Here is a 54741-nt window from a genome sequence, read left to right on the forward strand (position 1 = left end):
CCGCCGCGTGCACGAGCAGCGTCTCGCCCGCTTCGAGGCGTGCCCTGCGGTGCAGGCCGAACCAGCCGGTCTGGTAGCCGACGTGCAGCGCGGCGGCCTCGGCGTCGTCGAGGGAGTCGGGGGCGGGCAGTACGGCTGCGGCGTCCGCGAGGGCGTACTCGGCGAAGCCGCCGTGCGGCAGGACGGAGCCGGCGATCACGCGCCGGCCGTCCTCGGTCTCGCCGCAGATCTCCACGCCGGGGGTGAACGGCATCGCGGGCCTGACCTGGTACTGGCCCCGGCACATCAGCGCGTCGGGGAAGTTGATGTTCGCGGCCCGCACCTTCAGGAGGATCCGGCCGTCGCCCGGCGTCGGCCGCTCGGCCTCCTCCAGGCGCATCACCTCGCTCGGCTCGCCGTTCTCGTGCACGTGCCATGCCTGCATGCGGGGCCTCCACGGGACTGCGTCGTCTGAGCGGGCTCTCCGCATACTAAGCGGTCGCTTGTAGATGGGGAACAGCCGGACGCCGACCCGTGACGACGGCCACGTCCCGCCCCCGCGCGCGGCGCCGCGTCAGGACGCGCGGGCCGGCCGCGCCCGTACGTGCATCCGCTCCCCCTGCGGCCCGAACAGGCTCAGGAACTCCACCGGGCCCTCGCCGGTCGACCCGAACCAGTGCGGCACCCGGGTGTCGAACTCCGCGGCCTCCCCCGGCCCCAGCACCACGTCGTGCTCGCCGAGGACCAGCCGCAGCCGCCCGGACAGCACGTACAGCCACTCGTAGCCCTCGTGCGTGCGGGGGTCGGGCTCGCGCAGCCGGCGCGGCTCGCGCACCTTGAACGCCTGGAGTCCGCCGGGCTGCCGGGTCAGCGGCCAGTGCGTACGGCCGTCCCGCACGACCGGCTCCGCCCGCACCCGGGGGTCGCCCACCGGCGGGGTGCCGACGAGCTCGTCCAGCGGGACCTGGTGCGCCCGCGCGATGGGCAGCAGCAGTTCCAGGCTGGGCCTGCGCAGGCCCGACTCCAGACGGGAGAGCGTGCTCACCGAGATGCCCGTCGCGGCCGACAGCCCGGCGAGGGTCGCCCCGCGCTCCTGCCGGATGCGCCGCAGCCGGGGGCCGACGCCCGCGAGCACGCCGTCGACGCCGTCGCCCTCGTCCGGGGCGGGGGCGGCGGCCTCGCGGTTCGCGTCGTCCGAGGGGTGTCCGTTCTCGCATCTCATGCGTTCATTGCAGTTTCGGCAAACGCATTTGTCAACCGAACGGGCAGGCGCGACGGTGATGGCGGAGGTGGTCACCATGACCGAGAACATCCGCGGCACGCGGAGCACCGCTCCCGCCGCCGCCTCGTACGAGGCCGTCGTCGTCGGAGGGGGCGCCGCCGGGCTGTCCGCCGCGCTCGTGCTGGGCCGGTCCCGCAGGCACACGCTGGTGGTCGACGCGGGCGAACCGCGCAACGCGCCCGCCGCGCACCTGCAGGGCTACCTGACGCGGGACGGCATGCCGCCCGCCGAGTTCCTGGCCGCCGGGCGCGCCGAGATCGCCCGGTACGGCGTCGAGCTGGTGCGGGACCTGGTGGTGCGGGCCGTCGCGGACCGCGCGGGCGAGTTCGACATGACGCTCGCCGGCGGCGCGCGGGTGCACGCCCGGCGGCTGGTGATCGCCACCGGCCTGCGGGACGAGCTGCCCGACGTGCCCGGGGTCGCCGAGCGGTTCGGGCGGGACGTGCTGCACTGCCCGTACTGCCACGGGTGGGAGGTCCGCGACCGGCCGTTCGGGGTGCTGGCGACGTCGCCGGCGGCGGTGCACCAGGCGCTCGTCGTGTCGCAGTGGTCCAAGGACGTGACGCTGTTCGCGCACACGGTCGCCGAGGACGACCTGCCGGACCACGACCTGCGGCTGCTCGCGGCCGCGGGGGTCGACGTCGTGCCGGGCAGGGTCGCCGGGCTGGTCGTCGAGGGGGACCGGCTGACCGGCGTCCGGCTGGCCGACGGCACCGTGCACGAGCGCGCGGTCGTGTTCGTCGCGCCCCGGCCGGTCGTCGCGAACGACCTGATGGCGCAACTGGGCGCCGAACTGCGCGAGACGCCGTTCGGCACCTACCCGGTGACCGACGAGCGCGGCCTGACCACCGTGCCGGGCGTGTGGGCGGCGGGCAACGCGCTCGGCTTCGCCGAACAGGTCGTGAACGCGGCGGGCGGCGGCTACCGGGCCGCCTCCGCGCTCAACGGCGAACTGCTGATGAGCGACCTGGAGGCCGCCGTGCGGGTGTAGAAGCGGCGCCGCCGTAGCACCATGGCTGCATGCTGCTGACCCGGCTGGCCCACGTGTCCCGGGAGGTCGCCGCCACCTCGGCGCGGTCCCGGAAGATCGCCCTGCTCGCCGAACTGTTCCGGGAGGCGGGACCGGACGACGTGCCGGTCCTCGTCCCGTACCTGGCGGGACGCCTGCCCCAGGGCCGGATCGGCGTCGGCTGGAAGGTGCTCGGCCGCGGCGTCGAGCCCGCCGCCGAGCCGTCCCTGACGGTGCTCGGCACGGACGCCCGGCTGACCGCGCTCGCGGCGGTCTCCGGTACCGGATCGCAGGCCGAACGGGCGCGCCTGGTGGGCGAGTTGATGGGTGCGGCGACCGAGGACGAGCAGCGGTTCCTGACCGGGCTGCTGACCGGCGAGGTGCGGCAGGGCGCGCTCGACGCGGTCGCCGTGGAGGGCCTGGCGCAGGCCACCGGGGCGCCGTCGGCCGACGTGCGGCGGGCGGTGATGCTGGCCGGCTCGGTGCAGCCGGTGGCCGAGGCGCTGCTCGCCGACGGCCCCGCGGCCCTGGAGCGGTTCCGGCTCACCGTCGGGCGGCCCGTGCTGCCGATGCTGGCGCACAGCGCGGCCTCGGTGACGGAGGCGGTGGAGCGGCTCGGCGCCTCGGCGGTGGAGGAGAAGCTCGACGGGATCCGTGTCCAGGTCCACCGCGAGGGCGGCACCGTACGGGTGTACACGCGCACCCTGGACGACATCACCGACCGGCTGCCCGAGGTGACGGCGGCGGCCCTCGCGCTGCCCGGCGACCGGTTCGTGCTCGACGGCGAGGTGCTGGCCCTCGGCCCGGACGGGCGGCCCCGCTCGTTCCAGGAGACGGCGGGCCGGGTGGGCTCGCGGGTGGACGTGGCGAAGGCGGCCGAGGCGGTCCCCGTCTCCCCCGTGTTCTTCGACGTGCTGGCCGCCGACGGGCGCGACCTGCTCGACCTGCCGTTCGCCGAGCGGCACGCGGAACTGGCCCGGCTGGTGCCCGAACCCCTGCGCGTGCGGCGGGTGCTGGCGGACGGACCCGAGGACGCGCCCCGCGCGGAGGAGTTCCTCGCCGCGACGCTGGCGCTCGGTCACGAGGGCATCGTGGCCAAGGCGCTGGACGCCCCGTACAGCGCGGGCCGGCGCGGCGCGTCCTGGCTGAAGGTGAAGCCGGTGCACACGCTCGACCTGGTGGTGCTGGCCGCCGAGTGGGGCCACGGGCGGCGCACGGGCAAGCTGTCCAACCTGCACCTGGGCGCGCGCGGGGAGGACGGTTCGTTCGTGATGCTGGGCAAGACGTTCAAGGGCATGACGGACGTGATGCTCGCCTGGCAGACGGAACGGCTGCGCGAACTGGCCGTCGGGGAGAGCGGTTACGTGGTGACCGTACGGCCGGAGCTGGTCGTCGAGATCGCCTACGACGGGCTCCAGCGCTCCACCCGCTACCCGGCGGGGGTGACCCTGCGCTTCGCGCGCGTGCTGCGCTACCGCGAGGACAAGCGCCCCGAGGACGCGGACACCGTGGCCGCCCTGCTCGCCGCGCACCCGGAGGTGGCCCCGTGACGGACCCGGCCGCGCGCGTGCGGGAGCGGGCGGCACGGGGAAGCATCCGGGCATGAGCGAGAAACGGCAGAGGCGCAGTGCGGGACTGCTGCTGTTCCGGCGCGCCGGCGACGGAGTGGAGGTGCTGCTCGGTCACATGGGCGGCCCCCTGTTCGCCCGGCGCGAGGCGGGCGCCTGGACGGTCCCCAAGGGCGAGTACGAGCCCGGGGAGACCGCCTGGGACGCGGCGCGCCGGGAGTTCCGGGAGGAGGTGGGGCTGGCGCCGCCGGACGGGCCCGCCCTCGAACTGGGCGAGGTCAGGCAGGCCGGCGGGAAGATCGTGACCGCCTGGGCGGTCGAGGCGGACCTCGACCCGGCGGAGATGCGGCCGGGCACGTTCACCATGGAGTGGCCGCCGCGGTCGGGCCGCGTCCAGGAGTTCCCGGAGCTGGACCGGGTCGCGTGGCTGACGCCCGACCGGGCGCGCGAGGTGATCGTCACGGCGCAGGCCGCGTTTCTCGACCGGCTGGCTGAGCACTCGGAGCGCTAGAGCGCCGGGAGCCGTCCGCGTTGCGGCCCCCGCAGCGGCGCGCGAAGGTCGAAGCACAGTCCGCCCGAGGAGGTCAGGCATGCCCATCGCAACGGTCAATCCGGCGAACGGGGAGACAGTCAAGACGTACGAGGCCATGGGCGACGAGGAGATCGAACGCCGTCTCCAGCTCGCCGAGGCCGCCTTCCGCGCGTACCGCACCACGGAGTTCGCCGAGCGGGCCCGGCTGCTGAACCACGCGGCGGACCTGCTCGACGCGGAACAGGCGGACATCGGCCGCACCATGACGACCGAGATGGGCAAGCCGGTCAAGCAGGCCCGTGCCGAGGCCGCGAAGTGCGCGAAGGCGATGCGCTGGTACGCGGAGCACGCGGCGGACCTGCTCGCCGACGAGCGGCCCGCGCAGGCCGACGTGACCGACTCGGGCGGCTCCCGCGCCCTCGTGCGCTACCGGCCGCTGGGCCCCGTCCTCGCGGTGATGCCGTGGAACTTCCCGCTCTGGCAGGTGGTGCGGTTCGCCGCGCCCGCGCTGATGGCGGGCAACGTGGGCCTGCTCAAGCACGCCTCGAACGTGCCGCAGACCGCCCTCTACCTGGAGGACCTGTTCCGCCGGGCGGGCTTTCCCGAGGGCTGTTTCCAGACCCTGCTGATCGGGTCGGGCGCGGTCGACGAGATCCTGCGCGACGACCGCGTGAAGGCGGCCACGCTCACCGGCAGCGAGCCCGCGGGCCGCGCGGTCGCGTCCACCGCCGGCGAGATGATCAAGAAGACGGTGCTGGAGCTGGGCGGCAGCGACCCGTTCGTGGTGATGCCCTCCGCGGACGTCGAGCGGGCGGCCGAGGTCGCGGTCACCGCGCGCGTGCAGAACAACGGGCAGTCCTGCATCGCCGCGAAGCGGTTCATCGTGCACACCGACGTCTACGACCGCTTCGCGGAGCTGTTCGCGCGGCGGATGGCGGAGCTGAGGGTCGGCGACCCGATGGCGGAGGACACCGAGGTGGGCCCGGTCTCGACCGAGCAGGGCCGCGGCGACCTGGAGGAGCTGGTCGACGACGCCCGGCGCTCGGGCGCCGAGGTGCTGTGCGGGGGCGAACGGCCCGAGGGGCCGGGCTGGTACTACCCGCCGACCGTGCTCGCCGGCATCACCCGGGAGATGCGCATCCACCACGAGGAGGCGTTCGGCCCGGTGGCCACGCTGTACCGGGTGCACGACCTGGACGAGGCCGTCGCGGTCGCGAACGACACGCCGTTCGGCCTGAGTTCGAACGTGTGGACCCGCGACGAGGCCGAGACCGAGCGGTTCACGCGGGACCTGGAGGCGGGCGGCGTGTTCTTCAACGGGATGACGGCCTCGCACCCGGCGTTCCCGTTCGGCGGGGTGAAACGGTCCGGCTACGGGCGCGAGTTGTCCGGCCACGGAATCCGCGAGTTCTGCAACATCACCACGGTATGGCACGGGGCATGAGCGTTCCGCGACTACGATCCCCTGTGTGAACCGCGAAGTGACTCTGCCTCTGATCGTCGACGACCGCGGCATCCTCCAGGTGACGGCGGCCGACGTGAGCAAGCTGCTGCGCACCATGGGCGGCCGGTGGCTGCGGCTGGTGGAGGCGGGCGAGGAGGGCCTCGACGAGGACACCGTCGCCGCGCTGACCATCGAACTCGCCAAGCTGGCCGACCGGATCGACGTCGCCTGCATCGCGCACAGCAGCGGCCAGAAATCCTAGGGACGTCCCACCGGACCCGCCCCCTCCGCCCGAGGGGGCGGGTCCGGCGCGTCCGCACCCGCCGCACCGTGCCCGCGGCCGGGCCCCGCACGGTCGTCCCCGAGACGGAGTAGTCCGGCGCGAGATCGGCGCCGTACCGGGTGATCGTGGACGCACCACCCTCTGACCGGGGGGCGAAGGCCCTACCGGACGGCGAAAGCAGGCACGGTTCATGGCGACTTTGTGCAGACCCTCGGTGTCCGTCCCGGAACACGTCATCACGATGGAGGAGACGCTGGAGCTGGCGCGCCTCCACCACGCGGACCACCCCCAACTCCCGCTCGCGCTCAGGCTGATAGAGAACACCGGGGTCCGTACCCGGCACATCGTCCAGCCCATCGAGGAGACCCTGAAGCACCCGGGGTTCGAGGACCGCAACCGGCTCTACCAGTACGAGGCGAAGGCCCGGGTGCCCGCCGTCGTGCAGCGCGCGCTCGACGACGCGGAGCTCCTCACCAGCGACATCGACGTGATCATCTACGTCTCGTGCACCGGCTTCATGATGCCGTCGCTCACGGCCTGGCTGATCAACGAGATGGACTTCGAGAGCACCACCCGGCAGCTCCCCATCGCCCAGCTCGGCTGCGCGGCCGGCGGCGCCGCGATCAACCGGGCGCACGACTTCTGCAACGCGTACCCGAACGCCAACGCCCTCATCGTGGCCTGCGAGTTCTGCTCGCTGTGCTACCAGCCCACCGACCTCGGCATCGGCTCGCTGCTGTCCAACGGCCTGTTCGGCGACGGCATCGCCGCGGCCGTGGTCCGCGGCCGCGGCGGCAACGGCATCGAGCTGGAGCGCAACGGCTCGTACCTGATCCCCAAGACCGAGGACTGGATCGCGTACGACGTGCGCGCCACCGGCTTCCACTTCCTGCTGGACAAGCGGGTGCCCGGCACGATGGAGCCGCTGGCACCGGCGCTCCAGGACCTCGCGGGGCTGCACGGCTGGGACGCCGCCGACCTGGACTTCTACATCATCCACGCGGGCGGGCCGCGCATCCTCGACGACCTGAGCAAGTTCCTCAAGGTCGACCCGCACGCGTTCCGGTTCAGCCGGGCCACCCTCACCGAGTACGGCAACATCGCCAGCGCCGTCGTGCTGGACGCGCTGCGCCGGCTGTTCGACGAGGGCGGCGCCGAGGACGGCGCGCGCGGGCTGCTCGCCGGGTTCGGCCCGGGGATCACCGCCGAGATGGCCCTGGGCCGCTGGCGCCGAGAAGAAGAGGCGGCATGACCGAAGAGACCCTGACCGAGACCCTTCCGCCGGTACGCCACTGGCCGGCGCTCGACCTGGCCGGGGTCGACTTCGACCCGGTGCTCGCCGAGCTGATGCGGGAGGGTCCGGTCACCCGCATCCAACTTCCCAACGGCGACGGCTGGGCGTGGCTCGTGACCCGCTACGACGACGTCCGCACGGTCACCAACGACCCCCGGTTCAGCCGCGAGGCGGTGATGGACCGGTCGTCGGTCACCCGGCTCGCGCCGCACTTCATCCCGGCCCGCGGCGCGGTCGGCTTCCTCGACCCGCCGGACCACACCCGGCTGCGGCGTTCCGTCGCCGCCGCGTTCACCGCGCGCGGGGTGGAGCGGGTGCGGGAGCGGTCCCGGCTGCTGCTCGACGAGATGATCGACGAGCTGCTGCGGCAGGGACCGCCCGCCGACCTCACAGAACTGGTGCTGAGCCCGTTCCCCATCGCCGTGATCTGCGAGCTGATGGGGGTGCCGGCCACCGACCGGGCGAGCATGCACAGCTGGACGCAGCTCATCCTCTCCTCGTCGCACGGGGCGGACGTCAGCGAGCGCGCGAAGAACGAAATGGGCGCGTACTTCGCGGAGTTGATCGGCCGCAGGGAGGGCAGCGACGGCGAGGACGTGACGTCCCTGCTCGGCGCCGCGGTCGGCCGGGGCGAGGTGACCCTGGAGGAGGCGGTCGGGCTCGCGGTGCTCGTGCAGATCGGCGGCGAGGCGGTGACCAACAACAGCGGGCAGATGTTCTACCTGCTGCTGACCCGCCCGGATCTGGTCCAACGGCTGCGCGCGCAGCCGGAGATCAGGCCGCGCGCCGTGGACGAGCTGCTGCGGTACATCCCGCACCGCAACGCGGTCGGCCTGTCCCGGATCGCCACCGAGGACGTGGAGATCGCCGGTTCGACGATCCGCGCGGGCGACGCGGTCTACGTGTCGTACCTGTCGGCCAACCGCGACCCGGAGGTCTTCGCGGACCCGGACACGGTCGACTTCGACCGCAGTCCCAACCCGCACGTCTCGTTCGGCTTCGGGCCGCACTACTGCGTGGGCGGGATGCTGGCCCGGCTGGAGTCCCAGCTGCTCGTCGACGCCGTGCTCGACCGGCTGCCGGGGCTGCGGCTCGCGGTCCCGCCGGAGGAAGTCCCGTTCCGCAAGGGCGCGTTGATCCGCGGCCCTGAGGCCCTGCCCGTGACGTGGTGAGCGGCCGGTGACGGGGACCGACGGGCTGCTGGTGCCGCCGGGGCAGGGCAGGGTGCTCCGGACCCCCGCGCAGCACGTGACGTTCAAGGTGACCGGGTCGCACTCGCGGATGGCGTCCACCTTCGAGGTGCTGGTGCCGCCCGGGTTCGACGTGGGCGCCCATGTGCACACGCGCAGCGAGGAGTTGTTCTACGTGCTGGAGGGCGAGCTGGACGTGCTCGCCTTCGAGCCGCTGGTGCGCACCCCCGACAACTGGCAGCGCTGGGAGTCGGGTTCGGGCAACCGGGTGGTGCGGGCGACACCGGGCACGGTCATCGTCGTGCCGCCCGGCTGCCCGCACGCGTTCGCGAACCCGACCGACGAGCCGGCGAAGATGTTCTTCCAGGCGTCGCCGCCGCCGGACCACGAGCGGTACTTCGAGGAGCTGCTGGCCATCCTCGACCGGGGCGGCCCGCCGGACCACGCGGCGATCGAGGAACTGCGGGCCCGCTACGACATCGAGCAGCTCACGCCGCTGCGGCACCGCTGACCGCGCGCCGGCGGGGCGGAGCGCGCGCCGTCGGCGCGCGGTCCGCCCCGCCGGCGTGGTGCTCCGGGGGCTACCGGATCGGCACGCCCGCCAGGGTGCGCGCGATCACGAGACGCTGGATCTCGCTGGTGCCCTCGAAGATCGTGTAGATGGCGCTGTCGCGGTGCATGCGCTCCACCGGGTACTCGCGGGTGTAGCCGTTGCCGCCGAGGATCTGCACGGCCTGCGCGGTGACCTTCTTCGCGGTCTCGCTCGCGAACAGCTTCGACATCGAGCCCTCGGCCGCGGTGAACGGCCTGCCGTTGACGGCCATCCAGGACGCGCGCCACACCAGCAGGCGGGCGGCGTCGATCTGGGTCCGCATGTCGGCGAGCTGGAAGGCGACGCCCTGGTTGTCGATGATGGGGCGGCCGAACTGCTCGCGGGTCTTCGCGTAGTCGAGGGCGACCTCGTAGGCGGCACGGGCGGTGCCCACCGCCATGGCGCCGACGGCAGGGCGGGACGCCTCGAAGGTGGCCATGGCGGCGTTCTTCACGCGCTCGCCGCCCTTCGCGGCCTTCTCGCGGGCGCGGGCGAGGCGGTGGTCGAGCTTCTCCTTGCCGCCGAGCAGGCAGGAGCCGGGCACGCGCACGTTCTCCAGGACGACCTCGGCGGTGTGCGAGGCGCGGATGCCGTGCTTCTTGAACTTCTGGCCCTGGGAAAGGCCGGGCGTGCCGGGCGGCACGATGAAGGAGGCGTGCCCCTTGGAGCCGATCTCCGGGTCGACCACGGCGACGACGACGTGGACGTTGGCGATGCCGCCGTTGGTGGCCCAGGTCTTGGTGCCGTTGAGCACCCACTCGTCCTTGGCCTCGTCGTAGACGGCGCGGGTGCGCATGGCGCCCACGTCGGAACCGGCGTCGGGCTCGGAGGAGCAGAAGGCGGCGACCTTCACGTCGTTGGCGTCGCCGTACATCTGCGGGATCCAGGTGCCGATCTGCTCCTCGGTGCCGTTGGCGAGCACGCCGACGGCGGCGAGTCCCGTCCCGACGATGGAGAGCGCGATGCCGGCGTCGCCCCAGAACAGCTCCTCCATCGCCATGGGTATGCCGAGGCCGGTGGCGTCGAAGTACTGCTGGGCGTAGAAGTCCAGGGAGTAGATGCCGACCTTCGCGGCCTCCTGGATGACCGGCCAGGGAGTCTCCTCGCGCTCGTCCCATTCGGCGGCCGCGGGACGGATCACGTCGGCGGCGAAGCCGTGGATCCAGTCGCGGACCTCCTTCTGTTCGTCGTTGAGCTCCATGGTGAACTCGGCCATGACCCCTCCAGTGGCACACCAGCTTGTTACTAACGGTAACGCGAGTCTGTTACCGGCTGGTAGGAAAAGTCAACTCCCGACATCCAGCCGGTAGCCCGTTCGATGTCCGGTTCACGGCGAGTGTTAGTTTGCGCTTGCGTCACCGAATCAGCACGGGTGGGGAGAGATCATGGACACCACACCGCGGACCGAACAGCAGCGGTCCGCCGACCGCCGACGGCAGGAACTGCTGGAGGCCGCCGACCGGGTGGTGCTGCGCGACGGGCCGCAGGCCTCGATGAACGCCATCGCCGCCGAGGCGGGCATCACCAAGCCCATCCTGTACCGCCACTTCGGCGACAAGAGCGGACTGTACGCCGCGCTCGCCCAGCGCCACACGGACGCCCTGCTGCACTCGCTGCGGGCCGCCCTCGACGCACCCGCGGAGGACCGGCGCGAGCGCGTCGAGGCCACCCTCGACACCTACCTCGCGGCGATCGCCGCGCGGCCGCAGGTCTACCGCTTCCTCATGCACCCCTCGGAGGGCGCCCCCACGGGCGACCAGGGCTTCGACGCCGGCCGCCAGTCGGCGCCGCTGCTGCGCCGCATGGGCGAGGAACTGGCCCAGGTCATCGGCGAACGGCTCGACCTCGGCCCCGAGCACGACCAGATCGCCCGCGTCTGGGGCCACGGGATCGTGGGCATGATGCACGCCGCCGGCGACTGGTGGCTCGGCGAACGCCCGCTCCCCCGGGCCGCGTTGGTGCGCAGTCTCGCCGACCTGCTGTGGGGGCGGCTGGCCGCCGCCGAGGACAAGACGGGCGGCCCGGTCTTCTGACGGCCCGCCACCGGCCCGGCCGCGCGCGGGCCCTCCGGTCTAGCCGGAGACCGTCCGGCCGCTCCCCCAGGACGCCTTCGCGGCCTGCCGCAGCACCTTGCGACGGCGCCGCCCGGTCAGCCGGTCGGGATAGACCCGGCCCTCCAGGTGGTCGTACTCGTGCTGGAGACACCGCGCGAAGAAACCGGTGCCCTCCACCTCGACGGGTTCACCGCTCGCCGTGAACCCCTCGACGACCGCCCGGTCGAACCGCTCGGTCGGCGCCTCCAGGCCCGGCAGCGACAGGCAGCCCTCCGGGCCGCGCAGCACGATCCCGTCGGCCGCCACCAGCCGCGGGTTCACCACGTGACCCAGGTGCCGCACCTCCTCGTCGTCCGGACAGTCGAAGACGAAGACCCGCAGTGCCTCGCCGACCTGGTTCGCGGCCAGGCCCACACCGCGGGCCGCGTACATGGACGCGAACAGGTCCTCGACCAGCCGCGCGAGGCCGGGACCGAAGTCGGTGACCTCGGCGGACGGTGCGTGCAGCACCGGATCGCCGAGCAGGGTCAGGGGCCGGACGCGCCCGTGGGCGCCCGGGATCGGGCCGTGTCGCATGGCGGCAAGGGTACGGTCCTGGAAGGAACGCCATGCGGGCACGGCCACCGTGGCCGGTGCCGGGATTCGGTACCGGAGTGGATCTCGATAGGCTGAGGCCACACCACGTTGCCGGAGGCTTCAGGCGCGGCGCGTACGCAAGGAGGATCGAGAACTGATGGCAGGCAACTCGGACCCGCTCACGCCGCGGGCCAAGCTGGCCGTGACCGCGGGCAAGGCGGCCGCGGCCGTCTCGCGTGCCGCGGGACGCGGCAGTGGTTCGGTGATCGGCGGCAAGGTTGCGCTCCGGCTCGACCCCGACCTGCTCGCCCGGCTCGCGACGCACCTGGACTGTGTCCTGGTCTCGGCGACCAACGGCAAGACGACGACCACCCGGCTCATCGCGGAGGCGCTGGGCGCGGCGGGACCGGTCGTCTCCAACGCCCTCGGCGCCAACATGCCGGCCGGCATCACCTCGGCCCTCGCCGGGGGTTCCGACGCCCGGTACGGCGTCATCGAGGTGGACGAGAAGTACCTGGCGGGGGTCGCCCGCGACACCTCGCCCAAGTGCATCGCCCTGCTCAACCTCTCCCGCGACCAGCTCGACCGCGCGGCCGAGACCCGCATGCTCGCGGAGAACTGGCGCGAGGGGCTTGCCGGTTCGAAGGCCGTCGTCGTCGCCAACTGCGACGACCCGCTGGTGGTGTGGGCCGCGTCCTCCTCCCCCAACGTGGTGTGGGTGGCCGCCGGCCAGATGTGGAAGGACGACGCCTGGTCGTGCCCGTCGTGCGGCGGCGTGATGCAGCGCCCCGGCGACGACTGGTTCTGCAACGAGTGCGGTTTCCGCCGCCCGACGCCGAGCTGGGCGCTCTCCGGCGACCACGTCCTCGACCCGCACGGCTCGGCCTGGCCGATCCACCTCCAGCTCCCGGGCCGCGCCAACAAGGCGAACGCCGCGAGCTCCGCGGCCGTCGCCGCCGTCTTCGGAGTGCCGCCCCAGGTGGCCCTGGAGCGGATGTACCGGGTGCAGGCGGTCGCCGGACGCTACGACGTCGTGCAGTTCATGCAGCGCGACCTGCGGCTGCTGCTGGCCAAGAACCCGGCCGGCTGGCTGGAGACGTTCTCCCTGATCGACCCGCCGCCGACCCCCGTCATCCTGTCGGTGAACGCGCGCGGCGCCGACGGCACCGACACCTCCTGGCTGTGGGACGTCGACTACACGCGGCTCACCGGTCACCCCATCTTCGTGCTGGGCGACCGCAAGCTCGACCTCGCCGTGCGCCTGGAGGTCGCGAACCAGTCCTTCCAGGTCTGCGACAGCCTCGACCAGGCGGTGCAGCAGGCTCCTCCCGGCCGGATCGAGGTCATCGCGAACTACACCGCGTTCCAGGACCTCCGCCGCCGAGTCGGCAACTGATCGGATCGGGAAGGACTATGGGCATGAGTGACAACCAACTGCGTCTGGTGTGGATCTACCCGGACCTGCTGAGCACCTACGGCGACCAGGGCAACGCCCTCGTCGTGGAGCGCCGGGCACGCCAGCGCGGGCTCGACGTGGCCCGCCTGGACGTGCGCAGCGACCAGCCGGTCCCCACGTCGGGCGACATCTACCTGATCGGCGGCGGCGAGGACCGCCCGCAGCGGCTCGCGGCCGAGCGGCTGCGCCGCGACGGCGGGCTGCACCGGGCGGCCGGCAACGGCGCGATCCTGTTCTCGGTGTGCGCGGGCTACCAGATCCTCGGGCACGAGTTCATCAACGACCTCGGCCAGCGCGAGCCCGGCCTCGGGCTGCTGGACGTGGTGTCGGTGCGCGGCGAGGGAGAGCGCTGCGTCGGCGACGTGTACGGGGACATCGACCCCCGGCTCGGCCTGCCGCCGCTGACCGGCTTCGAGAACCACCAGGGCGTCACGCACCTGGGCCCGACCGCCCGCCCCTTCGCCCGGGTCAAGCTCGGCAAGGGCAACGGCACGGGCGACGGCACCGAAGGCGCGTACAACGACACGGTGTTCGGCACGTACATGCACGGTCCGGTGCTCGCCCGGAACCCGCAGATCGCGGACCTGCTGCTGAAGCTGGCCCTCGACGTGAACGCGCTGCCGCCGGTCGACGACCGCTGGTACGAGGCGCTGCGCAGCGAGCGGATCGCCTCGGCGACGCAGCCAGCCTGAGCGCACCCGTCCGACGCCCGGACGCCCCCGGCCAGGTGCCGGGGGGCGTCCGGGCGTCGTCGTACACCGGGTGTTCCGCCCCGCGCAACCGGCCCGTCTGAAGGGGCATCCGCACAGGTGAGCGGGGGTGTCCAGCCAGCGGACGCACGGTGCTGGGCCGGGGTGCCTTGCCGCTAGGGTGGCGGGGATTCGAGCCGGACGACGAGGTCCGGTACCCGACCCCCGTCGAGAAGGTAGTCCGGGCTATGCGCATTGGTGTCCTCACGTCCGGCGGTGACTGCCCCGGCCTCAACGCCGTCATCCGGTCCGTCGTGCACCGCGCCGTGGTCGACCACGGTGACGAGGTCATCGGCTTCCGGGACGGCTGGAAGGGCCTCCTGGAGTGCGACTACCTCAAGCTCGACCTCGACGCCGTGAGCGGCATCCTGGCGCGCGGCGGCACCATCCTCGGCTCCTCCCGGGTACGCCCCGAGCAGCTGCGCGACGGTGTGGAGCGGGCGCGCGGCCACGTCGAGGAGCTGGGGCTCGACGCGATCATCCCGATCGGCGGCGAGGGCACCCTGAAGGCGGCCCGGCTGCTGTCGGACAACGGCCTGCCGATCGTCGGGGTCCCGAAGACCATCGACAACGACATCGCGGTCACCGACGTCACGTTCGGCTTCGACACCGCGGTGGGCGTCGCCACGGAGGCGCTGGACCGGCTCAAGACCACCGCGGAGTCGCACCAGCGGGTGCTGATCGTCGAGGTGATGGGCCGGCACACCGGGTGGATCGCGCTGCACTCCGGCATGGCCGCGGGCGCCCACGCGGTGGTCGTGCCCGAACGGCCCTTCGACATAGAGGAGTTGGCGGCGAAGGTCGGCGAGCGCTTCTCCGCGGGCAAGCGGTTCGCGATCGTCGTGGCGGCCGAGGGCGCGAAGCCGAAGGCGGGTTCCATGGCCTTCGACGAGGGCGCCAAGGACGTCTACGGCCACGAGCGGTTCGCGGGCATCGCCCGTCAGCTCTCCCTGGAACTGGAGCACCGGCTCGGCAAGGAGGCCCGCCCGGTCATCCTCGGGCACGTGCAGCGCGGCGGGACGCCGACGGCGTACGACAGGGTGCTCGCGACGCGCTTCGGCTGGCACGCCGTGGAGGCCGTGCACCGCGGGGAGTTCGGGCGGATGACCGCGCTGCGCGGCACCGACATCGTGATGGTGTCGCTCGCGGAGGCCGTCGAGACGCTCAAGACGGTGCCGGACGAGAGGTACGAAGAGGCGGAGTGCGTGCTCTGACGCACAGCGCGCCGCGCCGCCCCCGGTGACCGCGGTCGCCGGGGGCGGTTCTAGTGTGGGTCCGGACAGACGGCGTACAACCCCCACGAACCAGGAGCCGGCGGATGGATCACAGCGGGCACGGCATGACGATGGATCTGCCGCCGTTCACGCTGGCGCGGGGCCTGCACTGGTCCCTCGACCCGTTCTTCCTCGTCGCCTGCCTGCTGGGTCTCGCCCTGTACGGCTGGGGCGTGGCACGTCTGGTGCGGCGCGGCGACGCGTGGCCGGTGGGCCGCACGATCTCGTTCACCGTCGGGGTCCTGACGGTCGCGCTGATGATGTGCACCCGGCTCAACGACTACGGCATGGTCATGTTCAGCGTGCACATGGTGCAGCACATGGTGATCAGCATGCTGTCGCCGATCCTGCTGCTGCTCGGTGCCCCGATCACCCTGGCGCTGCGCGCACTGCCGGTGGCGGCGCGGGGCAGCAGGGGGCCGCGCGAGCTGCTGCTGATGCTGCTGCACAGCCGGTACCTGCGGATCGTCACGCACCCGGCGTTCACCATCCCGCTGTTCATCGCGAGCCTGTACGCGCTCTACTTCACGCCGATCTTCGACTTCCTGATGCGCTCGCAGACCGGGCACGCCGTGATGATGGTGCACTTCCTCGCGGTCGGTGTCGTCTTCTTCTGGCCGATCATGGGCGTCGACCCGGGGCCGCACCGGCCGGGCTACCTGATGCGGATGCTGGAACTGTTCGCGGGAATGCCGTTCCACGCGTTCTTCGGCATCGCGCTGATGATGGCGTCCGAGCCGATGGTGTCGACGTACAAGAACCCGCCCGCCTCCCTCGCCATTGACGCCCTGTCCGACCAGACCGCGGCGGGCGGCATCGCGTGGGCCTTCAGCGAGGTCCCGTCCGTCCTGGTCCTGCTGGCCCTGCTGTTCCAGTGGTACGGCTCCGAGCAGCGGCAGGCCAAGCGCCAGGACCGCGCGGCGGACCGTGACGGCGACCAGGAGCTCAACGCGTACAACGCCTACCTCGCCTCGCTGAACACCCGCGGGAACTGAACCGGCCGCCTCGTCCCGGTCCTCCTCCTTCCCCGGGCGTGCGCGTTCGGCGGTCTCCCGGTGCCCTTCACCTCCCACGCCGGGTGGATCGGGGGCACCATGGTGGCAACGGACCACGAGGAGGGTGTCGCGATGCCCGGTTCCACGAAGGCGATGGGGGTGATCACCGTCGGCGGTCTCGTCGTGGTGACCGCCTACACGGTGGCCATCGGCAGCAACGGATGGCTCTGGTTCGGCTGGGTGGTGCTCGGCATGATCACCGTGGGGATGCTGGCGACCCGCAGCACCTGACCGGCCCCGGGGCCGGGGCGCCGGCGCTCACGCCGGTCCCGCGGAGTGCACGCCCGGCTGGTACTTCGGCAGCCGGGCGGAGATCTTCATGCCGGCGCCCGGTGCCGTCTCGATGACGAGGCCGCAGTCGTCGCCGTAGACCTGCCGCAGCCTGTCGTCCACGTTGGACAGACCGATGCCGCCCGAGGGGCCCGCCTCCCCCGCCAGGATGCGGCGCAGCAGCGCGGGGTCCATGCCGCCCCCGTCGTCCTCGATGACGACGAGCGCGTCGGCGCCCGCGTCCTGCGCCGTGATCCGGATGCGGCAGGTGCCGGTGCTGCCCTCCAGGCCGTGCTTGACGGCGTTCTCCACCAGCGGCTGGAGACACAGGAAGGGCAGCGCGACGGGCAGCACCTCGGGGGCGATCTGCAGGGTGACCGCGAGCCGGTCGCCGAAGCGGGCGCGGACCAGTCCGAGGTACTGGTCGACGGCGTGCAGTTCGTCGGCGAGGGTGGTGAACTCGCCGTGCCTGCGGAACGAGTAGCGCGTGAAGTCGGCGAACTCCAGCAGCAGTTCACGCGCCCGCTCCGGGTCCGTGCGCACGAACGAGGCGATCACGGCCAGTGAGTTGAAGATGAAGTGCGGGGAGATCTGGGCGCGCAGGGCCCGGATCTCCGCCTCGATGAGGCGGGTGCGCGACTGGTCGAGGTCGGCGAGTTCGAGCTGGACCGACACCCACCGCGCGACCTCCCCGGCGGCCCGCACCAGGACGGCCGACTCGCGCGGGGCACAGGCGACGAGCGCGCCGTGCACCCGGTCGTCGACGGTGAGCGGGGCGACGACGGCCCAGCGCAGCGGGCAGTCGGGGGCGTCGCAGGCCAGCCGGAACGCCTCGCCGCGGCCGGTGTCGAGGGCCCCCGCGAGCCGTTCCATGATCTCGGCGCGGTGGTGCTCCCCCGCGCCGTCCCACACCAGGACGTCGTGGTCGTCGGTCAGGCACAGCGCGTCCGTGCCGAGCAGCGAGCGCAGCCGCCGTGCGGAACGGCGGGCGGTCTCCTCCGTCAGCCCGGCCCGCAGCGGGGGCGCGGCGAGCGACGCGGTGTGCAGGGTACGGAAGGTGGCGTGCTCCACGTCGGTGCCCAGACCGCCGAGGCTCTCGGGCCGCGCGGTGCGCCTGCCGAGCCAGAACCCGGCGGCGAGCAGCGGCAGCACGGCCACGCAGAGGCCGGCGAGGAAGCCGCTCACGGGCGGGCCCCCCGGGCCGGGCACGCGGGCCGGACCGTCATGGGCGGGCCTCCGTCCTCGGCTGCGCCCCGGCGAGTTCCTCCGGGAGGTGGAAGCGGGCCAGGACGGCCGCCGTCGCGGCGGGGACCCGCTTCGGGGTGAGCAGCGAGCCGAGCGTCATCGTCAGGAAGCCGAGCGGCACCGACCAGATCGCCGGCCACGCGAGCAGCGCGTGCGCCGTGCCGGTGCCGGCCGCGCCCGCCATCGTCGCGCCGACGGACAGCAGCGCGGAGCCGCCGCCGACGAGCATGCCCGCGGCGGCGCCGGGCGGGGTGAGCCGGCGCCACCAGATGCCGAGCACCAGCAGCGGGCAGAACGAGGACGCGGAGACCGCGAAGGCGAGACCCACCGCGTCGGCCACCGGCAGTCCGCCGACGAGCACGGCCGCGGCGAGCGGCACCGCCATCGCGAGGACCGTGCCGAGCCGGAAGTGCCGCACCCCGCGGGCCGGCAGCACGTCCTGGGCGAGCACGCCCGCGACGGCCATCGTCAGCCCGGACGCGGTCGACAGGAACGCGGCGAAGGCACCCCCGGCGACCAGCGCGCCCAGCACGTCGCCGCCGGGCCCGCCGATCATCCGGTCGGGCAGCAGCAGCACGGCGGCGTCCGCGTCGGCGGTGAGGGTGAGTTCGGGCGCGTACACGCGGGCCAGGGCGCCGTACACGGGCGGCAGCAGGTAGAAGACGCCGATCAGGCCGAGCACGGCGACGGTGGTGCGGCGGGCGGCGACGCCGTGCGGGCTGGTGTAGAAGCGCACGACGACGTGCGGCAGGCCCATGGTGCCGAGGAAGGTCGCGAGGATCAGGCCGTACGTCGCGTACAGCGGGCGCTCCTCGCGGCTCGTGGTGAGGGACGCCGACTGCACGGACATGCCGCCCCCGGTGCCGTGGACGGCGGCCGGCACCCGCGCGCCGCGCCCCAGCGTCAGCCGGGTGCCGCCGGCCACGTGGTGGGTGCCCGCCGGGAGCCGGACCTCGCGGGCCGCGTACGGGCGGCCGTCGACCGTGCCGCGGACGGTGACCGTGAGCGGCTTCTCCAGCCGCAGGTCGAGGGTGTCCGGCACGACGACGACGCGCTGCGCGCGCAGCGCGGGCGGTTCCCCGAAGGAGGGGTGCGGCGCGCCGTCGGCCCGCCAGACGAGGACGAGGAAGAGAACGGGAACCAGCAGGGCGGTCAGCTTCAGCCAGTACTGGAAGGCCTGCACGAAGGTGATGCTGCGCATGCCGCCGGCCGCGACGGTCGCCACGACGACGACGGCCACGACGACCGCGCCGAGCTGGTCCGGCGCTCCGGTCAGCACGGCCAACGTCAGCCCGGCGCCCTGGAGTTGAGGCAGCAGGTACAGCCAGCCCACCCCGACGACGAAGGCGCCGGCGAGCCGCCGCACGGGCTGCGAGGCGAGCCGCGCCTCGGCGAAGTCCGGCAGTGTGTAGGCACCGGAGCGGCGCAGCGGGGCGGCGACGAACAGCAGCAGGACGAGGTACCCGGCGGTGTAGCCGACCGGGTACCAGAGCATGTCGGGGCCCTGCACGAGGACGAGGCCCGCGATGCCGAGGAAGGACGCGGCGGAGAGGTACTCGCCGCTGATCGCGGCGGCGTTCAGACGCGGGCCGACGGTGCGGGAGGCGACGTAGAAGTCGGAGGTGGTGCGCGAGACGCGCAGGCCGAACGCGCCGACCAGGACGGTCGCCAGGACCACGAGGACGACGGCGGTGACGGCGTAGCCGGTGTGCACGGTCAGCGGTCCTCGACGAGCCGGACGAAGTCCCGTTCGGCCCGCTCCGCGCGCCGCACGTACCAGCGGGCGACGAGGACCATCGGCGCGTAGAGGCAGAAGCCGAGGACGGTCCACTCCAGCCGGCGGGCGGCGGGGAGGGCGGCGAACAGCAGCGGCAGCGGGCCGACGAGCAGCACCAGGAACGCGAACCCGGCCAGTCCCGAACGGAGTTGGGTGCGCATCAGGGAGCGCACGTAGGTGTGGCCCAGGGTGGTCTGTTCGTCGATCTCGGTGCGCGGGCGGTAGTAGCCGGAGGTGCGGCGGGTGCGGCGGGGCGGTCCGGTGACGACGACGCGGCGTTCTGCGGGGTCGTGGGGCACGGCGGCGTCTCCTCGGTCGGCGGTGCGGCGCGTCGGGCGGTGAACGCGTCGGGCGGTCGCGCGGCGCTCAGTTGGCGGTGCGGCGCATCAGCAGGTCGCGCAGGTCGCGGGCGTGGCGCCGGCTGACCTGGAGCTCCTCGGTGCCGACCAGGACGCTCACCGTGCCCGCGTCCAGGCGCAGTTCACCGATGTGCCGCAGGGCGACCAGGTGGCGGCGGTGGATGCGGACGAAGCCGCGCGAGCGCCACCGCTCCTCCAGCGTGGACAGCGGGATGCGGACCAGGTGGCTGCCCTGCGCGGTGTGCAGCCGGGCGTAGTCGCCCTGCGCCTCGACGTGGGTGATGGTGTCGACGGCCACGAAGCGGGTCACTCCGCCCAGTTCCACCGGGAGTTGGTCGGGATCGGGCTCGTGCACGGGGATCCGCGGCGCCTCGCCGCGCAGCCGCGCGGTGCGCAGCCGGTCGGTGCGGAGCTGGTCGGCGCGGCGCACGGCCTCGGCGAGCCGTTCCCTGCGCACCGGCTTGAGCACGTAGTCGACGGCCTTGAGGTCGAACGCCCGTACCGCGAAGTCCTCGTGGGCGGTGACGAAGACGACCATCGGCGGCTGCGCGAACCCGGTGAGCAGCCGCGCCAGGTCGAGTCCGTCGAGGCCCGGCATGCGGATGTCGAGGAACACCACGTCGACGGCCTCGGGCCCGTCCGGGCCCGACTCCAGCGCCCTGTTGATGCGTCGCAGCGCCCCCGTCGAGTCGTCGGCGCCCTCCGCGGCGCCGATGCGCGGGTCCGCGCGCAGCAGGTACAACAGCTCCTCCAGGGAAGGGCGTTCGTCGTCGACGGCGAGGGCGCGCAGCATGGTCGTGGAGTCTAGAAGCAATCGGGGCGCGGGGAGCGGCACCGTCGCGGAGAGACTCCGCTGGATACAGTGCCGCCATGAACAGCAGGCCCGCGCCGTTCGACGAGCTCGACCGGCAGATCGTCACCGCGCTGATGGCCAACGCCCGTTCGAGCTTCGCGGAGATCGGGACGGCGGTGGGGCTGTCCGCGACCGCCGTGAAGCGGCGGGTGGACCGGCTGCGCGAGAGCGGCGTGATCACCGGTTTCTCCGCCCAGGTGAAGCCGTCGGCGCTGGGCTGGCGCACGGAGGCGTACGTGGAGGTGTACTGCGAGGGGGCTGCGCCGCCGCGACGGCTGGCGGAGGTGGTGCGCAACCATCCCGAGATCGCCGCCGCGATGACGGTGACGGGCGGCGCCGACGCGCTGCTGCACGTACGGGCCACGGACGTCCAGCACTTCGAGGAGGTCCTCGAACGCATCCGCGCCGAGCCGTTCATCCGGAAGACGATCAGCTATCTGGTGCTGTCCCACCTGCTGCCCGAGAGCCCGGAGGCGGGCGCGAGCCAGCCGGCCCCGGAGGACGCAGCAGAGCTGCGCGGACCGGGCTGAAGACGCAGCAATCCTGCGCGGACACGCAGCTTCCGTTCCTTGTCGGACGTCTCCGTCATTTCCTACCGTTGTGTCGAGCCGGAAGATCCCGGCCGATCCCCGCTGGAAACGGAGGTATCCCTCTGTGCCCGACAGCCTCACCGCGACCGACCCTCCCCCGGCCGCCCGCGCCTCCCGTACGCCGCGGCCCCGCCGCTTCCTCGTCTGCGAACCGGCGCACTTCGCCGTCGAGTACGCCATCAACCCCTGGATGCGGCCCGACGCCCGGGTGGACACCGGCCTGGCCCGCGAGCAGTGGCGGTCGCTGGTCCGCGCCTACCGCGCGCACGGTCACGAGGTCGAGACGGTCGAACCCGTCCCCGGGCTGCCCGACATGGTGTTCGCCGCGAACTGCGCGGTCGTCGTGGACGGCCGTGTGCTCGGCTCCCTCTTCCACGCGCCCGAGCGGCGCCCCGAGTCCACGCACTACACGAGCTGGTTCGAGGCGGCCGGCTTCGACGTCCGCGTACCGGCCGCGGTCTGCGAGGGCGAGGGCGACCTCGTCCCGGCGGGGCGCTACGTCCTGGCCGGCACCGGGTTCCGGACCAGCCGCGAGGCGCACCGCGAGGCGCAGGAGTTCTTCGGCCGTCCGGTGATCAGCCTGCATCTGGTGGACCCGTACTTCTACCACCTGGACACCGCGCTGTTCGTGCTGCGCGACAGCGACGGGCCCGACGCCGAGATCGCCTACTACCCGGAGGCGTTCTCCGCCGGCAGCCGGGCCGTGCTCGCCCGCCTCTACCCGGACGCGGTGCTCGCCACCCGGGCGGACGCCCTCGCGTTCGGCCTCAACTCCGTCTCCGACGGCCGTCACGTCTTCATCGCGCCGGACGCCCGTGCGCTCGCCGCCCGGCTCGCCCGGCGCGGTTACGTCCCCGTCCCCGTCGACCTGTCCGAGCTGCACAAGGCCGGCGGTGGCATCAAGTGCTGCACCCAGGAGATCCGTTCATGACCGCTCCCGCCCGTACCCGCACCTCGGACGACCTGATCCGCGCCGAGGAGCCCGTCCTCGCGCACAACTACCACCCGCTGCCCGTGGTCGTCGCCCGCGCGGAGGGCGCGTGGGTGGAGGACGTCGAGGGCCGCCGCTACCTGGACCTGCTGGCCGGCTACTCGGCCCTCAACTTCGGCCACCGGCACCCCGCCCTGCTGGCGGCGGCGCACGACCAGCTCGACCGGCTCACCCTCACCTCGCGGGCGTTCCACCACGACCGGCTGGCCGAATTCGCCGAGCGGCTGGCCGCGTTGACCGGGCAGGAGATGGTGCTGCCGATGAACACGGGCGCGGAGGCGGTGGAGAGCGGCATCAAGGTGGCCCGCAAGTGGGCGTACGAGGTGAAGGGCGTGCCCGCCGACCGGGCGACGATCGTGGTCGCCGCCGACAACTTCCACGGCCGTACGACGACGATCGTCGGCTTCTCGACGGACGAGGACGCGCGGGCCGGCTTCGGACCGTTCGCGCCGGGCTTCCGGGTCGTCCCGTACAACGACCTGGCGGCGCTGGAGGCCGCCGTGGACGCGACCACCGCGGCAGTGCTGATCGAACCGGTGCAGGGCGAGGCCGGCGTGGTCGTGCCGGACGACGGATATCTGGCAGGCGTACGGGAGTTGACCCGGCGGGCGGGCTGCCTGTTCGTGGCGGACGAGATCCAGTCCGGGCTGGGGCGCACCGGCCGCACCCTGGCGGTGGACCACGAGGGGGTCGTGCCCGACGTGGTGCTGCTCGGCAAGGCGCTGGGCGGCGGGATCGTACCGGTGTCCGCGGTGGTGGCGGGCCGGGACGTGCTCGGCGTGCTGCGGCCCGGCCAGCACGGCTCGACGTTCGGCGGCAATCCGCTCGCGGCGGCGGTCGGCACGGCGGTGGTCGAGCTCCTGGAGACCGGGGAATTCCAGCGCCGGGCACAGGAGTTGGGCGTCGTGCTGCGGGACGGGCTGACCGAGCTGGTCGGGCACGGCGTGCTCGGGTTCCGGTGCCGCGGGCTGTGGGCGGGCGTCGACGTGGACCCGGCGGTCGGCACCGGCCGCGAGATCGGCGAACGGCTGCTGCGGGAGGGCGTGCTGGTGAAGGACACGCACGGCTCGACGATCCGGATCGCACCGCCGCTGACCATCTCGGCCGAGGAACTGCGGTCGGCACTGGGGGCGTTGGGGCGGGTGCTGGCCGCGGGCTGAGCACCGTCCGGTGCGGGCGGGGGCGGCGGGCCGGCAGGGCGTCCCGTCCTGCCGGCGGCCCGCTCCCCGCCCGGTGTCGGTGTGGGTGCGTCCTGCGTCCGGCCGGTCAGGACGGGGTCGAGTTCGTCCTGCTCGGCTGCGCCTTCTCCCCCTGACCGGCGGCGGGCGTCCCGTCCTCCTCCGCCCGCCGGTGACCGCCGCGCAGCGCGGAGGCGACCGCGGAGACCAGGGCCATCCCGGCCGCGACGCCGAACACGATGGTGAGCCCGTGGTGGAAGGCCCCGGAGATCAGCTGCGGGAAGAAGGCGTGCCCGGTCAGCGTCTCGCGCTGCGTCGCCGTCAGAGCGTCCGTGCCGCCCGGCCCCAGCAGGTGCTCCACCGGGTTGTTGCCGAGGAACGTCGCGAACAGGGTGCTCACCGGGGGCAGGTCGGCCGCGCGGGCCGCGGCGTGCGCGGAGACGCCGTGCGCCGTGAGGCCGTCGCGCAGGGCCGAGGGCAGCGTCGTGGCGAGGCCGGAGACCATCAGCGAGAAGAAGACGCCGATGGACAGGGCGGTCCCGGAGTTCTGGAAGGTGGACCGCATGCCGGAGGCGACGCCCCGGTACTCCGGTGGCACGCTGCCCATGATCGAGGACGTGTTGGGCGAGGAGAACATGCCCTGGCCGAGTCCGTTGAGCAGCAGCAGGGCCGCGAACACCCCGTAGTCGAAGTTCACGGGCACGGCCAGCAGCCCGAGGAAGGACGCAGCGACCACGAGCAGCCCGGCGGTGGAGAAGACGCGCGCCCCGAACCGGTCCGAGAGATAGCCGGAGACCGGCCCCGCCAGCAGGAAGCCGCACGTCAGCGGCAGCATGAAGATGCCCGCCCAGAGCGGGGTGTCCTTGAAGTCGTAGCCGTGCAGCGGCAGCCAGATGCCCTGGAGCCAGATGATGAGCATGAACTGGAGTCCGCCGCGCGCGATCGCGGTGAGCAGGGCGGCCAGGTTGCCCACGGCGAACGCCCGCGCCTTGAACAGCGCGAGCTTGAACATGGGTTCGGCGACGCGCGTCTCGATCCAGCAGAACAGTGCGAGCAGGAGGACCCCGCCGAACAGGCCGGCGAGGACCTTGGGGTTGCCCCACCCGGTCGCGCTGCCGCCGTACGGCTGGATGCCGTAGGTGATGCCGGCGAGCAGGATGCCGGCGCCCGCGGCGAAGGTGATGTTGCCGAACCAGTCGACGCGTCCGGGACGTCCCGGACGTGTCTCGCGCAGGCTGAGGTAGGACCAGACGGTGCCCGTGACGCTGATCGGCACGCTCAGCCAGAAGACCGCGCGCCAGTCGATCGCGGCGAGCAGGCCGCCCGCCAGCAGACCCAGGAACTGGCCCGCCAGCGCGGTGATCTGGTTGATGCCGAGCGCCATGCCGCGCTGCCGGGCGGGGAACGCGTCCGTGAGGATCGCGGCGGAGTTGGCGGTGAGCATGGCGCCGCCGAACGCCTGCACCACCCGCCCCACGATCAGCCACAGCGCGCCCGCCCCGCCCTTGAGCGGGTCGAGGGAGAGCGCGACGGAGGCTATGGCGAAGATCAGGAACCCGAGGTTGTAGATCCGCACGCGGCCGAACATGTCGCCGATCCGGCCGAGGGCGACGACGAGCACGGCGGACACCAGCAGGTAGCCGAGCATCATCCACAGCAGGTAGCCGATGTTGCCCGGCGCGAGCGGGTCGAGACCGATCCCGCGGAAGATGGCGGGCAGCGAGATGATGACGATCGAGGCGTCCATCGTGGCGATCAGCACGGCGAGCGTGGTGTTGGACAGCGCCACCCACTTGTAGCCGGGGCCCATCGGGGCCTGCCGGCGCCGGGCGAGGCGTGCCCCGAGGCCGCCGGGAACGAACCGGTTGGTGCTCACAGGCGTTCCGCCACTCTGTCGAGAAGGGGGAGGGCGGCGGCGAGCGCGTGCCGCTCCTCGGGGGTGAAGTCGTCGAGCACGGACGTCAGCCGCCGCACGGAGGCGGAGCGCCGTGCCTCCAGCACCTGCCGGCCCTCGTCGGTGACGGCGACGATCGAGCGGCGCCGGTCGACGACGTCCGGGGTGCGCCGGACGAGGCCGCGCTGTTCGAGTCCGGTGACGGTGGTCGCCATGGCCTGCGGGCGGACCCGTTCCAGCCCGGCGAGGGAGCTGGGCGAGGCGGGCCCGTCGGCGGTGAGCCGGGCGAGTACCGAGACACCGGCGAGGGTCACGTCACCGACGGCGTGCGCCTGCCGCAGTCGTCGGGTGATGCGGGCGACGGCCGGCCGCAGCGCGGCGGCGAGCGACGCGGATTCCGTGGAAAGAGCGGGAGTTGGGGAAGTCGGGGAAGTGGCCACGTCGTACGAGCCTAGATTCCGCAGTCTGGACTGTTCAACCAAGTGTTAGTAATCAGTACGGTGCCGGGTCCCCGCATCCGGCCTGCCGCGGTGGTTCTGCCGGGCCGGTCACGGCCCTACACTGCCAACCTCACCGGCACCCTCCGACCTGCTGGAAAACGGTGTCCGGGGCGGTGTGCGCGAGCCGCGTCCCAGGCGTCCGCCCGAACAAGGAGCGACCGTTGTACTACCTGCTCAAGTACGTGGTGCTGGGCCCCTGGCTGCGGCTGCTGTTCCGGCCCCGGATCGAGGGGCTCGACCATGTTCCGGCGACGGGCGGGGCGATCGTCGCGGGCAACCACCTGTCGTTCTCCGACCACTTCCTGATGCCGGCCATCCTGAAGCGGCGCATCACGTTCCTGGCGAAGGCCGAGTACTTCACCGGTCCCGGCGTCAAGGGCCGGCTGACCGCCGCGTTCTTCCGCAGCATCGGCCAGATCCCGGTCGACCGCGCGAACAAGCAGGCGGGCCGGCCGGCGATCAGCGAGGGCGTCAACGTGCTGCGGCGCGGCGAACTGCTGGGCGTCTACCCCGAGGGCACCCGCTCGCACGACGGGCGCCTCTACAAGGGCCGGGTCGGCGTCGCGGTGATGGCGCTGCGGGCCGGGGTGCCGGTCGTCCCGTGCGCGATGATCGGCACCTTCGAGGCGCAGCCGCCCGGACAGCGGTTCCCGCACGTGGTGCGGCCGGTCGTGATCCGGTTCGGCGAACCCCTCGACTTCTCGCGCTTCGCGGGCATGGAGAACGAGAAGACGGCCCTGCGCGCGGTCACCGACGAGATCATGTACGCGATCCTGGCGCTGTCCGAGCAGGAGTACGTGGACACCTACGCGTCGGTCGTGAAGGCCGAGCTGGAGCAGGGGTCGCCCGCGCGGGTGCGCAGGTTTCCCCGTATGCCCCTGAGTTGAGGCACCGGGACCCGTCAGTGCAGGGCCGCCGCGGCCTCGTCCAGGACGCGGCGCAGCAGGCGGGCGTCGGGGGCGACGGCGGTGACGAGGGCCGCCGGGCCCGCGAGCGGGACGAGGGCGGCGCCCGCGCCGAGCATCCGCGCCTCGACCGGGTTGGCGGCGAACTCCGGTGCGACCAGCACCAGTTGACCGACGGCCCGGTGTCCTCCGAGGACGGCCGGGCCGTCCCAGCCGCCGGGGGCTCCGGGGCCGCACGCCAACTCCTGGTCCAGGACCGGGACTCCGCCGACGTGCACGACCAGGCGGCTGGTCAGGCGCCCCGGTTCCTCGCCGGTGCGCCCGAGCACCTGCTCCTCGCGCAGCACGAGGCGGCCGGCGGGGGCGACGTCGGCGCGGGTGGTGACCGTCAGGTCGCTGCCGGCGGCGGAGATCAACTGCTCGGGCAGCCACTGGAGTTCGGCGTCGTCGGCCACGGTGAGCCGGACGTCGTAGTGGCTCTGCGTCTCGCTCTTGCTCTGCCCGGGAAGCGCGATGGTCGCGGCGGCCGAGCCGACGCGCAGCCGGGCGCCGCCCGCCACGCTCGCCGCGACCGTGAAGCGGTCGCCGCCGAGGGGTCCGCTCATCGCCCCGACGAGCAGCACGCGCGCCTCGGCGCCGGTGGACCGCACGCGCCGCGGGGCGAGGGGGCCCTCGCCCTCCAGGGTGGGCAGGGACGTGCCTCCCCTGCCGTCCGGCGTCGCGACGATCCGCGCGGCGGCGCGGACCCCGGCACCGGCGGGGGGCGCGGGTTCGCGCCCGGCGGGGGTCACCGGTTCGCGCCCGGCGGGGGGCGCGGCGGTCACGGTCACGCCGTCCACGCGGTGAGCCGCGCGCGTACCCAGTCGGCGACCTCCCCGACGCCGTCCTCGCCGCGCAACGACTGGAGGACGACCGGGAGTTCGGCGCGGGCGGCCTTCGCGTCGGCGGCCATGCGGGCCAGGTCGGAGCCGACGTACGGCGCGAGGTCGGTCTTGTTGACGACGAGCAGGTCGGCCGTGGTGACGCCGGGGCCGCCCTTGCGGGGGATGTCGTCGCCGCCCGCGACGTCGATCACGAAGATCTGGGCGTCCACGAGTCCCCTGGAGAACGTCGCGGTGAGGTTGTCGCCGCCCGACTCCACCAGGATCAGGTCCAGTGGCCCGGCCTCGTCCTCCAGGTCCTCCACCGCTTCGAGGTTGGCGGAGATGTCGTCGCGGATCGCGGTGTGCGGGCACGCCCCGGTCTCCACCGCGGTGATCCGCTCCGGCGGCAGCACGGCCTCCCGCAGCAGGAACTCGGCGTCCTCGCGGGTGTAGATGTCGTTGGTGACGACGGCGAGGGAGAACTCGTCGCGCAGCGCCCGGCACAGCGCGGCGACCGTCGCGGTCTTGCCCGAGCCGACGGGACCGCCGAGCCCGACGCGCAGGGCGCGGCGGGTGCCGTCGGGGCGGCGGGCGTCGGCGCCGACGGCCGCCGGGCCGTCGTGGGAGTGGTCGAGATGCATGGGGCGGCTCCATCAACTGCGGGGCGCGGGGGCGCCGTTCGGGGGCGTCGGGCAGGCGGGGCACCGGCGCCGGAGAGGGTCAGGACGCGAACAGGCGGACGGGCCAGGCCGCGTGGTCCTGCGCGCCGATCTCCAGGAGCGGCGCGGAGGCGGAGGGCAGTGCGCCGACGCCGTCGTCGGGCACCCGGCGGGCGGCACGGACCGCGAGGGCGGCCACCCGGTCCAGGTCCGGCGCGAGCCGCGCGAGGACGGCCGTCGCGTCGAAGGGGTCCAGGCTCAGCAGCCGCACGGTGGCCGTCGCGGGGCCGCTGACGCTCTCGTACACCGCGCAGTGGGCGGCGTCCTCGGCGTCGAGTCCGGCCGACCGGGCGGCGAGCCCGAGCACCACCGGCTGATGGGCCCCCTTGGGGAACTCCCGTGCCAGGACGTCGAGTTCATCGGACGGCCAGGTCGCGCGGGCGGCCCGGGTCAGCTGCCGTCCGAGCCTGCGGGCGGCGACGCGCAGCGCCGGCGACGGGGTCCGGGCGTCGGCGGCGGCGTCCAGGGTCACCGGGTCGGTGCCGAGGGCGGCCGCCGCGGCGAGGGCGGCGGCGACCAGGCCCGTCGTGTGCAGGCGGCCCCGGCAGAAGTCGGCCAGGGTCGCGGCCGAGGTGATCCGTCCGGCCCGGACGGCGGCCTCGGCCCCGCCGGAGTGCGCGTGCCCTCCGGCGGGGAAGCGGCCGTCGGCCAGGACCAGCAGCGCGGCGCGGCTCATCGGGTCCGGCCCTTCGCGATCCCGTCCATCAGAACAGGAAGTAGCGCTGGGCCATGGGCAGTTCGGCGGCCGGGGTGGCCTCGACGAGTTCGCCGTCGATGTGCACGGCGAAGCTGTCGGGGTCGATCCGGACGTCGGGCCTGGCGTCGTTCTCGACCATGTCGGCCTTGGTCACGCCGCGCGTCGACTCGATCGCCACGAACCGCTTGCCCAGCGAGAGACGTTCCGGCAGCCCGTCCTCGATCGCCAGCGGGGCCACGAAGTTGACGGAGTTCGACGCGGGCGCACGGCCGATCGCGCCGAACATCGGCCGGGGCAGCACCGGTTGGGGTGTCGGGATGGACGCGTTGGCGTCGCCCATCTGCGCGTAGGCGATCTGGCCGCCCTTGATGACGAGGTACGGCTTGACGCCGAAGAACGCCGGTTCCCACAGCACCAGGTCGGCGAGCTTGCCCGTCTCCACGGACCCGATCTCGGCGGCCAGGCCCTGGGCGAGGGCGGGGTTGATCGTGTACTTGGCGACGTAGCGGCGCACGCGGTGGTTGTCCGCGCGGCCGTCGCCGGGCAGCGCGCCCCGGCGGCGCTTCATGACGTGGGCGGTCTGCCAGGTCCGCATGATCACCTCGCCGACGCGGCCCATGGCCTGCGAGTCCGAGGAGATGATCGAGATGGCTCCGAGGTCGTGCAGGATGTCCTCGGCCCCGATGGTCGAGGGCCGGATGCGCGACTCGGCGAAGGCCAGGTCCTCGGGGACGGCCGCGTTGAGGTGGTGGCACACCATCAGCATGTCGAGGTGTTCCTCGGCGGTGTTGACGGTGAACGGCCGCGTCGGATTGGTCGAACTGGGCAGCACGTGCGCCTCGGAGACGACGGACATGATGTCCGGCGCGTGCCCGCCGCCGGCCCCCTCCGTGTGGTACGCGTGAATGCCGCGGCCGGCGATCGCGGCGAGCGTGTCGCCCACGAAACCGGCCTCGTTGAGGGTGTCGGTGTGGATGGCGACCTGGATGCCGGTGCGGTCCGCGACGGTCAGCGACGCGTCGATGACGGCGGGGGTCGAACCCCAGTCCTCGTGCAGCTTGAGGCCGAGGGCGCCGCCGCGGATCTGGGAGAGCATCGCCTCGTGCGAGACGGTGTTGCCCTTGCCGAGCAGACCGAAGTTGACCGGGTGGCCCTCCATCGCCTCCAGCATCCGGGCCAGGTGCCAGGGTCCCGGCGTCACGGTGGTCGCCTTGGAGCCCTCGGCCGGTCCGGTGCCGCCGCCGACGAGGGTGGTGATGCCGGCGGCGAGCGCCTCGTCGGCGATCTGCGGGCAGATGAAGTGCACGTGGGCGTCGATGGCTCCGGCGGTGACGATCCGTCCGTTGCCGGCGATGACCTCGGTCTCCGGGCCGATCACCAGGTCGGGGTGGACGCCGTCCATGGTGTCGGGGTTGCCGGCCTTGCCGATGCCGGTGATGCGGCCGTCCCGGATGCCGAGGTCGGCCTTGACGACGCCCCAGTGGTCGATGACGACGACGCCGGTGATCACGGTGTCCGGGGTGCCCTCCGCGCGGGTGGCGCGGGACTGGCCCATGGACTCGCGGATGACCTTGCCGCCGCCGAACACGGCCTCGTCACCGGCGAGTCCGGGTCCGCCGCTGCGGTCCTCCTCGATCTCGACGAGCAGGTCGGTGTCGGCGAGCCGGATGCGGTCCCCGGTGGTGGGGCCGAACAGGTCGGCGTAGGCGGCACGCGAGAGCTCAGGCATCGAGGGCACCTCCGGTCTCCCCGCGCAGGCCGTGCACGACACGGGCCCCGGCGAGCGGGACGAGTTCGACGTCGACCGGGATGCCGGGCTCGAACCGGACGGCGGTGCCGGCGGCCACGTTGAGCCGCTTGCCGCGCGCTGCGGCCCGGTCGAACTCCAGGCCGGGGTTGGCCTCGGCGAAGTGGTAGTGGGAGCCGACCTGGACGGGCCGGTCGGCGGCGTTGAGCACGGTCAGCGCGGTGACCTCGCGGCCCTCGTTGAAGCGGACCGGGTCGTCGGCGAACAGGATCTCTCCGGGAATCACGCGGTCTCCCCCGTCAGACGATCGGGTCGTGGACGGTGACGAGCTTGGTGCCGTCCGGGAAGGTGGCCTCGACCTGCACGTCGTGGATCATCTCGGGGATGCCCTCCATGACGTCCTCGCGGGTGAGGATCTTCCGCCCGCTGGACATCAGTTCGGCGACGGTGCGGCCATCGCGGGCGCCTTCGAGGATGTGCGACGTGATGAGCGCGATCGCCTCGGGGTGGTTCAGCCGGAGCCCCCTGGCGCGGCGCCTCTCCGCGACGTCGGCCGCGACGTGGATCAGCAGCCTCTCTTGCTCGTGCGGCGTCAGTTGCACGTCCCACCTCACAGTCCTCGCGCCGGACCGTGCGGGGTCCGGGTGCCGCGGTCAGGCGGCCTGGGATAGGGCCAACACACCCACAGATCGCGCGGCCCCGGTCGTCCGGGACACGAAAACCCCTGGTGGCGTGGATCGGAAGGCTAGTTCGCCGGAGTTTCGACGACGTTAACCAGGACTTGATCGGCTCATGACCGTATACGGCGCCCGGACCCGTCGGCCGCTCGTGCCGCCCCTCCCGCGGGGCTACGGGCCGTCGGGCGCCCGGTGTTCGGCGACGGTCCCGAGGCGCCGCTCCTCGCGGGGGCCGGGCGCGGTGCCGCGGACGGGCGGGGCGGGGCGCGGGGCGGAGGGTGCCGCGGGGGCGGCCGGGCCGCCCGTCGGCTCCCGTTCCGGCGCCGGTGCGGGCTGTTCCGCGAGCCGTTCCAGGTCGGCGGCGGAGACCAGAGCGACGAGGGGTCTGCCGTGCCGTGTCACCACGACCCGCTCCCCCGCGTACACCACCCTGTTGATCAGGTCGGCGAGTTCAGCCCTGGCTTGCGTCACCGGAATCTCGTAGGCCATGCGCCCCACCATAGGGCTGCGAACAAAAGGGGCGTCCGGTCCGGCGGGCCGGGCGGCCCCGGCCTCGGGACGGCCCCGCCCGCACGCGGCGCCGACGCCCGACAGCCCCGCCCGCACGCGTCGGCGTCCAGGCCCGGCGCGCGGGCCGCCGGGGCCGCCCCTCGGAGTCACCCCGCGCCGCCGGGCACGCGGTTGACGGCCGCGGGGGCGCCCTGACGACCGGTCACCCGGTCGGCGTCCGGCGACGCGCCGGGGGCGACCGAACGGTGTACCACCAACCGGCGGAGGATCGGCACCTGTTCCAGTACCACCCGACTTGCGCGATTCCGCCGGTACTTGTGCGCGCACGGGCCCTGCGTCCCTGGTCCAGGGGTCGTCGGGCGCCTGGACGCGGTACGCGGGTGGCGTATGTCCACCCGATCGGGCCATCGGTGAGGAACGACACAAACCCTCTGTTCCATTGGGATTTTCAGACATCCGTGCGCCAAGATCCCTGTCTGACGACAAGACCCCGCCAAAGCGGCGGGGCGGTCCGGGCGGACGCCGAATCCTGCCGCCGTTCCGGACGACGGGTCGACAGGAGTGGATCGGCAGGAGTGGAGGACCCAAGCACGACGGGCCGCCGGAACGACCGTTCCGAGCAGTCCTTGGGGTGAAGCCGCGCGAGCGGCCGGGCAACTTCGCCAGCCCGAATCCGACAGGTCATCCTTCACAGGCGGCTGACGAAGGGTTGCGCATGACTGCGCTCGATCGTGTCCCGTCGCTGATGGTCAGGGCCGGTACGGCCTCGGCACTCACCATCGCCGCCGTGAGCGGGTCCCTCGTGGTCCCCGGTGCCGCCGCCCACGCGGCCGCGGCCACCAGCACCACGTCCGCCAAGGCGCTGAAGGTGGCCGCCTCCAAGAAGGGCGCCCCCTACCGCTACGGCGCCATAGGACCGCGTTCGTTCGACTGCTCGGGGCTCACCCAGTACTCGTACAAGAAGGCGGGCAAGAAGCTGCCGCGCACGGCGGCCCAGCAGTACAACAAGAGCCGTCACGTGTCGGCCGGCAGCCGCAAGGCCGGGGACCTGGTGTTCTTCCATTCCGGCAGCAGCGTCTACCACGTGGGCATCTACGCCGGGAAGGGCAAGCTCTGGCACGCGCCGAAGACCGGTGACGTGGTGCGTCTGCAGAAGATCTGGACCAAGAGCGTCTGGTACGGGCGCGTGAAGTGACCCGGCGGGCCGGGTGGCGGCGCGTCCTCGCGCCGCCACCCGGCCCGTACGCGCGCGTGCCGTCCCGTCCGCGGGACGGCGCGCGCCGACGCGTTCCCGGCCGCTTCCACGCCCCTGCGGGCCCCACGACGCCCCTGGCCCCGGCTCCGCCCCGCCGCCCCCGCGCGGCGCGTCAGGACGGCTCGTGCAGCCGCGCCCCCGTCATCGGCCGCGCCGGAACCGTCCACGGCAGCTCCACCAGGACCGTCTTGCCCCCCTCGCGCGTGGGCCTGACGCTCAGCCGGCCGCCGTTCTCCACGGTCAGCCAGCGGATGATGACCATGCCCCGGCCGTTGTCCTGCTGCACGGCGGCGGGCAGCCGCTTCGGGAACCGCGGGTGGCTGTCCGTGACGCCGATCCGCAGGTGCTCGTCGCGCTCCAGTTCCAGGTCCACCGTGAAGGTGGGCGACTGCCCCAGAGTGTGCTGTACCGCGTTGGTGGCCAGTTCCGAGACGATGAGCCGGACCGTGTCCGCGGTGTCGCTCTCGGCCGGCAGACCCCACTCCGCGAGTGTGGCCGCCGCGAAACGGCGGGCCGCGGAGACCGAAGCGGGATCGCTCGGCAGAGTGACGGAGGCTTCCAGGTGGTCTGCCATGGCGGTGTCGTCCCTTTCCCGCGGGACCGCAGCCCGACGTGAGGCGAGTGCTTCGAGTACGGTCCCGGACTGGTGCTTCGCCGTCAGACTGCCATTGCCACGACGGTCACGGGTGGCGATCCACCAAGATATGCATATATCTGTCGCTCGAAGCGGTGAACTCTGCGACGGCAGACCGTATTTGGGCATCCCGGACGGAGTAAGGAGCGGCTCATGGAGCACGGCCCAGCGGTACGGCGCCGGAAGCTGGGCGCCGAACTGCGCACGCTGCGCGTCCAGGCCGGTCTCACGAGCGGCGGGGCGGCGGCCCGTGTGGGCTGGCACCAGTCGAAGGTGAGCCGCATCGAGACGGGCGCGAGCGGCGTGAAGCCGCCGGACGTCGAGGCGTTGCTCGACGCCTACGAGGTGGACGACCAGCAGTTGCGGCGGGTGCTGATGATCCTCGCCGGCGCCGAGGACGCCCTCGGGCGCGACCACTGGTGGCATGCCTACCGCGGTGTACTGCCGCCCACGTACCGGGACTTCATCAGCCTGGAGTCGCAGGCGAGCGGCATGCGCACCCTGGAGACGCTGGTGGTCCCCGGCCTGCTCCAGACGCCGGAGTACGCCCGCGCGGTCACCCGGGCGGCGATGGAGGAGGCCGACGAGGCGCAGTTGGACACCCTGGTGAAGGTGCGGCTGGCCCGGCAGGTCGTGCTGAGCCCGGACCGCCCGTTCGAACTGAGCGCGGTGCTCGACGAGGCGGTGCTGCGGCGCGAGGTGGGCGGACCGGACGTGATGACGCGTCAGCTCAGGCGGCTCACGGCGGCGGCGCGGCTTCCCCAAGTCCGGCTCCAGGTACTGCCGTTCCGCGCCGGGGCGCACATCGGTATCACCGGCCCTTTCGTTATCTTCTCATTTTCGAGCACATCTGATCTGGATGTGGTTGTTCTCGACCACTTGACGAGTAGCCTCCACTTGGAACGGAAAGAAGACCTCCAGGCCTATTCGGAGGCCTTCACCACCCTTCAGGTCCACGCCCTCTCCCCGGAGGAGTCGTTGGACTACATCGCCGCGATAGCTGACGGCGCGTAAGGAGGCACCATGTCCGCAATGCCCCCGAACGTACCTTCCAGTACCGCTCTGCACGATGTGTCGTGGCTGCGCAGCAGTTACAGCACGGGAGCGAACAACTGCGTCGAGACGGCACGGCCGTTCACCGGTCCCTGCGCCGGCCTGCTCGCCGTACGCGACTCCAAGAACACCTCGGGTCCCGCGCTCCTCTTCACCCGCGCCAGCTGGTCGGGCTTCGTCACGTCGTTACGGTGAGGTCCGAACTGCCGTACGCGTGACGCACGTTCCGTCCGTCCGACCGACACCTTCCGTCCACCCGCGAGGCACGACCGTGTGACGCCGACTCATGGCCGCGTCTCGTCGATCACCCGTACAGCGCGTTCGATCTGCCCGGCGGAGAGATCCGCGCGGGCGGTCAGCCTCAGCCGCGAGACGCCGTCGGGCACGGACGGGGGCCGGAAACAGCCCACCGTCAGCCCGGCGGCCCGGCAGTCCCCGGCCCAGCCGAGGGCCTGCCCGGGGGAAGGCGCACGCACGGAGACGACCGCGGCGTCGGGACGCACCGCGTCCAGGCCCGCGGCCGTCAGCCTGTCGTGCAGCTCGCCCGCCACCTCCCGCACCCGCGCGGCCCTGCCGGGCTCGCGGCGCAGCACCCCCAGCGCGGCGAGGGCGGCGCCCGCCGCGGCGGGCGCGAGACCCGTGTCGAAGATGAACGTCCGTGCCGTGTTGACCAGATGGCCGATCACCGCGGCAGTGCCGAGGACGACCCCGCCCTGGCTGCCGAGCGACTTCGAGAGCGTCGCCGTCACCACGACGTCCGCCGCCCCGGCAAGTCCCGCCGCGTGCGCGGCGCCCCGGCCGCCGTCCCCGAGGACGCCGAGGCCGTGGGCGTCGTCCACGAGCAGTCCGGCGCCGAACTCCCGGCAGGCGGACGCGAGTCGGGGAAGGTCCGCCGCGTCCCCGTCGACCGAGAACACCGTGTCGGAGACCACCACCGCCGTACCGTCGTGCGTCCCCAGCGCCTTGCGCACCGCGCCCGGGTCCCTGTGGGCGACCACCTGCCGCGTGCCGCGCGCGAGCCGGCAACCGTCGATGAGCGAGGCGTGGTTGCCCGCGTCGGAGACGATCAGGGTGCCGTGCGGCGCGAGGGCGGTCACGGCCGCCAGGTTCGCCGCGTAGCCCGAGGACAGCACGAGGGCGGCCTCGAATCCGCAGAACTCCGCGAGGGCGGCCTCCAGTTCGGCGTGCAGCCGGGTCGTGCCGGTCACGAGGCGCGAACCGGTGGCGCCCGCTCCCCAGACCGCCGCCGCCTCGCCCGCCGCCCGGGTCACCTCGGGGTGCCGGGACAGGCCCAGGTAGTCGTTGCTCGCGAGGTCCAGGGCCGCCGTGTCCGCCTCGCGGGGGCGCAGGGTGCGCACGAGCCCCGCCCGGCGCCGCACCGCCGCCTGCTCGTCGATCCAGCCGAACGCCATTGCTCCTCCGCGTGTCCGTCCCGGTGACACCACCACACGCACCGTTGTGTGGTGACTCCCACACGGCGGACCGTACTCGTTGTGGACGTTCTCCTTGGCCGGGGGCGGTCGTTTGCGCCAGGATCGTCCCTCATGGACCTGCTGAACACGCTGGTGGACAAGGGGATCCGGCGACTGCCGACGACCCGCGAAGAAGCCCTGGCCGTACTGGCCACCTCCGACGACGACCTGCTCGACGTGGTGGCCGCCGCCGGCCGCGTGCGCCGTCACTGGTTCGGCCGCCGGGTGAAACTCAACTACCTCGTCAACCTCAAGTCCGGTCTGTGCCCCGAGGACTGCTCCTACTGCTCGCAGCGGCTGGGCTCCGGCGCGGACATCCTCAAGTACACCTGGCTGAAGCCGGACGACGCGTCCAGGGCCGCCGCCGCGGGCCTGGCCGGGGGCGCCAAGCGCGTCTGCCTGGTCGCCAGCGGTCGGGGGCCCACCGACCGGGACGTGGACCGGGTCTCGGACACCATCCGGGCCATCAAGGACGGCAACGAGGGCGTCGAGGTCTGCGCGTGCCTCGGGCTGCTCTCCGACGGCCAGGCCGAACGGCTGCGCGAGGCGGGCGCGGACGCCTACAACCACAACCTCAACACGTCCGAGGCGACGTACGGCGGCATCACCACCACCCACACGTACGCGGACCGCGTCGACACCGTGCGCAAGGCGCACGCGGCGGGTCTGTCGCCGTGCTCCGGGCTGATCGCCGGCATGGGCGAGAGCGACGAGGACCTCGTCGACGTGGTGCTCGCGCTGCGGGCCCTGGACCCCGACTCGGTTCCGGTCAACTTCCTCATCCCGTTCGAGGGAACGCCGCTCGCCAAGGAGTGGAACCTCACCCCGCAGCGCTGCCTGCGCATTCTCGCGATGGTGCGGTTCGTCTGCCCGGACGTGGAGGTGCGGATCGCCGGCGGACGCGAGGTGCACCTGCGCACCATGCAGCCGCTGGCCCTGCACCTGGCCAACTCCGTGTTCCTGGGCGACTACCTGACCAGCGAGGGCCAGGCGGGCCGGGCGGACCTGGAGATGATCGCGGACGCCGGCTTCGAGGTCGAGGGCGCGGACCGGGTGACGCTGCCCGCCCACCGGGCGGCCCCCGGGGCCAACGGCGGCTGCCACGGCGGAGAGCCGGACGGGGCAGTGTGCGCAACGGAGGCGTCGGCCTGCGGGACGGGGACGGCCGGGTGCGGTACCGGGGCCGCCGAGGGGGCGTCCGCGGAGGCAGCGGCGTCCGCAGAGGCGCCGCGCCCGGACCTCGTCGCGGTGCGCCGCCGGGGCGCCGGGACGGACGTCGCGCCCAATGCGTGAACCGAACGCCGTGCTGCAACTCCCGGACGCGGCGGCCGAGTCGTACCTGACCGAGCTGCTGGACCTCGACCGGCGGCACGTCTGGCACCCGTACGGCCCGATGCCCGGTCGCGCCGAACCGCTCGTCGTGGAGTCGGCGAGCGGGGTGCGGCTGCGGCTGGCCGGGACGGGGGCGCGGGCGGGGACCGAGCTGGTCGACGGCATGTCGTCGTGGTGGTCGGCCGTGCACGGCTACAACCACCCGGTGCTCAACGAGGCGGTCCGCGACCAGCTCGGGCGGATGAGCCACGTGATGTTCGGCGGGCTCACCCACGAGCCCGCCGTGCGGCTCGCGAAGCTCCTCGTCGACCTGACGCCCGCCGGCCTGGAGCACGTCTTCCTGTCCGACTCCGGGTCCGTGTCGGTCGAGGTGGCCGTCAAGATGTGCCTCCAGTACTGGCGTTCGCTGGGCCGGCCCGGGAAGCGGCGGCTGCTGACCTGGCGCGGCGGCTACCACGGGGACACCTGGCAGCCGATGTCGGTGTGCGACCCCGAGGGCGGGATGCACGACCTGTGGACCGGTCTGCTGCCGCGCCAGGTGTTCGCCCCCGCGCCGCCCGCCGCGTACGACGAGGGATACGCCGACCTGCTGCGGGAGTTGGTGGCCCGGCACGCGGGCGAGCTGGCCGCGGTGATCGTGGAACCGGTGGTGCAGGGCGCGGGCGGCATGCGCTTCCACTCCCCCGCGTACCTGCGGGTGCTGCGCGAGGCGTGCGACGAGCACGGCGTCCTGCTGGTGTTCGACGAGATCGCGACCGGTTTCGGGCGCACCGGCGAGCTGTTCGCGGCGGACCACGCGGCGGTGGCGCCCGACGTGATGTGCGTCGGCAAGGCGCTGACCGGCGGCTATCTGAGCATGGCGGCGACGCTGTGCACGGCCGGGGTGGCGGCCGGCATCTCGCGCGGCGAGGTGCCGGTGCTGGCGCACGGTCCGACGTTCATGGGCAACCCGCTGGCGGCGGCCGTCGCGTGCGCCTCGATCGGCCTGCTGCTCGAACGCGACTGGCGCGCGGAGGTCGCGGGCGTCGAGGCGGGGCTGCGCGAGGGCCTGGCTCCCGCCGCGGGTCTCGAAGGGGTGCTGGACGTCCGGGTGCTGGGTGCCGTCGGCGTCGTCCAGCTCGACCGCGAGGTGGACGTGGCGGCGGCGACCCGGGCCGCCGTGCGGGAGGGCGTGTGGCTGCGCCCGTTCCGCGACCTGGTCTACACGATGCCGCCCTACGTGACGCCGGCCGTGGACGTGGCCCGCATCGCGCGGGCGGTGTGCGCGGCGGCCCGCGCCGGGCGGGGCGGACCGGAGCCGGAACACGGGAAGGCGGAGGGGCAGTCATGCGGATCCTCATGATCACGGGCACGGGCACCGAGGTCGGCAAGACGGTGACGACCGCCGCCGTCGCCGCCTGCGCGCTGGCCGCGGGCCGTTCGGTGGCCGTACTGAAGGCCGCGCAGACAGGGGTCGCGCCCGGCGAGCACGGCGACGCGGCCGAGGCGGCCCGGCTCGCCGGCGCGGTGACCTCCGTCGAACTCGCCCGCTATCCCGAGCCGTTGGCGCCCGCGACGGCGGCACGCCGGTGCGGCCGGCCGCCGGTACGGCCCGCCGAGGTCGCCGAGGCCGCCGCCAAGCTGGCCACGGAGCACGACCTCGTCCTGGTGGAGGGCGCGGGCGGCCTGCTCGTGCGGTTCGACGAGGCGGGCGGGACGCTCGCGGACGCGGCGCGGCTGCTGGGAGCCCCGGTCCTGGTCGTCACGACGGCGGGCCTGGGCACCCTGAACACGACGGAGCTGACGGCACGTGAACTCGCCCGCCAGGGGCTGGACCTCGCCGGTCTGGTGATCGGGAGCTGGCCCGCCGCAGCCGGCCTCGCCGACCGCTGCAACCTGGCCGACCTGCCGGAGGTGGCCGGGGCACCGCTGCTCGGGGCGCTGCCGGCGGGTGCGGCGGCCCGTGCCCCGGGCGACTTCCGCGCGGCGGCGCCGCGATGGCTGGCGCCCGCGCTGGACGGGACGTGGGACGCGGCCGCGTTCGGGGCACGGGAGGGGGCGCAAACACGCCCTTCCTGAGCGCCGGTTGGCGTTCGGCCGGTCACCACGGGCCGGGTGCGCGGCAGTTGCCGCGTGCCCGGCCGTCGCTCACAGCCCCCACTGGCGCAGTTCGTCGGCGATGTCGTGCACGCTCGCCTCGCCGTCCTTCACCAGGCGGGCCAGGTCGCGGACCTGCTCGGGCGAGGTGACCACCTTCAGGCCGCTGGCGACGAGGTAGGCATAGGCCACCGCGGACGCGAAGAGCGCGTTGGACCGTTCCAACGCGGGGACGTGCAGCAGGAGTTGGAGCAGGGCGGCGGCCCTGTCGTGCGGGGTCTCGTACACGGGGACGCCGAATATGTCCGCCTGGTGGCGTGCGACCGCGGCCACCAGGGCGCCCCAGTCGGTGACTTGCGGGTCCCCCGGCGTCTTCTGCTCGGCGAGCATGAGGAGCCAGGCAAGGTCGATGCGCAGATCGCTCAAGGGTCAGGAACGACCTTCGCCGCGGTGCGGGCGCCGGATGTCGACGCGCCCCTCGCGGTCCGTGCCGAACTCGTCGGCGAACACGCTCTCGTACTGCTTCATGAAGTCGGCCGCCGCCTCCACGAAGGTGTGGCCCGCCTCTCCCGTGTCCTGTCGCACCAGTTCCTCGATGTAGCGGTTGACGCTCATGCCGCGCGCCAGGGCCCGTTCCCGGGCGGCGCGGGCGGTGCCCTCGTCCACGCGTACGTTCAACTGGGTCTTCGCCATACCTCGAAGCTAGCGCGACAGTGCTAGCACGACAAGGGGGTTCGGGCGGCGTCCCCTCCCCCGGGGCGTGTCCGGGGAGCGCGGGACTTCCGGGGGATGTCGGTCGCGGGGTCGGTCGCACTACCCTCGGCCCGGCCGGGGAATCCGGGACCGCACGAGCGAGGAGGCGACGTGTCCACACCTGCCGCGGACCACGAACCGGGCTCCGCACCGCCGCCGCCCGAGGCCCGCCCCGCGTCCGGCCGCGCGTCCGCCGAACACCCGACCGCCGCCCGCGCGCGCAGCCTCACCAAGGCCTACGGGTCGGGCGAGACGGCGGTCGTGGCCCTGGACGGTGTCGACGTGGACGTCCGGCGCGGCCGCTTCACCGCCGTGATGGGCCCGTCCGGCTCGGGCAAGTCCACGCTGATGCACTGCCTGGCCGGACTGGACACCGTCTCCGCCGGTCAGGTCTGGCTGGGCGGCACCGAGATCACCGGGCTCAAGGACCGCGAGCTGACCAGGCTGCGCCGCGACCGGGTCGGCTTCATGTTCCAGTCGTTCAATCTCATACCGACGCTCTCGGCGCTGGAGAACATCACGCTGCCGATGAGCATCGCCGGCAGGAGGCCGGACACCGAGTGGGTCGACCGGGTCGTGGACACCCTCGGCCTGCGGGACCGGCTGCGGCACCGGCCGGCGCAGCTCTCCGGCGGACAGCAGCAGCGCGTCGCGTGCGCGCGGGCGCTCGCCTCGCGCCCCGAGCTGATCTTCGCCGACGAGCCGACCGGCAACCTGGACTCGCGGGCCGGCCTCGAAGTCCTCGGGTTCCTGCGCGAGGCGGTCGACGAGCTGGGGCAGACGGTCGTGATGGTGACCCACGACCCCACGGCGGCCGCCCACTCCGACCTGGTGCTGTTCCTCGCGGACGGCCGGATCGTGGACGAGATGGAGCGTCCGAGCGCGGAGGGCGTGCTCGAACGCATGAAGCGCTTCGACGTCACGCGCGCACCGGACGGGGAGGCGCCGGCGCCCGCGGAGGACGCCGGGCGGTCCCTGGACGAGCGGCCCGCGGACGGGCGGTCCACCGACGGGCGGTCCACCGGCGAGTGACTCCGCGCCGCGTACGAGCGGCCCGAGGCCAGGCCGGGCCCGGCGTCGCGACCGGTTCGGTGCGGCCGGTCCGTGCCGCGGCCGGTCCGGATGATGGAATCCCGGGTCCGGCGGCCCGTCCGGGTGTTCGGATCACCCCATGAACGAGACAACTTCGCTCAGCGTCCGGGCGGCCCGGCCCGAGGACCTGGACCGCGTGCTGGCCTTCTGGAAGGAGGCCGCCGAGGGGACGAGCATCAGCGACGACCGCGCGGGCATCGAGCGCCTGCACGGCCGCGACCCGGAGGCGCTGCTCATCGCCGAGCGCGGCGGCGAGCTGGCGGGCACGGTCGTCGCCGGTTTCGACGGCTGGCGCTGCCATCTCTACCGGCTCGCGGTGCACCCCGGCCACCGGCGGCAGGGGGTCGCGACCGCGCTGCTCGCCGCGGCCGAGGAACGGTTCGTGCGGCTGGGCGGGCGGCGCGGCGACGCCATGGTGCTGACCGCGAACGAGACCGCCCACCATGCCTGGCGCTCGGCGGGGTACGCGCCCGAGGAGCGGTGGCGCCGCTGGGTGAAGCCCCTGGACCACTGAGGCCGGAGGCTCCGCGCGGGGAGCCTCCGTCCACAGCCCCCACCCGCCCCTTTGCCCGTCCTTTACCATGGAGGCCGGCCGGTCACCCGTACGTGCGTGGCCGGTCCTGCCCCGACCTCCTGAAAGGTGTGAGCGTCCGCCCATGGGCGAGCCTCCCCGTACCTGCCCCCGCACCGCGCGCGGCCGTCGACGCCGCGCGATCCTCCGCCCCCTGTCCGATCATGGGACGGAGGTGACCCGATGACCGAAGTGCTCCTCCTGCTCGTGGCGGTGGTGCTGTCGCTGGCCTGCGGCGCGTTCGTCGCGGCGGAGTTCTCGCTGACCACCGTCGAGCGCAGCGAACTCGAACGTGCCGTCGAGCGCGGCGAACGTGGCGCCGCCGGCGCCCTCAAGGCCGTACGGAACCTGACCTTCCAGCTCTCCGGCGCCCAGTTGGGGATCACGGTCACCAACCTTGTGGTCGGCATGCTCTCCGAGGCGTCGATCGCGAAACTGATCTCCGGCCCGCTGGAGTCGCTGGGCGTCCCCCGGTCCTCCGCGCCCACCATCGCCCTGGTCGTCGGCACCGCGCTGTCCACGGTGTTCCTGATGGTCGTCGGCGAACTCGTGCCGAAGAACTGGGCGATCTCCTCCCCGCTCGCCGTCGCCCGAAGGGTGGGCAACGCGCAGCGCTGGTTCAGCGCCGCGTTCCGCCCGTTCATCAGCCACCTGAACAACATGGCCAACCGCGTGGTGCGGCGCTTCGGCGTCGAGCCCGCCGAGGAGCTGGCCTCCGCGCGCGGCCCCCAGGAACTGGCGGCGCTCGCCCGGCACTCGGCGAAGGAGGGGGCCCTGGAGGCGGACACCGCCGAGCTGTTCGTGCGGACCCTGAACCTGGCCGACCTCAGCGCGGAGAACGTGATGACCCCGCGCGTCCAGGTCGTGGCCCTGGACGCCCTGGCGACCTGCGAGGACGTCGCGAACGCGACCCGCGCCACCGGTCTGTCCCGCTTCCCCGTCTACCGCGACACCCTCGACGCGGTCGTCGGCATCGCGCACATCAAGGACGTCCTCGCGCTGCCCGCCGAGCGGCGCCGCCGGGTGCGTGTCTCCGAGATCATGCGCGAGCCGCTGCTGGTGCCGGAGTCGCTGACCGTGGACCGGCTCCTGGACCGCCTCTCCGACAAGCGCACGATGGCCGTCGTCATCGACGAGTACGGGGGCACCGCGGGCGTCGCCACGCTGGAGGACATCGTCGAGGAGGTCGTCGGCGAGGTCCGCGACGAGCACGACCCGCACGAGACGCCCGACATCGCCCCCGCGGGCGCCGACGAGGAGGGCCGCGCCCTGTACTCGGCCGACGGCGCCGCCCGTACGGACCAGCTCGCCCGCGTCGGACTGCGCCCGCCGGACGGCCCCTACGAGACCCTGGCCGGCTTCGTCGCCGCCGAGCTGGGCCGCATCCCCGCCGTCGGGGACACCCTGGAGTGCGCGGGCTGGCGGCTCGACGTCGTCGACGCCGCCGGGCACCGGGCTGCCCGCGTGCTGATGCACGCGCCGGTCGACCAGGCGACGCCCGGGGCGGAAGAGACCACCAGGGCGGACCGCCGCCGGCAGGAGGACGCCCGATGACCGCCGTACAGCTGCTGATCGGCCTGGCGACCCTGGTCGCCAACGCCTTCTTCGTGGGCGGCGAGTTCGCACTGGTCTCGGTGCGCCGCAGCCAGGTCGAGGGCCTGGCCGAGGAGGGCGACCGCCGCGCGCAGAGCGTGCTGTGGGGCCTCAAGCACGTGTCCGCGCTGCTGGCCGCGGCCCAGCTCGGCATCACGCTGTGCACGCTGGTGCTGGGCATCGTCGCCGAACCGGCGATCGCGCACCTGCTGGAGCCGGTGTTCCACGCGGTGGGCGTGCCCGCGGGCGCCGGGCACGCGGTGTCGTTCGTGATCGCGCTGGCCGTGGCCACGTATCTGCACATGCTGCTCGGCGAGATGGTGCCGAAGAACCTGGTGCTGGCCGAGCCCGTGCGCAGCGCCCTGGCCCTGGGACCGCCGCTGGTGACGCTCGCGCGCGGTCTGCGCCCGGTGATCTTCACGATCAACGCCATCGCCAACGGTCTGCTGAGACTGCTGCGGGTCGACGTGAAGGACGAGGTCGCCGCCACGTTCTCGGACGACGAACTGGCCCGCATGGTGACGGACTCCGGCGAGGCCGGTCTGATCGACGACCGGGCGCGGGAGCGCCTGCGGGACGCCCTGGAGCTGGGCCGGCGGCCCGTGCGCGACGTCGTGCTGCCGGTCGAGCGCGTCGTCCACGCGCGCGTGGGCGTCACCCCGGAGCAGTTGGAGCGCCTGTCGGCGGAGTCGGGCTTCTCCCGCTTCCCGGTGGTCGACGACAACCGGCGGATCACCGGCTACCTGCACGTGAAGGACGCCCTGGACGCCTCGCCGCGGGACCTCCCGTTCCGGATCCAGGACATGCGGTCCATCGCGCGCGTACGGGAGAACACGCCGCTGGACGACGTGCTCACCGCGATGCGCGGCAGCCGTACGCACCTGGCGGCGGTGCTCGGCTCGGACGGCCGGCTCGCGGGCATGGTGACCATGGAGGACGTCCTGCGGGAGCTGTTCGGGCAGAAGGCCTGACCGCCCCGCGCACCCGGCGGGCCGCCCGGACACGACGTCCGGACGGCCCGCCGCCGCATGCCCCGCCGGGGCCCCCAGGCCGACCGACCCACCGGTACGGACGCGGGATACCATCGCTCACGCCATGCAGACGAACCCCACCCACACCAGCCTTGTCGCGGTCGGCGACTCCTTCACCGAGGGCATGTCGGACCTGCTGCCCGACGGCTCCTACCGGGGCTGGGCCGACCTCCTCGCGGCCCGGATGGCCGCGCGGACGCCCGGCTTCCGGTACGCCAACCTCGCGGTGCGCGGCAAGCTCATCCAGCAGATCGTCGACGAACAGGTCGGCATCGCGGCGGAGATGCGCGCCGACGTGGTCACGCTGGTCGGCGGCCTCAACGACACCCTGCGCCCCAAGTGCGACATGGTGCGGGTGCGCGACCTGCTGACGGAGGCGGTGGAGCGGCTCGCGCCGTCCTGCAAGCAACTGGTACTGATGCACAGCCCGGGACGCAACGGCCCGGTCCTCGAACGCTTCCGCCCGCGCATGGAGGAGCTGTTCGGCGTCGTCGACGAGCTCGCCGCGCGGCACGACGCCCTGGTGGTCGACCTGTACGGGGCGCCCTCCCTCGCGGACCCGCGGATGTGGGACGTGGACCGGCTGCACCTGACGGCCGAGGGCCACCGCCGGGTCGCCGAGGCAGTCTGGCAGTCGCTGGGCCACCCCGCCGAGGACGCGCTGTGGCGCGACCCCATGGCGCCGACCGTCCCGCCGCGCTGGCTCACCCGGCGCGTGGCGGATGCCCGCTTCGCCCGGCAGCACCTGCTGCCGTGGATAGGGCGGCGTCTCACCGGCCGCTCGTCGGGCGACGGCCGCCCGGCCAAGCGCCCAGACCTGCTGCCGTACGAGGAGCGGGGCACCGCCGGTCCGCTCCCCTAGGTCCGCCGGGTCCGCCGGGTCCCCGCGACCGCGGCCGGCCCCGCGGGGCCGGCCTTGTAGGTTCCTCCGAACCACCCGCGGCTCTGGCCTGCACGAATCGCCAGTAAACTCTGTCCACTGTTCTACGGGAGAGCGCTACGCCCCTGGTCAGGGCAGCTATCGGCTATCTCCGTGTAGATCATTTCTCACATTTCCTCACTCCGGGGTGTTGGATCACCACCGTGGAACGCGTCCCAAGCGGCAGCCGCAGCCCGCATGTCCTCGGCGGCGACGTGGACATACTTCCGCTTCGTGAAACTCGCGTTCGTGTGCCCGGCCCACGCGGCAAGCACGACATCCGGGACGCCGTTGATCGCGAGGTACGACAGGCACGAGTGGCGGGCGTCGTACAGGCGCACCTGCCGTAGCCCCAGGCGCCGCATCGTCCGGTAGACGTGCTCGCGGAGCTGTCGCGTGTTCAGGGCTACGCCCAGCTCGTCAACCAGCACGTAACCGGTGTCGGTGTACCCCTCCCCCGCGGCGAGACGTTCCCGGGCCTGCTGCGCCCGGAACCGCCGGAGCGCCTCCCATGGCCATTGCGGCAGCGGCAGCACGCGTTCACCGGCCGCGGTCTTGGTGTCCTTCTCCAGCACCCGCACGTTCCCGACCATGGTCCGGGTGTTCACGATCTCCAGCGTGCCGAGCTGCAAGTCGACGTCCGTCCATCGCTGCCCGCAGACCTCGGCCGGCCGGAGCCCCATCAGGGACAGGAGCATGGGGGCGTGGAGGCGGTCCTCCTGAATGCCCTTGATGAAGGTCTGCACCTCCTGGACAGACCAGGGCTTGGGGCGGGAGCGCTCCCGCTTGTCGACCTTCTTGTCAGCGAGCGAGATCCGCACGTACTGGGCGGGGCTGACGGCGATCAGCTTCCGGGTGACCGCCCGCCCGAGAGCTTCACGGAGCCGGGTGAGCACACCCTCGACAGTCGACACGGCAAGGCGGGTTCCGGGCTGCCCGCCCATGCGGCGCCCCTTCGCGATCAGCTCGTCGATGAACTCCTGTACCTGGTCTTCGCTGAGTTCCTGAAGCCGCACGTGCCCGAGCCGGTCGTAGACGCTCGCCAGCGTCAGCCTGTACGCGCGAATCGTCGTGGGCTCGACGTCCCGTTCCTTGTACTTCAGCCACTGGTCGAGCCATTCCCGCAGCGTGATCTTGCTTGGGGCGATCAGCGTCCCGGCAGTCCTCTGCGCGATGATCCGTGAACGCTCGTTCTTGGCCTCGGTCTTGGTGTCGCGAGTGATGGTGATCTGCACCCGCTTGCCGTTCTCGTCGCGGCCGGCGTCGACAACCGTGCGGTATCGCACCGCCCCGTTCTGCAGAACGATCCGCTTCGGCTCAGCCATCGCTACCGTCCTTCTCATCAACCCCCAGAAGCCGGTTCAGCATGACATCGGGGTCGATGTCCTCCCCGGTCTGCTCCTTGTAGCGCTTCCGAATCTCGTCCATGGCCTTCCGGCCCCCCTCCGTGGGAGCGGCCGGCGCAGCAGCAGCAGCAAGAGCGCTGTACCGCACGTGCTCCGACAGCCACTGCGGAGCTCCGAACAACCGGTGTTCGACAAGTTCGGTCTTCTCCCTGCCGGGCGTGACGGTGAGCGGCAGCCGACCAATCCCCCATTCCCACGCGGCAAGCGCGTCCACCTCTCCCCCTCCCGTCACCTCAACCCGGTTTTCGGCGCGGTCGGTGAGCGGCAGCAGCAAGGCGGTGGGACTGACACCGAAGGCAACTGCGAGCGCCGCCAACTCGTCGACCGTGACGACGCGCTCGCCCTTCTCCATGCGGGTGATGCCGGAAGCCGGAACGTTGCGACCAGCCCGCTCAAGAACGCTGGACAACTGCCGAGTCGTCAGCCCTCGGCGCTCGCGGAGGCGCGCGATGTTCGCCGCAACGGTCTTACCAGTGGGTCCTACCTCGATGGCGCGTCGTCCGCGCTGCTGGTCTGCCATAGGGAGCAGGTTAAGCAACAGACCTGACCTTGTTGCGCAACCGGTCCCCGGTGCTAGAGTCTCCATAGGTGCATTGTAGGAACAGATGATGCACTTTAGCAACGCATGAGTCTGGAAGGAGAACCGCGGTGAGGGAAGAGTTCCTGTCGCCGAAGCAGGTCGCGACCGAATATCCCGTGCTCGGTGGATCGTCCGCCCTGGCCGAACGGCGCTGGCGCGGCGAGGGTCCTGCGTACATCAAGACGGGCCGGGGGCGCGGTGGCCGCGTCTTCTATCGGCGCAGCGCAATCGAGGAGTTCCTGACCGAGTGCACCGTCACTCCGGGGAGGGCGGCGTGAAGACCCAGCCCACACTTGCTGACGTTCGCAAATGGCCCGCCACCGTCAGCGTCTCGGACGCAGCTCGCGCCATCGGATGCAGCCGCAGCCACCTGTACGAGCGGGTCAAGACCGGCGACAGCCCCGTGAAGACCATCGGCGTCGGCACCCGCCACGTCGTCATCACAGCAGACCTGATCCGGCTGCTCTCCGGGGAGGTCAAGGAAGCCGCATGACCCTGAACAGCAACGATCCCCGAGAGGCCCTAACTCCCGGGGATCGCGAAGACCAGGCGGCAGACGGCAGCAGGTCTGCTGTCACCGTAGCGCAGCCCACTGACTTCCCGCGAGGAAGCCTGTCGGCCCGCCCTCTGGTCCTGATCACCCGGGGACGCGTCGAGTACACGGCGAAGTGCCCCGGGTGCGACAACTGGCACCGGCACCGCCACCTCGGCGACGTCCGCGGCCCGTGTGGCACCACCTACGAACTCCAGCCGCGAAGGGGGCGGTCACGTGGGTAGCAGCCTGCGCCGCCAGCTGCGGGAGGCGCTGCCCTCGGGCATCAAGGGACTGCAGCGCGCCGTCGCGCTGGAGATCGCCGACGATGCCCGGTACGACGACGACTGGAACTACAGCCCCGAGTTGGGCCGCCGCAGCCGTGTGCGTCTCGCCGACCTGGTTCGGTGGACGGCCGCGAAGGACGAGTTGAGCGTGCGGGAGATGCTGCGCCGCTTGTCGCTGGCCGGCTGGGAGTTCCGGCTCCCGATCGGCAAGGACAAGAACGGCAACCTGATGTACGCGGTTCCAGGCAAGGCGATGACGTTCCGCGTGCCCGACTTTGAAGGCCCAACCACCGTTGGCCCTCACGTCGAGACGGAGACCGAAGGCCCAACCACCGTTGGGGGTAGGGCCAACCACCGTTGGGCCATGGCCCAACCACCGTTGGGGGTAGGGCCAACCGTGGTTGGTGCAGGGCCAACCACCGTTGGGCCCCCATCTCCTATCTCTTCTATCTCTTCTCAAGAATCCCCCTCCTCCCCCCAGGGAGGCGGAGGCGGAGACTCCCATTCACAAGAACAAGACCCGAACCACACCCGTGCTGCCGCCTTCGTCGACAAGCTCGACTACCGGGGCAAGGCGCCCGGAAAGAAGCAGCGGCAGCAGCTCGTGGAACGCACCGCCGCAGCCCTCGCTGATGGCTGGTCGGACAACGGCCTTATGCGCTACCTCGACATCAGCGACGACCCCAGCGTCCGGACGGCGGTCGGCCTGTACCTCCACCGGCTCGACCCTGAACACCTCCCCGAAGCTGGACAGGCTCAGGCTGCCGCCGTAGGGCTGCCGCCGCACTGCGGCCACCCCGACTGCGACCCCGCCAGCCGGCGCCGCGAAACCGAAGACGCCAACGGACTCCGAAGCCTCCACCCCTGCCCCGACTGCCACCCCTCCTGCGTCCCCAGTGACCGGTCGCGGGCGGAACCAGTCCTGCCCGGCGACAAGAACTTCTACGGCTGGATGCAGCTCGCAGAGCAGTTCTCAGAACCCCAGCCGCAGATCGCAGCCAACGGCTACCAGCCCTACCGCAACCCCACCGACCAATCCGTCTACGACGAGCCCTTCTAGGAGCACTGGTGACATCTCACGTGGAACAGACCGTGCAGGCGCGTATCGCTGCGGCACGGACAAAGGCGCAGCAACGGCAGGAGGAGCGTGCCGAGTTCGCGGAGCGGCGGGCTGCGGGTCTCGTCGTGCGGAAGCGGCAGAAGCTCGCCCGCCGGTGTGCGGTCTGCGACCGGCCGTTGAAGGGCGGGAAGGGGCGGTCGTGCGTCGCCGGGTGCGGGCAGTACCTGTGCCGGGCGCCCCGCCGGCCGCAGTGCTCCGACGTTCACGCCGGGCAGTGCACCGGTTCGGAGGTGGCGGCATGACGGCCCACAAGAACACGCGGGACCTTGCGGCGGCGCTGCAGTCGCACGCGGAGCGGACGGGCATAAACAGTTCAGCGGTGCGTGGTGCGGACTGGCGTCTCGCCACGGTCTCCGCCGTCAACACGGACGGCACGGTCACCGCGGACGGCATCAAGGTCCGCCGGCTGGAGTCGTACCCTTTCCCGTTCGTCGGCGACGTCATCGTCATCTCCCAGGCATCCTCCAGGAACTGGGTCACCCCGGGTCGGCTGTCCGGCGGCGACGCGTTCACTGACTTCACGCCGGCCGTGGGCGGCGCCCCGGGCACCGTGTGGTCTGTGCGTACCGGCTGGTACTTCCGGATAGGCCCCCTGGTTTTCGCCTGCGCCTACCTCGGGATCACCTCCGTCGGCACCGGCGGCACCAACATCGTCACCGTCGACATGCCGACGGACGTGTACCGCGGCACCCGGCAAGTCCTCCCCATGCACACCGAGTCGACCGGGCCGAACGGCTCCCACGTTGGCGACGGGCAGGCCGTCTTCTTCACCTCCGGATCGGGCCCGACGTCTGACCGGCTGCGCACGTCGTCGAACGACGGCACCAACCGGGACAGCAACATGACGGCCGCGGACCTGATCGGCGGCACGATCACCATTCAGGGCTGGTACCGCGCGTCATGACCGAGTCCGAGGTACTCCGCACGGCTGCGCTGGTCGTGGCGGCCCAGCTCCGGGGCGACGACATGGGGGTGCAACTCCTCCTCGGGACCCTGCATGCGGACCACGTTCGGATCGTCGCCGTTGCCGCGGTGTCCGCGTTCGCCGAACTCCTCGTCGAGTTCCTGCCCCCTGATGCCGTCGCCCGCGCCATCGACGAAGCCCAGCAACTCGCCCAACAGGCAGCCACCGAAGGGAACTGACCATGACCACGCCCGCCAGCGCCGCTCAGGCCATGCTCGACCACCACGCCAGCAAGATCGAGATCGTGCACGCGAAGACCGCGCAGGCCATCAACCGGGTACGCGCACACCGCGGCCTCAGCCAGCAGGCCCGCGATGGCCGCATCGCCCGCATCCACCGCGAGGCGCAGGCCGAACTGGAGGAGCTGAGCGTCAGCGGCAAGCAGGCCCTCGACACCTACGGGCAGCGCCTCATCGACCGCGCCCTCGGCAACCGCAGCAGCGACCCCCAGACCGTCATGGCCATGCGCCAGGCCAACCAGCTGGCCGCCAGCCTCAACGACCCCAGCATCGCCATGGAGACGCTCCGCGGCGCCCAGCAGGACGGCGACACCCAGTACGCCAAGGCCATCGCTGCCCGCGCCTTCTCCAACGGCTGGACCGACGTCGTCAACCAGTGGAACCACGACGGCAGCAACGACGCCTCCATGCGCCTGATCAACGAGTACCGGGAACTCCCGCAGCTCGACCCGGTGATCTGGAACGCGCACCACTTCCTGGCCCCGCCCAAGGAGTTGGAGCACATGAAGACCCACGAGATCAGCCGCGCCGCTGAGACCGACTACAGCGACGGTGGTGAAGCGGCGTGATCAGCTTCGACCACGACACCGGGAAGGCGCAGGCCGCGGTCACGGCCGCGCGCCGCCGCGGGCTGGGCGTGCCCGAGGAGATCGACCACGTCGCCGGCATGCACCAGGTCGCGGTCGACGCAGCCCACATGGCGCCGCCCGAGCGGCCCACCCGCGACGACGTGCCCGCCACCCCCGAGGAACTGCAGGCCCTCATCACGGAGCGGGCCCACGCACACCGGATCGCCCTCGCACACCAGGCGGTCGGCGCCGACTTCCTCGAACCGATCGCCCGCCGCTACAACCAGCTCGTCGCCGCGCAGGCTCCCGGCTGGATCCGCGCACTGCAGCCCGAGTTCAACGGGCTCGTCAAGCAGCTGCGCGCCCAGGCGAAGAAGCTCCCCGCCAACCTCGACAAGACGTGGCTCGACTGGAACGACCCGGCTGTCACCGGGCCGTGGGAGAAGGCCGAAGGCATCGCTTTCCAGCTCGACCAGATCGTCAGCGACCGCAAGGTGATGGCGCGAGCAGCGGACCTGCAGGGCGAAGGCGGGCGCGACAGTGACCTGTACGCGGTCGCACGGCTGCCCGTGCCGACCGAGCAGGGTGTCGTCGACCACGTGATGCGGAACCACATCTCACCCGAGATCCAGCAGTGGCGGGAGCTGAGGCACCAGCCTGTCTCCCGCTGGCTGCAGCTGGCCCGCTCGCAGCACCTCACCATCGAGCTGGCCACACCCGACGAGGTGAGGGCACGAGCGGCAGTACGCGACCTGTGGGTCGAGGCCATCGCAGAGCGCGGTGTCGCACCGGAACCGTCAGCACGCAGCCGCAAGGCCATCGCAACGGCACTGCGAGGCTGACCCGATGAGCAGGCGTCAAGGGCATCGCGCGAGTCGGCTACCAGCTCGACGCGAACCTATGGCTGACGAGCAGTTCCATCCCTCCAGGGGCGACTGCAAGCGCTCAGCCAGCGCCACCCCGCGGTCCGGTCGGCGGAGTGAGGCCGGCCGGACCGCACCCAAACAACATCAAACCGGGTCAAGATCACCAGGGGGGTTACCCCATGATCATGACCCTTTGGGGATCGAAGACGTATAGCACCTGACATCACCCCCGGGTTTCCAAGGCGCTGACCTGCGGAAACCCCGGATAGGGCCAGGCACCCCGGAGGAGGCGTGCGTCTCGAATGGGCATCACCGCAGGTCAGCGACCTGTAGCCGTAACACCCCAGCCACGAGTGCCGAAACCCCCAGACCCGTACACGAGGTCAGCAGCTATACGTCTTCGATCCCAAAAGGATCATGATCAAGGATCTCCCCCCAGGGTGGATCATCCGGATAAGGAGGGATTCCATGTCGAACAACTGGCACACGAGCACCAGGCGGAGCCGGCTCCCGCGTGACTGGGAGAAGCGACGCAAGGAGGTACTGCAGCTCCAGCCGATTTGCATGATCTGCGGAGTGCGTGAGTCGACGGTGGTCGACCACATCCTGCCGATGACGGACAACCACGAGATCGAGGCACTTCAGGGCTGCTGCGAGCCGTGTCATCGGCAGAAGACCGCTCAGGAGGCTGCCGCGTTCCGTGCGGCGTCTCGTGGCCCTGGTCGCGAGCGTCCTCCCGAGCGTCATCCGGGTCTGTTCTGACCCTCGCTGAGTGACTGCTCGTCACTCGTCTCTGCCTCATGTAAGCCCGCGCCGGACGAACCCTGAGGAGGGGTTGGCGCGTGCCTGCAATCTCTGTCGGCTCAGTCGAAGTCGACGTTCTTCCCAACGCGACCGGTGTTCGTGCCCGGTTGCAGCAGCAGCTGCTTCCTGCTGCTCACTCCGTAGGTGACGAGGTTGGCCGTGTCATCGGCCGTTACGTGACGTCGCAGATCGCGAACGCGGTCGCCCAGGGTGTGACGACTGGTGGGCGTCAGGCTCAGGCCGGCGCCGCCCGTCAGGGGCAGTCGACCGGGTCCACGTTCGCGAGGGCCTTCAAGACGCGCATCGAGGCCGCGTTGGCGGACATGCCGGAAGTCCGGCTGAACGCGAACTCGTCGGACGCGGAGCGCGAGCTGTACAACATCCGCGCCCAGCTGACGGCGTTGCGGGATGTGCGGATCGGTATCGACGTGTCGTCCGGTGACGCGCGGGCGGCCCTGGAGGCGCTGCAGGAGCGTCTTACCCGCTTGTCGGCGGAGTCGGCGGATGTGGCGCTGCGGGTCGACGCGGGGGCCGCGGAAGCCCAGTTGGCGGCGTTCCAGGCGGAGGTGAACCGCCTCGACGGGCAGCACGTCGATGTCGACGTCGACGCGGACACCGGGGCGGCGACGGCTTCGCTGATGAGTTTCCGTTCGGCGGCCGGGCTGCTCGGCCCGGCTGTGGTGCCGGTGGTCGCGGTCATCGCTGCGGGGTTGGGGTCGATTGCCGCGGCGGGTACGGCCGCGGCGGCGGGCGTGGGTGCGGTCGGCCTGGTCGCGGTGCCCGCTATCAAGCAGATCGGGACGGTGCTGCAGGCGCAGAAGGCGGCGCAGGATGCGGCGTCGCAGTCGACGAGCAACGGGGCGCAGGTCGCCGCGCAGGCGGCGTCCCGGGCGTCTCAACTCGCGGCCGCACAGCAGGCGGTGGCGACGGCGGAGCGCAACGGGGCCCGGCAGATAGCGCAGGCGCAGGCCGCGGTGAAGCAGGCACGCGACAACGCGGCGCAGGCGGCCGTACAGGCGGCGCAGAGAAGCCAGCAGGCCGCCCGTGCCGTCGCGGACGCGGAAGACGCTCTCGCGGACGCACAGAAGTCCGCACGGCAGGCTCAGTTGGACCTGACGGCGGCCCGTAAGCAGGCGACGCAGGAACTGCAGGATCTCAACGACCAGTTGGCGGACTCGGTCCTGTCGCAGCGCGACGCGGAGATCAGCCTGAAGGAGGCGACCGCGGAACGCAACGCGGTCATGAAGGACAGCAAGTCGTCGGCCCTCGACCGGCAGAAGGCCCTGCTCCAGTACGACCAGGCGGTGCAGCGGCTGAAGGAGCAGACGACTGCAACGGCCCGCCTGAAGACGGAGACGGCGGACGCGAACAAGGCCGGCGTCGAGGGCACCAGCACGTACAAGAATGCCCAGCAGCAGTTGGCGCAGGCGCAGGGTCAGGTCGCGGACCGGACGCAGGCGTTGAAGGACGCGCAGGCGGAC

Annotated in this window: 60 protein-coding genes, 1 pseudogene and 1 riboswitch (2 of these 62 running past the window's edge); of the genes and pseudogenes, 38 read left to right on the plus strand and 23 right to left on the minus strand. The window is 72.6% G+C overall.

The annotated features are described in order from the left end of the window. Nucleotides 1-424: the 5' end (the start) of a zinc-binding dehydrogenase gene (locus tag ACFZA0_RS15645; protein WP_391016147.1), read on the minus strand. 554 nt of this gene lie to the left of the window's left edge; the window shows 424 of its 978 coding nt (coding positions 1-424); its start codon is at nt 422-424; its stop codon lies beyond the left edge, outside the window. A 129-nt stretch (nt 425-553) separates the two neighbouring features. After that, complete coding sequence (locus ACFZA0_RS15650; protein WP_391016150.1) at nt 554-1201, minus strand: cupin domain-containing protein; 648 nt, start codon at nt 1199-1201, stop codon at nt 554-556. 76 nt (nt 1202-1277) lie between these two features. Between ACFZA0_RS15650 and ACFZA0_RS15655 the strand changes: the two genes are divergently transcribed. The 8 genes from ACFZA0_RS15655 (at nt 1278) to ACFZA0_RS15690 (ending at nt 9092) form a co-directional block, all read left to right on the plus strand. Then, on the plus strand, nt 1278-2252 hold the full coding sequence (locus ACFZA0_RS15655; protein ID WP_391016153.1) for an FAD-dependent oxidoreductase: 975 nt from the start codon (nt 1278-1280) through the stop codon (nt 2250-2252). Nucleotides 2253-2281: 29 nt separating this feature from the next. Further along, a complete protein-coding gene (locus ACFZA0_RS15660; RefSeq protein WP_391016156.1) occupies nt 2282-3820 on the plus strand; it encodes an ATP-dependent DNA ligase in 1539 nt (512 codons plus the stop codon). A gap of 52 nt (nt 3821-3872) precedes the next feature. Further along, on the plus strand, nt 3873-4349 hold the full coding sequence (locus ACFZA0_RS15665; protein ID WP_391016159.1) for an NUDIX domain-containing protein: 477 nt from the start codon (nt 3873-3875) through the stop codon (nt 4347-4349). Between the two features lie 79 nt (nt 4350-4428). Beyond that, the gene (locus ACFZA0_RS15670; RefSeq protein WP_391016162.1) at nt 4429-5814 is read left to right on the plus strand and encodes an NADP-dependent succinic semialdehyde dehydrogenase; all 1386 of its coding nucleotides are present in this window, start codon (nt 4429-4431) and stop codon (nt 5812-5814) included. 25 nt (nt 5815-5839) lie between these two features. Then, nucleotides 5840-6076, plus strand: coding sequence for a DUF6213 family protein (locus tag ACFZA0_RS15675; RefSeq protein WP_391016164.1), 237 nt, complete (start codon nt 5840-5842; stop codon nt 6074-6076). Between the two features lie 211 nt (nt 6077-6287). Continuing rightward, nucleotides 6288-7349: a 3-oxoacyl-[acyl-carrier-protein] synthase III C-terminal domain-containing protein gene (locus ACFZA0_RS15680; protein ID WP_391016167.1), complete on the plus strand. Its 1062-nt coding sequence runs from the start codon at nt 6288-6290 to the stop codon at nt 7347-7349. Beyond that, nucleotides 7346-8563 carry a cytochrome P450 gene (locus ACFZA0_RS15685; protein WP_391016170.1) on the plus strand — a complete coding sequence of 406 codons (1218 nt, stop codon included), beginning with the start codon at nt 7346-7348 and terminating at the stop codon, nt 8561-8563. Before ACFZA0_RS15680 ends, ACFZA0_RS15685 begins: the two co-directional genes overlap by 4 nt. A 7-nt stretch (nt 8564-8570) precedes the next feature. Next, entirely contained in the window at nt 8571-9092 is a 522-nt protein-coding gene (locus ACFZA0_RS15690; protein ID WP_391016172.1) for a cupin domain-containing protein, read from the plus strand. Between the two features lie 70 nt (nt 9093-9162). Here ACFZA0_RS15690 and ACFZA0_RS15695 read toward each other — a convergent pair whose 3' ends face one another. Next, the gene (locus ACFZA0_RS15695; RefSeq protein WP_391016175.1) at nt 9163-10389 is read right to left on the minus strand and encodes an acyl-CoA dehydrogenase family protein; all 1227 of its coding nucleotides are present in this window, start codon (nt 10387-10389) and stop codon (nt 9163-9165) included. A gap of 169 nt (nt 10390-10558) precedes the next feature. Here ACFZA0_RS15695 and ACFZA0_RS15700 point away from each other — a divergent pair, with 169 nt between their 5' ends. Further along, complete coding sequence (locus ACFZA0_RS15700; RefSeq protein WP_391016178.1) at nt 10559-11206, plus strand: TetR family transcriptional regulator; 648 nt, start codon at nt 10559-10561, stop codon at nt 11204-11206. 39 nt (nt 11207-11245) lie between these two features. On the opposite strand, the gene def is transcribed toward ACFZA0_RS15700, so the two are convergent. Continuing rightward, nucleotides 11246-11803 carry a peptide deformylase gene (def, locus tag ACFZA0_RS15705; protein ID WP_391016181.1) on the minus strand — a complete coding sequence of 186 codons (558 nt, stop codon included), beginning with the start codon at nt 11801-11803 and terminating at the stop codon, nt 11246-11248. 157 nt (nt 11804-11960) lie between these two features. Here def and ACFZA0_RS15710 point away from each other — a divergent pair, with 157 nt between their 5' ends. The 5 genes from ACFZA0_RS15710 (at nt 11961) to ACFZA0_RS15730 (ending at nt 16568) form a co-directional block, all read left to right on the plus strand. After that, nucleotides 11961-13199 carry a MurT ligase domain-containing protein gene (locus ACFZA0_RS15710; RefSeq protein ID WP_391016184.1) on the plus strand — a complete coding sequence of 413 codons (1239 nt, stop codon included), beginning with the start codon at nt 11961-11963 and terminating at the stop codon, nt 13197-13199. A gap of 23 nt (nt 13200-13222) precedes the next feature. Beyond that, complete coding sequence (locus ACFZA0_RS15715; protein ID WP_391016187.1) at nt 13223-13951, plus strand: type 1 glutamine amidotransferase; 729 nt, start codon at nt 13223-13225, stop codon at nt 13949-13951. Nucleotides 13952-14196: 245 nt separating this feature from the next. Continuing rightward, nucleotides 14197-15222, plus strand: coding sequence for an ATP-dependent 6-phosphofructokinase (locus tag ACFZA0_RS15720; protein ID WP_391016190.1), 1026 nt, complete (start codon nt 14197-14199; stop codon nt 15220-15222). A 104-nt stretch (nt 15223-15326) separates the two neighbouring features. Then, nucleotides 15327-16277, plus strand: coding sequence for a cytochrome c oxidase assembly protein (locus ACFZA0_RS15725; RefSeq protein ID WP_391016193.1), 951 nt, complete (start codon nt 15327-15329; stop codon nt 16275-16277). Between the two features lie 99 nt (nt 16278-16376). Next, nucleotides 16377-16568 (plus strand): hypothetical protein, encoded by a 192-nt coding sequence (locus tag ACFZA0_RS15730; protein WP_391016580.1) that lies wholly within the window; start codon nt 16377-16379, stop codon nt 16566-16568. A 27-nt stretch (nt 16569-16595) separates the two neighbouring features. Here ACFZA0_RS15730 and ACFZA0_RS15735 read toward each other — a convergent pair whose 3' ends face one another. The 4 genes from ACFZA0_RS15735 to ACFZA0_RS15750 all read right to left on the minus strand — a co-directional run bounded on the left by ACFZA0_RS15735 (nt 16596) and on the right by ACFZA0_RS15750 (nt 20781). Continuing rightward, nucleotides 16596-17792: a histidine kinase gene (locus ACFZA0_RS15735; RefSeq protein ID WP_391016195.1), complete on the minus strand. Its 1197-nt coding sequence runs from the start codon at nt 17790-17792 to the stop codon at nt 16596-16598. A gap of 37 nt (nt 17793-17829) precedes the next feature. Continuing rightward, on the minus strand, nt 17830-19566 hold the full coding sequence (locus ACFZA0_RS15740) for a cation acetate symporter (protein WP_391016198.1): 1737 nt from the start codon (nt 19564-19566) through the stop codon (nt 17830-17832). Nucleotides 19567-19568: 2 nt separating this feature from the next. Further along, entirely contained in the window at nt 19569-19928 is a 360-nt protein-coding gene (locus ACFZA0_RS15745) for a hypothetical protein (RefSeq protein ID WP_391016200.1), read from the minus strand. A 67-nt stretch (nt 19929-19995) separates the two neighbouring features. Next, nucleotides 19996-20781 (minus strand): LytTR family transcriptional regulator DNA-binding domain-containing protein, encoded by a 786-nt coding sequence (locus ACFZA0_RS15750; protein ID WP_391016201.1) that lies wholly within the window; start codon nt 20779-20781, stop codon nt 19996-19998. 77 nt (nt 20782-20858) lie between these two features. Between ACFZA0_RS15750 and ACFZA0_RS15755 the strand changes: the two genes are divergently transcribed. From ACFZA0_RS15755 to rocD, 3 genes are all read left to right on the plus strand, one after another. Beyond that, nucleotides 20859-21371, plus strand: a complete 513-nt coding sequence (locus ACFZA0_RS15755; RefSeq protein ID WP_391016204.1) for an AsnC family transcriptional regulator — start codon at nt 20859-20861, stop codon at nt 21369-21371. Nucleotides 21372-21495: 124 nt separating this feature from the next. After that, nucleotides 21496-22362 carry a dimethylargininase gene (ddaH, locus tag ACFZA0_RS15760; protein WP_391016206.1) on the plus strand — a complete coding sequence of 289 codons (867 nt, stop codon included), beginning with the start codon at nt 21496-21498 and terminating at the stop codon, nt 22360-22362. Continuing rightward, the gene (rocD, locus tag ACFZA0_RS15765; protein WP_391016209.1) at nt 22359-23582 is read left to right on the plus strand and encodes an ornithine--oxo-acid transaminase; all 1224 of its coding nucleotides are present in this window, start codon (nt 22359-22361) and stop codon (nt 23580-23582) included. The genes ddaH and rocD overlap by 4 nt, the downstream gene beginning before the upstream one ends. 106 nt (nt 23583-23688) lie before the next feature. Here rocD and ACFZA0_RS15770 read toward each other — a convergent pair whose 3' ends face one another. Both ACFZA0_RS15770 and ACFZA0_RS15775 read right to left on the minus strand, forming a co-directional pair. Beyond that, nucleotides 23689-25410 carry an MFS transporter gene (locus ACFZA0_RS15770; protein ID WP_391016566.1) on the minus strand — a complete coding sequence of 574 codons (1722 nt, stop codon included), beginning with the start codon at nt 25408-25410 and terminating at the stop codon, nt 23689-23691. A gap of 62 nt (nt 25411-25472) precedes the next feature. Beyond that, nucleotides 25473-25934, minus strand: a complete 462-nt coding sequence (locus ACFZA0_RS15775; RefSeq protein ID WP_391016212.1) for a MarR family transcriptional regulator — start codon at nt 25932-25934, stop codon at nt 25473-25475. A 221-nt stretch (nt 25935-26155) separates the two neighbouring features. Between ACFZA0_RS15775 and ACFZA0_RS15780 the strand changes: the two genes are divergently transcribed. Then, the gene (locus tag ACFZA0_RS15780; RefSeq protein WP_391016215.1) at nt 26156-26881 is read left to right on the plus strand and encodes a 1-acyl-sn-glycerol-3-phosphate acyltransferase; all 726 of its coding nucleotides are present in this window, start codon (nt 26156-26158) and stop codon (nt 26879-26881) included. A 14-nt stretch (nt 26882-26895) separates the two neighbouring features. Here ACFZA0_RS15780 and ACFZA0_RS15785 read toward each other — a convergent pair whose 3' ends face one another. The 7 genes from ACFZA0_RS15785 to ACFZA0_RS15815 all read right to left on the minus strand — a co-directional run bounded on the left by ACFZA0_RS15785 (nt 26896) and on the right by ACFZA0_RS15815 (nt 32091). After that, nucleotides 26896-27690: an urease accessory protein UreD gene (locus ACFZA0_RS15785; protein ID WP_391016569.1), complete on the minus strand. Its 795-nt coding sequence runs from the start codon at nt 27688-27690 to the stop codon at nt 26896-26898. A gap of 35 nt (nt 27691-27725) precedes the next feature. Beyond that, entirely contained in the window at nt 27726-28403 is a 678-nt protein-coding gene (gene ureG, locus ACFZA0_RS15790) for an urease accessory protein UreG (RefSeq protein ID WP_391016218.1), read from the minus strand. 79 nt (nt 28404-28482) lie between these two features. Continuing rightward, nucleotides 28483-29157 (minus strand): urease accessory UreF family protein, encoded by a 675-nt coding sequence (locus ACFZA0_RS15795; RefSeq protein ID WP_391016220.1) that lies wholly within the window; start codon nt 29155-29157, stop codon nt 28483-28485. A 28-nt stretch (nt 29158-29185) separates the two neighbouring features. Then, on the minus strand, nt 29186-30907 hold the full coding sequence (locus ACFZA0_RS15800; RefSeq protein WP_391016223.1) for an urease subunit alpha: 1722 nt from the start codon (nt 30905-30907) through the stop codon (nt 29186-29188). Next, entirely contained in the window at nt 30900-31211 is a 312-nt protein-coding gene (locus ACFZA0_RS15805; protein ID WP_391016226.1) for an urease subunit beta, read from the minus strand. Before ACFZA0_RS15805 ends, ACFZA0_RS15800 begins: the two co-directional genes overlap by 8 nt. A gap of 13 nt (nt 31212-31224) precedes the next feature. Continuing rightward, nucleotides 31225-31527 (minus strand): urease subunit gamma, encoded by a 303-nt coding sequence (locus ACFZA0_RS15810; RefSeq protein WP_391016229.1) that lies wholly within the window; start codon nt 31525-31527, stop codon nt 31225-31227. A 246-nt stretch (nt 31528-31773) separates the two neighbouring features. Continuing rightward, entirely contained in the window at nt 31774-32091 is a 318-nt protein-coding gene (locus ACFZA0_RS15815; protein WP_391016231.1) for a type II toxin-antitoxin system prevent-host-death family antitoxin, read from the minus strand. Nucleotides 32092-32622: 531 nt separating this feature from the next. Then, nucleotides 32623-32824: riboswitch (cyclic di-AMP (ydaO/yuaA leader) on the plus strand. Between the two features lie 3 nt (nt 32825-32827). Here ACFZA0_RS15815 and ACFZA0_RS15820 point away from each other — a divergent pair. Then, the gene (locus tag ACFZA0_RS15820; RefSeq protein WP_391016234.1) at nt 32828-33307 is read left to right on the plus strand and encodes an NlpC/P60 family protein; all 480 of its coding nucleotides are present in this window, start codon (nt 32828-32830) and stop codon (nt 33305-33307) included. Nucleotides 33308-33479: 172 nt separating this feature from the next. Here the strand turns inward: ACFZA0_RS15820 and ACFZA0_RS15825 are convergent, their stop codons facing one another. After that, nucleotides 33480-33941 carry an ATP-binding protein gene (locus ACFZA0_RS15825; protein ID WP_391016237.1) on the minus strand — a complete coding sequence of 154 codons (462 nt, stop codon included), beginning with the start codon at nt 33939-33941 and terminating at the stop codon, nt 33480-33482. A gap of 213 nt (nt 33942-34154) precedes the next feature. On the opposite strand from ACFZA0_RS15825, the gene ACFZA0_RS15830 reads away from it, so the two are divergent. Further along, nucleotides 34155-35015 (plus strand): Scr1 family TA system antitoxin-like transcriptional regulator, encoded by an 861-nt coding sequence (locus ACFZA0_RS15830; protein WP_391016239.1) that lies wholly within the window; start codon nt 34155-34157, stop codon nt 35013-35015. A 9-nt stretch (nt 35016-35024) separates the two neighbouring features. Then, nucleotides 35025-35249 carry a DUF397 domain-containing protein gene (locus tag ACFZA0_RS15835; RefSeq protein ID WP_391016242.1) on the plus strand — a complete coding sequence of 75 codons (225 nt, stop codon included), beginning with the start codon at nt 35025-35027 and terminating at the stop codon, nt 35247-35249. 89 nt (nt 35250-35338) lie between these two features. Here the strand turns inward: ACFZA0_RS15835 and ACFZA0_RS15840 are convergent, their stop codons facing one another. Further along, entirely contained in the window at nt 35339-36466 is a 1128-nt protein-coding gene (locus ACFZA0_RS15840; protein ID WP_391016245.1) for an aminotransferase class I/II-fold pyridoxal phosphate-dependent enzyme, read from the minus strand. Nucleotides 36467-36598: 132 nt separating this feature from the next. On the opposite strand from ACFZA0_RS15840, the gene bioB reads away from it, so the two are divergent. The 3 genes and pseudogenes from bioB (at nt 36599) to bioD (ending at nt 39916) form a co-directional block, all read left to right on the plus strand. Continuing rightward, nucleotides 36599-37819: a biotin synthase BioB gene (gene bioB, locus ACFZA0_RS15845; protein WP_391016247.1), complete on the plus strand. Its 1221-nt coding sequence runs from the start codon at nt 36599-36601 to the stop codon at nt 37817-37819. Then, nucleotides 37812-39140: pseudogene (locus tag ACFZA0_RS15850) on the plus strand (adenosylmethionine--8-amino-7-oxononanoate transaminase); the annotation flags it as partial. The gene bioB and the pseudogene ACFZA0_RS15850, both read left to right, overlap by 8 nt. A gap of 44 nt (nt 39141-39184) precedes the next feature. Continuing rightward, on the plus strand, nt 39185-39916 hold the full coding sequence (gene bioD / locus ACFZA0_RS15855; protein WP_391016250.1) for a dethiobiotin synthase: 732 nt from the start codon (nt 39185-39187) through the stop codon (nt 39914-39916). A 69-nt stretch (nt 39917-39985) separates the two neighbouring features. Here the strand turns inward: bioD and ACFZA0_RS15860 are convergent, their stop codons facing one another. Further along, nucleotides 39986-40360: a fic family toxin-antitoxin system, toxin component gene (locus ACFZA0_RS15860; RefSeq protein WP_391016253.1), complete on the minus strand. Its 375-nt coding sequence runs from the start codon at nt 40358-40360 to the stop codon at nt 39986-39988. Nucleotides 40361-40363: 3 nt separating this feature from the next. Further along, on the minus strand, nt 40364-40627 hold the full coding sequence (locus ACFZA0_RS15865) for an antitoxin (RefSeq protein WP_391016256.1): 264 nt from the start codon (nt 40625-40627) through the stop codon (nt 40364-40366). A gap of 171 nt (nt 40628-40798) precedes the next feature. On the opposite strand from ACFZA0_RS15865, the gene ACFZA0_RS15870 reads away from it, so the two are divergent. From ACFZA0_RS15870 to ACFZA0_RS15890, 5 genes are all read left to right on the plus strand, one after another. Continuing rightward, entirely contained in the window at nt 40799-41719 is a 921-nt protein-coding gene (locus tag ACFZA0_RS15870; RefSeq protein ID WP_391016259.1) for an ATP-binding cassette domain-containing protein, read from the plus strand. A gap of 139 nt (nt 41720-41858) precedes the next feature. Beyond that, a complete protein-coding gene (locus ACFZA0_RS15875) occupies nt 41859-42293 on the plus strand; it encodes a GNAT family N-acetyltransferase (RefSeq protein WP_391016261.1) in 435 nt (144 codons plus the stop codon). A gap of 240 nt (nt 42294-42533) precedes the next feature. Beyond that, complete coding sequence (locus tag ACFZA0_RS15880) at nt 42534-43904, plus strand: CNNM domain-containing protein (protein ID WP_391016264.1); 1371 nt, start codon at nt 42534-42536, stop codon at nt 43902-43904. Further along, nucleotides 43901-44914 carry a CNNM domain-containing protein gene (locus ACFZA0_RS15885; RefSeq protein WP_391016266.1) on the plus strand — a complete coding sequence of 338 codons (1014 nt, stop codon included), beginning with the start codon at nt 43901-43903 and terminating at the stop codon, nt 44912-44914. The genes ACFZA0_RS15880 and ACFZA0_RS15885 overlap by 4 nt, the downstream gene beginning before the upstream one ends. Nucleotides 44915-45038: 124 nt before the next feature. Further along, entirely contained in the window at nt 45039-45836 is a 798-nt protein-coding gene (locus ACFZA0_RS15890; RefSeq protein ID WP_391016269.1) for a GDSL-type esterase/lipase family protein, read from the plus strand. 185 nt (nt 45837-46021) lie between these two features. Here the strand turns inward: ACFZA0_RS15890 and xerC are convergent, their stop codons facing one another. Both xerC and ACFZA0_RS15900 read right to left on the minus strand, forming a co-directional pair. Then, the gene (xerC, locus tag ACFZA0_RS15895; RefSeq protein WP_391016270.1) at nt 46022-47218 is read right to left on the minus strand and encodes a tyrosine-type recombinase/integrase; all 1197 of its coding nucleotides are present in this window, start codon (nt 47216-47218) and stop codon (nt 46022-46024) included. Next, nucleotides 47211-47819, minus strand: a complete 609-nt coding sequence (locus tag ACFZA0_RS15900; RefSeq protein ID WP_391016272.1) for a helix-turn-helix domain-containing protein — start codon at nt 47817-47819, stop codon at nt 47211-47213. Before ACFZA0_RS15900 ends, xerC begins: the two co-directional genes overlap by 8 nt. 128 nt (nt 47820-47947) lie before the next feature. Here ACFZA0_RS15900 and ACFZA0_RS15905 point away from each other — a divergent pair, with 128 nt between their 5' ends. From ACFZA0_RS15905 to ACFZA0_RS15945, 9 genes are all read left to right on the plus strand, one after another. Then, nucleotides 47948-48157, plus strand: a complete 210-nt coding sequence (locus tag ACFZA0_RS15905; RefSeq protein WP_391016275.1) for a DNA-binding protein — start codon at nt 47948-47950, stop codon at nt 48155-48157. Then, complete coding sequence (locus tag ACFZA0_RS15910) at nt 48154-48372, plus strand: DNA-binding protein (RefSeq protein WP_391016278.1); 219 nt, start codon at nt 48154-48156, stop codon at nt 48370-48372. Before ACFZA0_RS15905 ends, ACFZA0_RS15910 begins: the two co-directional genes overlap by 4 nt. 276 nt (nt 48373-48648) lie before the next feature. Next, nucleotides 48649-49758, plus strand: a complete 1110-nt coding sequence (locus ACFZA0_RS15915; protein ID WP_391016280.1) for a hypothetical protein — start codon at nt 48649-48651, stop codon at nt 49756-49758. Between the two features lie 298 nt (nt 49759-50056). Next, nucleotides 50057-50722, plus strand: a complete 666-nt coding sequence (locus ACFZA0_RS15920; protein WP_391016283.1) for a hypothetical protein — start codon at nt 50057-50059, stop codon at nt 50720-50722. After that, the gene (locus ACFZA0_RS15925) at nt 50719-50961 is read left to right on the plus strand and encodes a hypothetical protein (protein ID WP_391016285.1); all 243 of its coding nucleotides are present in this window, start codon (nt 50719-50721) and stop codon (nt 50959-50961) included. Before ACFZA0_RS15920 ends, ACFZA0_RS15925 begins: the two co-directional genes overlap by 4 nt. Nucleotides 50962-50963: 2 nt before the next feature. Beyond that, nucleotides 50964-51590, plus strand: a complete 627-nt coding sequence (locus ACFZA0_RS15930; RefSeq protein WP_391016288.1) for a hypothetical protein — start codon at nt 50964-50966, stop codon at nt 51588-51590. Continuing rightward, nucleotides 51587-52432 carry a hypothetical protein gene (locus ACFZA0_RS15935; protein ID WP_391016291.1) on the plus strand — a complete coding sequence of 282 codons (846 nt, stop codon included), beginning with the start codon at nt 51587-51589 and terminating at the stop codon, nt 52430-52432. The genes ACFZA0_RS15930 and ACFZA0_RS15935 overlap by 4 nt, the downstream gene beginning before the upstream one ends. A gap of 492 nt (nt 52433-52924) precedes the next feature. Further along, the gene (locus ACFZA0_RS15940; protein ID WP_391016293.1) at nt 52925-53218 is read left to right on the plus strand and encodes an HNH endonuclease signature motif containing protein; all 294 of its coding nucleotides are present in this window, start codon (nt 52925-52927) and stop codon (nt 53216-53218) included. A 218-nt stretch (nt 53219-53436) separates the two neighbouring features. Next, nucleotides 53437-54741: the start of a hypothetical protein gene (locus ACFZA0_RS15945; protein WP_391016295.1), read on the plus strand. Its footprint extends 2961 nt past the window's final position; only the first 1305 of its 4266 coding nucleotides appear in the window; it begins with the start codon at nt 53437-53439; its stop codon lies off the right edge, out of view.

The organism is Streptomyces sp. NPDC008150, assembly GCF_042956945.1.
In the GTDB taxonomy this organism is placed as follows: domain Bacteria; phylum Actinomycetota; class Actinomycetes; order Streptomycetales; family Streptomycetaceae; genus Streptomyces.

Excerpts from the sequence above, each read along its gene's own strand:
- ACFZA0_RS15650 (WP_391016150.1), bottom strand. The coding sequence starts at position 1,201 with ATGAGATGCGAGAACGGACACCCCTCGGACGACGCGAACCGCGAGGCC.
- ACFZA0_RS15655 (WP_391016153.1), top strand. The coding sequence starts at position 1,278 with ATGACCGAGAACATCCGCGGCACGCGGAGCACCGCTCCCGCCGCCGCC.
- ACFZA0_RS15660 (WP_391016156.1), top strand. The coding sequence starts at position 2,282 with ATGCTGCTGACCCGGCTGGCCCACGTGTCCCGGGAGGTCGCCGCCACC.
- ACFZA0_RS15665 (WP_391016159.1), top strand. The coding sequence starts at position 3,873 with ATGAGCGAGAAACGGCAGAGGCGCAGTGCGGGACTGCTGCTGTTCCGG.
- ACFZA0_RS15670 (WP_391016162.1), top strand. The coding sequence starts at position 4,429 with ATGCCCATCGCAACGGTCAATCCGGCGAACGGGGAGACAGTCAAGACG.
- ACFZA0_RS15680 (WP_391016167.1), top strand. The coding sequence starts at position 6,288 with ATGGCGACTTTGTGCAGACCCTCGGTGTCCGTCCCGGAACACGTCATC.
- ACFZA0_RS15685 (WP_391016170.1), top strand. The coding sequence starts at position 7,346 with ATGACCGAAGAGACCCTGACCGAGACCCTTCCGCCGGTACGCCACTGG.
- ACFZA0_RS15695 (WP_391016175.1), bottom strand. The coding sequence starts at position 10,389 with ATGGCCGAGTTCACCATGGAGCTCAACGACGAACAGAAGGAGGTCCGC.
- ACFZA0_RS15700 (WP_391016178.1), top strand. The coding sequence starts at position 10,559 with ATGGACACCACACCGCGGACCGAACAGCAGCGGTCCGCCGACCGCCGA.
- def (WP_391016181.1), bottom strand. The coding sequence starts at position 11,803 with ATGCGACACGGCCCGATCCCGGGCGCCCACGGGCGCGTCCGGCCCCTG.
- ACFZA0_RS15710 (WP_391016184.1), top strand. The coding sequence starts at position 11,961 with ATGGCAGGCAACTCGGACCCGCTCACGCCGCGGGCCAAGCTGGCCGTG.
- ACFZA0_RS15715 (WP_391016187.1), top strand. The coding sequence starts at position 13,223 with ATGAGTGACAACCAACTGCGTCTGGTGTGGATCTACCCGGACCTGCTG.
- ACFZA0_RS15720 (WP_391016190.1), top strand. The coding sequence starts at position 14,197 with ATGCGCATTGGTGTCCTCACGTCCGGCGGTGACTGCCCCGGCCTCAAC.
- ACFZA0_RS15725 (WP_391016193.1), top strand. The coding sequence starts at position 15,327 with ATGGATCACAGCGGGCACGGCATGACGATGGATCTGCCGCCGTTCACG.
- ACFZA0_RS15730 (WP_391016580.1), top strand. The coding sequence starts at position 16,377 with ATGGTGGCAACGGACCACGAGGAGGGTGTCGCGATGCCCGGTTCCACG.
- ACFZA0_RS15750 (WP_391016201.1), bottom strand. The coding sequence starts at position 20,781 with ATGCTGCGCGCCCTCGCCGTCGACGACGAACGCCCTTCCCTGGAGGAG.
- ACFZA0_RS15755 (WP_391016204.1), top strand. The coding sequence starts at position 20,859 with ATGAACAGCAGGCCCGCGCCGTTCGACGAGCTCGACCGGCAGATCGTC.
- rocD (WP_391016209.1), top strand. The coding sequence starts at position 22,359 with ATGACCGCTCCCGCCCGTACCCGCACCTCGGACGACCTGATCCGCGCC.
- ACFZA0_RS15770 (WP_391016566.1), bottom strand. The coding sequence starts at position 25,410 with ATGGGCCCCGGCTACAAGTGGGTGGCGCTGTCCAACACCACGCTCGCC.
- ureG (WP_391016218.1), bottom strand. The coding sequence starts at position 28,403 with ATGCATCTCGACCACTCCCACGACGGCCCGGCGGCCGTCGGCGCCGAC.
- ACFZA0_RS15795 (WP_391016220.1), bottom strand. The coding sequence starts at position 29,157 with ATGAGCCGCGCCGCGCTGCTGGTCCTGGCCGACGGCCGCTTCCCCGCC.
- ACFZA0_RS15800 (WP_391016223.1), bottom strand. The coding sequence starts at position 30,907 with ATGCCTGAGCTCTCGCGTGCCGCCTACGCCGACCTGTTCGGCCCCACC.
- ACFZA0_RS15815 (WP_391016231.1), bottom strand. The coding sequence starts at position 32,091 with ATGGCCTACGAGATTCCGGTGACGCAAGCCAGGGCTGAACTCGCCGAC.
- ACFZA0_RS15820 (WP_391016234.1), top strand. The coding sequence starts at position 32,828 with ATGACTGCGCTCGATCGTGTCCCGTCGCTGATGGTCAGGGCCGGTACG.
- ACFZA0_RS15825 (WP_391016237.1), bottom strand. The coding sequence starts at position 33,941 with ATGGCAGACCACCTGGAAGCCTCCGTCACTCTGCCGAGCGATCCCGCT.
- ACFZA0_RS15830 (WP_391016239.1), top strand. The coding sequence starts at position 34,155 with ATGGAGCACGGCCCAGCGGTACGGCGCCGGAAGCTGGGCGCCGAACTG.
- ACFZA0_RS15835 (WP_391016242.1), top strand. The coding sequence starts at position 35,025 with ATGTCCGCAATGCCCCCGAACGTACCTTCCAGTACCGCTCTGCACGAT.
- ACFZA0_RS15840 (WP_391016245.1), bottom strand. The coding sequence starts at position 36,466 with ATGGCGTTCGGCTGGATCGACGAGCAGGCGGCGGTGCGGCGCCGGGCG.
- bioB (WP_391016247.1), top strand. The coding sequence starts at position 36,599 with ATGGACCTGCTGAACACGCTGGTGGACAAGGGGATCCGGCGACTGCCG.
- bioD (WP_391016250.1), top strand. The coding sequence starts at position 39,185 with ATGCGGATCCTCATGATCACGGGCACGGGCACCGAGGTCGGCAAGACG.
- ACFZA0_RS15865 (WP_391016256.1), bottom strand. The coding sequence starts at position 40,627 with ATGGCGAAGACCCAGTTGAACGTACGCGTGGACGAGGGCACCGCCCGC.
- ACFZA0_RS15875 (WP_391016261.1), top strand. The coding sequence starts at position 41,859 with ATGAACGAGACAACTTCGCTCAGCGTCCGGGCGGCCCGGCCCGAGGAC.
- ACFZA0_RS15880 (WP_391016264.1), top strand. The coding sequence starts at position 42,534 with ATGACCGAAGTGCTCCTCCTGCTCGTGGCGGTGGTGCTGTCGCTGGCC.
- ACFZA0_RS15885 (WP_391016266.1), top strand. The coding sequence starts at position 43,901 with ATGACCGCCGTACAGCTGCTGATCGGCCTGGCGACCCTGGTCGCCAAC.
- ACFZA0_RS15890 (WP_391016269.1), top strand. The coding sequence starts at position 45,039 with ATGCAGACGAACCCCACCCACACCAGCCTTGTCGCGGTCGGCGACTCC.
- xerC (WP_391016270.1), bottom strand. The coding sequence starts at position 47,218 with ATGGCTGAGCCGAAGCGGATCGTTCTGCAGAACGGGGCGGTGCGATAC.
- ACFZA0_RS15900 (WP_391016272.1), bottom strand. The coding sequence starts at position 47,819 with ATGGCAGACCAGCAGCGCGGACGACGCGCCATCGAGGTAGGACCCACT.
- ACFZA0_RS15920 (WP_391016283.1), top strand. The coding sequence starts at position 50,057 with ATGACGGCCCACAAGAACACGCGGGACCTTGCGGCGGCGCTGCAGTCG.
- ACFZA0_RS15925 (WP_391016285.1), top strand. The coding sequence starts at position 50,719 with ATGACCGAGTCCGAGGTACTCCGCACGGCTGCGCTGGTCGTGGCGGCC.
- ACFZA0_RS15930 (WP_391016288.1), top strand. The coding sequence starts at position 50,964 with ATGACCACGCCCGCCAGCGCCGCTCAGGCCATGCTCGACCACCACGCC.
- ACFZA0_RS15940 (WP_391016293.1), top strand. The coding sequence starts at position 52,925 with ATGTCGAACAACTGGCACACGAGCACCAGGCGGAGCCGGCTCCCGCGT.